At 45.4% G+C, this 41340-nt stretch carries 26 protein-coding genes and 1 pseudogene; 14 read left to right on the plus strand and 13 right to left on the minus strand.

Annotation, left to right across the window (positions count from 1 at the left end; translation table 11 throughout):
* Window positions 1-77: 77 nt before the first annotated feature.
* Window positions 78-704, minus strand: a complete 627-nt coding sequence (locus QUA34_RS17330) for a 7-carboxy-7-deazaguanine synthase QueE (protein ID WP_333388559.1) — start codon at window positions 702-704, stop codon at window positions 78-80.
* Between the two features lie 223 nt (window positions 705-927).
* Window positions 928-1626 (minus strand): class I SAM-dependent methyltransferase, encoded by a 699-nt coding sequence (locus QUA34_RS17335; protein ID WP_333388562.1) that lies wholly within the window; start codon window positions 1624-1626, stop codon window positions 928-930.
* Between the two features lie 1144 nt (window positions 1627-2770).
* Here QUA34_RS17335 and QUA34_RS17340 point away from each other — a divergent pair.
* Entirely contained in the window at window positions 2771-3541 is a 771-nt protein-coding gene (locus QUA34_RS17340; RefSeq protein WP_333388565.1) for a hypothetical protein, read from the plus strand.
* A 282-nt stretch (window positions 3542-3823) separates the two neighbouring features.
* Here QUA34_RS17340 and QUA34_RS17345 read toward each other — a convergent pair whose 3' ends face one another.
* From QUA34_RS17345 to QUA34_RS17360, 4 genes are all read right to left on the minus strand, one after another.
* A complete protein-coding gene (locus QUA34_RS17345) occupies window positions 3824-4486 on the minus strand; it encodes an adenylyltransferase/cytidyltransferase family protein (protein WP_333388568.1) in 663 nt (220 codons plus the stop codon).
* The gene (gene pnuC / locus QUA34_RS17350) at window positions 4483-5154 is read right to left on the minus strand and encodes a nicotinamide riboside transporter PnuC (RefSeq protein WP_333388571.1); all 672 of its coding nucleotides are present in this window, start codon (window positions 5152-5154) and stop codon (window positions 4483-4485) included. Before pnuC ends, QUA34_RS17345 begins: the two co-directional genes overlap by 4 nt.
* A 21-nt stretch (window positions 5155-5175) precedes the next feature.
* Window positions 5176-6627: an NAD(P)/FAD-dependent oxidoreductase gene (locus QUA34_RS17355; RefSeq protein WP_333324511.1), complete on the minus strand. Its 1452-nt coding sequence runs from the start codon at window positions 6625-6627 to the stop codon at window positions 5176-5178.
* A gap of 128 nt (window positions 6628-6755) precedes the next feature.
* Window positions 6756-7787, minus strand: coding sequence for a glycosyltransferase family 2 protein (locus QUA34_RS17360; RefSeq protein WP_333388574.1), 1032 nt, complete (start codon window positions 7785-7787; stop codon window positions 6756-6758).
* 618 nt (window positions 7788-8405) lie between these two features.
* Here QUA34_RS17360 and QUA34_RS17365 point away from each other — a divergent pair.
* Complete coding sequence (locus tag QUA34_RS17365) at window positions 8406-9506, plus strand: glycosyltransferase family 2 protein (protein WP_333324515.1); 1101 nt, start codon at window positions 8406-8408, stop codon at window positions 9504-9506.
* Window positions 9507-9738: 232 nt separating this feature from the next.
* Here the strand turns inward: QUA34_RS17365 and QUA34_RS17370 are convergent, their stop codons facing one another.
* Window positions 9739-10278 carry a Dps family protein gene (locus QUA34_RS17370; protein WP_333080946.1) on the minus strand — a complete coding sequence of 180 codons (540 nt, stop codon included), beginning with the start codon at window positions 10276-10278 and terminating at the stop codon, window positions 9739-9741.
* Between QUA34_RS17370 and QUA34_RS17375 the strand changes: the two genes are divergently transcribed.
* The 4 genes from QUA34_RS17375 (at window position 10262) to QUA34_RS17390 (ending at window position 15991) form a co-directional block, all read left to right on the plus strand.
* The gene (locus tag QUA34_RS17375) at window positions 10262-10522 is read left to right on the plus strand and encodes a hypothetical protein (RefSeq protein WP_333388578.1); all 261 of its coding nucleotides are present in this window, start codon (window positions 10262-10264) and stop codon (window positions 10520-10522) included. The two genes, QUA34_RS17370 and QUA34_RS17375, sit on opposite strands and share 17 nt — an antisense overlap.
* Before the next feature lie 500 nt (window positions 10523-11022).
* Window positions 11023-12204, plus strand: a complete 1182-nt coding sequence (gene hetZ / locus QUA34_RS17380; RefSeq protein WP_333214106.1) for a heterocyst differentiation protein HetZ — start codon at window positions 11023-11025, stop codon at window positions 12202-12204.
* Window positions 12197-13267, plus strand: coding sequence for a hypothetical protein (locus QUA34_RS17385; RefSeq protein ID WP_333388582.1), 1071 nt, complete (start codon window positions 12197-12199; stop codon window positions 13265-13267). The genes hetZ and QUA34_RS17385 overlap by 8 nt, the downstream gene beginning before the upstream one ends.
* 357 nt (window positions 13268-13624) lie before the next feature.
* The gene (locus QUA34_RS17390; protein WP_333388585.1) at window positions 13625-15991 is read left to right on the plus strand and encodes a DUF3488 and DUF4129 domain-containing transglutaminase family protein; all 2367 of its coding nucleotides are present in this window, start codon (window positions 13625-13627) and stop codon (window positions 15989-15991) included.
* Between the two features lie 136 nt (window positions 15992-16127).
* Here the strand turns inward: QUA34_RS17390 and QUA34_RS17395 are convergent.
* Window positions 16128-16534, minus strand: a pseudogene (locus QUA34_RS17395) (transposase family protein).
* Between the two features lie 755 nt (window positions 16535-17289).
* On the opposite strand from QUA34_RS17395, the gene QUA34_RS17410 reads away from it, so the two are divergent.
* Window positions 17290-17553, plus strand: a complete 264-nt coding sequence (locus QUA34_RS17410; RefSeq protein WP_333324528.1) for a hypothetical protein — start codon at window positions 17290-17292, stop codon at window positions 17551-17553.
* Between the two features lie 417 nt (window positions 17554-17970).
* Here QUA34_RS17410 and QUA34_RS17415 read toward each other — a convergent pair whose 3' ends face one another.
* Together QUA34_RS17415 and QUA34_RS17420 are read right to left on the minus strand one after the other, a co-directional pair.
* Window positions 17971-18663 carry a PEP-CTERM sorting domain-containing protein gene (locus tag QUA34_RS17415; RefSeq protein WP_333080939.1) on the minus strand — a complete coding sequence of 231 codons (693 nt, stop codon included), beginning with the start codon at window positions 18661-18663 and terminating at the stop codon, window positions 17971-17973.
* Between the two features lie 626 nt (window positions 18664-19289).
* The gene (locus QUA34_RS17420; RefSeq protein ID WP_333324531.1) at window positions 19290-19889 is read right to left on the minus strand and encodes a sulfite oxidase-like oxidoreductase; all 600 of its coding nucleotides are present in this window, start codon (window positions 19887-19889) and stop codon (window positions 19290-19292) included.
* 408 nt (window positions 19890-20297) lie between these two features.
* Between QUA34_RS17420 and QUA34_RS17425 the strand changes: the two genes are divergently transcribed.
* Window positions 20298-20567: a hypothetical protein gene (locus QUA34_RS17425; protein ID WP_333388589.1), complete on the plus strand. Its 270-nt coding sequence runs from the start codon at window positions 20298-20300 to the stop codon at window positions 20565-20567.
* A 337-nt stretch (window positions 20568-20904) separates the two neighbouring features.
* Here the strand turns inward: QUA34_RS17425 and QUA34_RS17430 are convergent, their stop codons facing one another.
* Window positions 20905-21693 (minus strand): TrkA family potassium uptake protein, encoded by a 789-nt coding sequence (locus tag QUA34_RS17430; RefSeq protein WP_333388592.1) that lies wholly within the window; start codon window positions 21691-21693, stop codon window positions 20905-20907.
* Between the two features lie 33 nt (window positions 21694-21726).
* Complete coding sequence (locus tag QUA34_RS17435; RefSeq protein WP_333388594.1) at window positions 21727-23061, minus strand: TrkH family potassium uptake protein; 1335 nt, start codon at window positions 23059-23061, stop codon at window positions 21727-21729.
* A 260-nt stretch (window positions 23062-23321) separates the two neighbouring features.
* On the opposite strand from QUA34_RS17435, the gene QUA34_RS17440 reads away from it, so the two are divergent.
* From QUA34_RS17440 to QUA34_RS17450, 3 genes are all read left to right on the plus strand, one after another.
* The gene (locus QUA34_RS17440) at window positions 23322-24275 is read left to right on the plus strand and encodes a methyltransferase domain-containing protein (RefSeq protein WP_333388597.1); all 954 of its coding nucleotides are present in this window, start codon (window positions 23322-23324) and stop codon (window positions 24273-24275) included.
* Between the two features lie 36 nt (window positions 24276-24311).
* On the plus strand, window positions 24312-25370 hold the full coding sequence (locus tag QUA34_RS17445) for a homogentisate phytyltransferase (protein WP_333388600.1): 1059 nt from the start codon (window positions 24312-24314) through the stop codon (window positions 25368-25370).
* 194 nt (window positions 25371-25564) lie between these two features.
* Entirely contained in the window at window positions 25565-35404 is a 9840-nt protein-coding gene (locus tag QUA34_RS17450; RefSeq protein WP_333388602.1) for a tetratricopeptide repeat protein, read from the plus strand.
* Between the two features lie 73 nt (window positions 35405-35477).
* Here the strand turns inward: QUA34_RS17450 and QUA34_RS17455 are convergent, their stop codons facing one another.
* Window positions 35478-38696: a glycosyltransferase gene (locus QUA34_RS17455; RefSeq protein ID WP_333388604.1), complete on the minus strand. Its 3219-nt coding sequence runs from the start codon at window positions 38694-38696 to the stop codon at window positions 35478-35480.
* A 141-nt stretch (window positions 38697-38837) separates the two neighbouring features.
* Between QUA34_RS17455 and cobA the strand changes: the two genes are divergently transcribed.
* The 3 genes from cobA to QUA34_RS17470 are packed head-to-tail and all read left to right on the plus strand — an operon-like array spanning window position 38838 to window position 40928.
* On the plus strand, window positions 38838-40424 hold the full coding sequence (gene cobA, locus QUA34_RS17460; protein ID WP_333388606.1) for a uroporphyrinogen-III C-methyltransferase: 1587 nt from the start codon (window positions 38838-38840) through the stop codon (window positions 40422-40424).
* A 32-nt stretch (window positions 40425-40456) separates the two neighbouring features.
* Window positions 40457-40648, plus strand: coding sequence for a hypothetical protein (locus QUA34_RS17465; RefSeq protein ID WP_015177921.1), 192 nt, complete (start codon window positions 40457-40459; stop codon window positions 40646-40648).
* Window positions 40649-40664: 16 nt separating this feature from the next.
* A complete protein-coding gene (locus QUA34_RS17470) occupies window positions 40665-40928 on the plus strand; it encodes a type II toxin-antitoxin system death-on-curing family toxin (protein WP_333324548.1) in 264 nt (87 codons plus the stop codon).
* Window positions 40929-41340 lie beyond the last annotated feature (412 nt).

The following is a 41340-nucleotide window of genomic DNA, read 5'->3' on the forward strand; positions in this document are numbered from 1 at the left end:
AGTTAGGAGTTGGGATTCAATTAAATCTCAGCAAAACTTTTCATTATATCATAAAATTATTTTGCAAGAGATCTAATTTATTGCACACCAATAAATTTGTGAGTTTGCAAAGATAGCCTGTAACTAGGATTTTGTTTCAGCAATTCCAAAATAATTGGAATCGCTGAAGTTTTTGAGTTCCATTCTGGCTGCAAGAAAACCGGAATATTCACATTAGTTTCCAAATGCTTGTGATAAAATGCAACTTCTTCGCCAGTGCTAACCACCAACTTAATTTCATTAGCTCTAGTCCAAAAAAGCTCTTGCACCGGATATTTAGGATTGACGTGTTCTTTAGGAGAAAGAGTAATCCAAGCCTGCGGGGAAACATCCTGCCAGCAAGCACCGGAAGTTTCAATACTCACCTGCTTGTCAGCTTCTAACAAAGCTTCAACTAACTCCGGCAAATCCCGGTGAATGAAAGGTTCACCGCCAGTAATGACCACCCTCGGAGACTGCAATTGAGCGAGCAATTGTGCGATCGACTGCGGCACAGACGGCAAACCTTTGCCGCCATTTGCGTAGCCTGTGTCACACCAAGGACACCGCACAGGGCAACCGGCCAATCTGATAAAATCAACTAAAGTCCCCGTCCAGTAACCTTCGCCTTGAACAGTACACTGAAAAGTTTCGTGAATTGGTAATTTTAGTTGTAAATTAGACACCCGAAGTTACGCCTCAAATCAATTAATTACGTTGTTTAGATATAATATTCTTAAATTGTTATTTCTTCGCGGTTTGCAGCAAATAAAAACAGTCCTGAACCTATAAACGGGGTTTATGAAAAAAAAATATCCGTTTTATCCCAGAAGCTTGACTCAGCAATCCGGTTTCTTCATAGCTTTGGTATGAGTCCTTAGAAATCCACCACAAACCGCAAATAACTCTTTAATTATGCTGTTCAGGTTCCATCAGAGTAGCCCAACGGCGTTTCAGGGCCAAAGTCAGTCCGTCAGCAATGGGGACAACACTGAGAGTAACTCTGGGATCGTTACGCAATTTGTCGTTAAAAGTACGAATAGCGAGGGTGCTTTCGTCTTGTACTTGAGGATCAGCCACTCGTCCAGACCACAGAACATTGTCAATTACAATTAAACCGCCATTGCGTACAAGTTGCAGCGATCGCTCAAAATAAGCCTCATAATTTTCTTTATCGGCGTCGATGAAGGCAAAATCAAAGGTTCCAGCTTGTCCCTCGGCTATTAGTTTGTCGAGAGTATTTATTGCTGGGCCCAACTGCAAAGAAATCTTATTAGCCACGCCCGCAGCTTCCCAATAGCGTCGTGCGATCGCAGTATATTCCTCGCTGACATCGCAGGCAATAATCTGACCGTTTGAAGGCAGCGCCAAAGCTACGCACAGCGAGCTATAACCAGTAAAAACGCCAATTTCTAAGGTTTTGGTCGCTCCCATAAGCTGCACCATGAGCTCCATAAACTGACCTTGTTCGGGAGCTATCTGCATCTGGGCCATAGGATGCTTAGCAGTTTCTTCCCGTAGTGAAGCGAGAATATCTGGCTCCCGCAGAGAAATAGATAACAGATAATCGTAAAGTTGAGGTTCTAGGCCAAGAGTTGAGTTCGCCATCGGTTTGTCCTTGCTGCTCACTTTTGATTTTAGATTGTAGACGCGCAGTTAATGGAAATCGGAGAATGTAGAGTTAATTTTGGCACCTATTTTGGTGTGGCTGATGACAGGTTGCAGTAGCAGTGTGTGGGTTACCCAGAGGCAACTTGCAAAACGCGCGCTCTACTTCCAAATCAGTTTATCTCAGCCACAGGTGATTTAGCAGATCTGGAAAATAAAAATAGATAGAGGGGAGCGTTTTGAGATTCCTGCTTTTCTAGCACTAGCACCGCGTAACGCCGTTAGCGATACCAGTTCAAAAAATGAATGCAACTATATACAATCTGCAAACCCATACATAATCAGCCATTTCCAATCTCAAATCTCAAATCTCAAATGGTATCAGTAGGCGCGAAAGTGACCGAAAGCATCCAGGATACAAGCCCCCGGATTCATCCGTGGGGTCAATGCTTCAATCTAAAATCTAAAATTTCAAATCGATTGACCGAAAGCATCCAGGATACAAGCCCCCGGATTCATCCGTGGGGTCAATGCTTCAATCTAAAATCTAAAATCTAAAATCTAAAATCTAAAATCTAAAATCGATTGACTTCATCCTGATTACTAACTAGATGAACTGCGAAAAACATAAGTATGTCCTTGCCAGTGAAATGAAGCAATCGCAGAGGTTGTGATAGTTTACATTTTGTTACATTGTCAAGTTTGTTTGTGTCGCTCTAATTAATCGCCAATGACTCATTATTGAGGACTTACGCACTCCCAAACAAACAAACCGTTTCCTTTAACTATTATGGATGGGTTCAAGCCCGTGTATGTTCATGGAACAAACCAGGCGTCTGGAAACCATTGTCTCCCGGACTATTACTAATCACTAATAAACTGGGTTCAATAGGACGATTTCTTAACTGTCACACCTTATGAATCCATACCTAAACAACCTACCACAAATCTCAACTAACTTGCACGATTGAGGTAGAGCAAGCATTTGTGGGAAAAAACAGGTTGCTCGCAACCCTTGACCTGCACTTTTACTCATAACTAATGAACCGGGATTAATAGGACGCTCACTTAACTGTCACAGTTTATTACTCCAGACCTAAAACACCTACCCACAATCAAAACAACATTCCACCAAGGCATCGCTATGTATTACACCTTCGCAGGTTTTGGTGCCGCCACAGGCATATTTTTGCTGCTAGTTTTTGCCATTCTGCAATGGCTGCACGTCTCGGTCGGCAGTTTTATTGATTGGGTAATTGCCATTGCTATTTTTGAATGGCTGTTGCTGATAGTTACAGTTCCCTGGAATATCCATTTTGAAGCTAAAGAAGTTTTAGCGCAAGCCGCAGAATCGACTAAAAAAAACATTGCTGTCGATCAGGAACAAGTCAAATACGTTACTGTATTAGTTAGCCGATCGCTCTTTGTGGCGATCGCACTTCACCTGTTTAGCGCGATCGCACTTTACGCCCTAGCCGCCGCCGGAATTAGTGCTATTGGCTATCTCAGTTCCGCTGCTGCACTGCTGTTAACTGTACTGCGTCCAGCTATCCGAGGTTATCAGTATTTAGCCCAAAGGCTGACAAGTATCCGCCGCCAATTTTTGCACCCCCGCGAAGATATTGTCGAACTCCGCAGCCGCTTTGCAAACTTAGAATCTACAGTTAGAGATTTGAGCAATCAATTAAGTTCAGACAATCCCAATTCATGGGTGGCTGTCCAAAATCGGGAACGGGAATCTATCAGAAGAGAACTAACTACTTTATCCGCATCTCTACAATCTTTGCAAGCGACAAATCAAGCAGAGCACACTCACCTGAGAAGAGATGCAGAAAGTGCGATCGCCCAACTCACCGATGACGGACAATTTCTCAACCACGTCCGCGAAATCATCCGCTTCTTTAAAGAATCGTAGAGTCCTATTATCTCCGGTCAAACAACCACATTCACATTGGTTTGTAGTGAGGACTTTAGTCCAATGGCACTGAAAAAGTGAGCCCCAAAAAATCTGTAAGGCAAGATCTACATAGATAATTGCCTGACCAACCAAAATATCTCTCTCGATTATGCCAAATCGTGCGTGCATTCTCAAACAACAATTTTTGCCGAGCGTTGCCTCACCTTGGGAGAAGCTGCTGCCAGAAGAGTTAGTCCAGGAGCTTCTAGCGAAGGAGAAAATCACCTACGACCAAAGCATCTACACACCGATAGTCACATTGTGGGCGATGATATCCCAGGTACTCGCTCCCGACAAAAGTTTGAGTGGGGCCGTGAAGCGGATGAGTACGTGGCTCAGTGCCGCCGGAGTCCAGCCTCCTTCTTCTGATACCTCGGCAACCCAAACAGTTTGGTACTGCTGTGCGAGCGATCGTGCCAGGGTAGTTGGGCCGCTCGATTCTACACCCAGCACGCAGACTCGTTTGGCAAAGTAGGCCTTGGCTGGGGGAGTCAGCATTTGCCAGTGTTCGGCTAGGTGCGATCGCAATTGCGTTCCAGAAATCGGGAATTTTAGCCGTTCGCGATCGACTGCAAAGTGTTGAGCTCCCATCAGTTTTGCCCAAGGTTCGCCGTAATCTTCTGAAGTAAAAGCGATATCCGGTTTTCGCCCGGAAAGCACCTCTAGAGTCCTCTGAGCCCAAGGTTCGGGGGCTTCCGGCAAATCGTCGAGGACTTCGATAACTTCTGCGTCGGGATGCAAAAACCGAATCCAGTCGGCTCTAACGCTTCCTGCAACTGCTTGATTTGTTTTGTAACAGGCGAGAACGATTAAACGGTCAACCTTTTTTTTAGCTTCTCGAATTAAGTAGTCGTGTCCTTTGTGGAAGGGGTAAAATTTGCCTACATTAACACCCAGTATCATAAAGATTGCTGCTGTTTTAACTTTTGTTCCGAGTAAATCCGCTGAAAATTTTGCAGTCCGTAAATTGCCATCAACCAAAATATCGCGTACAAAATACTCGTCAGATATAGCCCGCGCGAGGCATACAAGGGAACGTAAATCGTGTCTGCAACAATCCACAAATACCAGCTTTCGAGATAGCGTTCCATCAGGTACAACTGGGCGATCGCGCTTAAGATGGTGGTCAGGGCGTCCCAGAATGGTGCTGCACCGCCCAAAGATACTAATACTGTTCGCAAGCCCAATACGCCTACTGTAACTAAGACTGCGGTGAGGATGAGCCAGCGTTGGGGAAGGCGACATAAAGGTTTTTCTGTGCTGTTTTCGCCGCCCCGCAGCCAAATATAAATTGCTTGCAAGCTCGTGATTAAATAGAAGAATTGAATCGCAACTTCGCCGTAAAGTTTAACTTGATAAAACACCGCAGCGTAGGCGATCACTCCGATTAAGCCGATCCACCAGCCTAGGGGATTGTTTTTAGCAAGCAGCCACACGCTCCAAGCAGAAGCGATCGCGGCTATCGCTTCCATTAAGTCGAGTTGGATAGGCACAAACCACTGCACTGAAAGCAGGATCGCGAAGATGCTTGCTGCGAAGCCGATTAAGTTTGGCAGGTTCGCTTTTTTCATGGCAATCCCTATTTCGGCTGGCTATATTGACTGCGAAATCAAATCCGAATCCTTCTTTTCTTTTGAGCGATCGACACTAAAGTCTTCATAGTACGATCGCTCAGTATTCACATCCCACAAATCGTGCTTTTCGCCGAGAATATTTCTCACAGCCAGCATCCCCGTTAGCATGGAATGGTCTTGGTTGTTGTATCGGTGCATACCGTTGCGCCCGATCGTCTGCAAATTCTCAAATCCCTTCAAAAAACCTTCAAGTACCTGCAAGTGTCCTCGATATTCCCCATCATAAACTGGATAAGCTTTAAGTTGCCGTATGACAACTCCATCTTCCACATCAGCCGTTGTTGCTAACCCTAAACCAACCAATTCGCGAGTTGCTAATTCGATAAGTTCCGCGTCCGACATTTCCCAAATCTCGTCGCCTACGCTACAGAAATATTCCATTCCTAAACAACTTTTGCTGACATCGGGAACTAAAGCGGCGCTCCAATTCTTAAAGTTTTGAATTCGTCCAACTTTGACTTCGGGAGAGTGAATGTAAATCCAGTTGTCAGGAAACAAATCCTTGCGATCGACAATCAGCGATACAATCAAAAAATCTCGATATTTGAGCGATCGCGCGGCGTGCAATACCTCTTCGGGCGGCTGCGGTTTCATTCTTTCTACCAGCGCCGATATCGGCATACTCGTAATGAAATTATCCGCCGAATATTGAATTAATTCTCCGTTTTGCTCAGCAGTAATACTTTTAATTTTATTCCCTTCACGCTCAAAGCTAATCACTTTAGTATCGAGATAAACTTTGCCGTCTTTATTCTCCACAGCTTCCGCGAACTTTTCCCACATCATCCCCGGCCCCAAAGCCGGATAATCAAACTCTTTGATTAATGTTTTAGTGTCGTTGCTGCCAAACAAAGCATTAATAATTGCTGTCGTCAGGGACAATCCTTTAATCCGTTGCGCCGCCCAATCTGCTTGAATTTCCGAACAAGGAATGCCCCAAACTTTTTCAGTGTAAGTCTTAAAAAATGTTTTATACAAGCGTTCGCCAAAACGATTGATCACCCATTGTTCAAAAGTTTTTTCTTCGGTAAGTGGCCAAATTCTCACTTTCAGATAACTCAAAATAATCAGCGTACTCTCAATTATGCCCAAATTAAAGAGAGTATTGAAGGCACTGATTGGATAGTTAAAAAATTTACCTCGATAAAAGATTCGCGACAATCGTGGCACTTTAATAAACTCATTTCCCAGCACCTCTTGCCACAACTGCTGCACGGCTTCAACTTTAGTATAAAAGCGGTGGCCGCCAATGTCGAAACGATAGCCTTTGTAGGTTTCTGTGCGAGCTATTCCCCCAACTTTATCACCTTTTTCTAGTACAACAGGGATGATGCCTTGCTTGACGAGCTCATAGGCAGCAGTCAAGCCCGCAGGGCCTGCACCGACGATCGCAACAGGATAATGTTTCACTCAGCCTACCTCCAGCTTTTTTATCGAAACTATACAGTTATTTATAACTTGTCAAAGGGATAGATGCACCAGTGAATACCCTGAGAAACTATCGATCTACCTGATGTTTAAGCACAAATTACCTTGATTTATTGAGCGGATACCGGCAAGCTAACTTTGCCAGTCACAGGCTTTTTTTGGTATAAGTAGCGACCAGTGCCGATCGCGAATGCCAGTCCGCTGTAAAAGTAGAAAAGCCAGTGCCACGGAATAGTTTTCAGGGCAAATAGGATACCGTGTTTACGGTGAAAAAATCGGTAAAGCGGTGCATTAATTGCTACCAGTGGTATGGCCAGCAAACTAGCCAGTAACAGAAAGCTCAGCGACCAGCACGTTCCCAAAACTGCCAGCAGCACTGCATAAGTTAAAATCACGCTGATGCGGTTTGAAACTTGCAAGTTGAGGTCGTTATTCAATTGGCGATCGCGCCAAATCAGTTCTGTCCAAGGCAGTGCTCGGTAGAAAAAGTCAGCTTTCACCATACCCATAGGTTTCCACTGCTTTAAATGTTTCACCTGCAATGTTTTGCACAGCCGAATGTTATAACCTGCTTGTTTCAAACGGTAGCCGAACTCAATATCTTCGATCGAAGCTTGGCGGTAACTCTCATTAAAGCCACCCATCTGCAAAAAAATTTCCCGGCGAATCACTCCGCAAGCGCCCCAAAAAGTCGAAGCTTCTTCGTTACCTGTTTGGTGCACGTAGTGGTGCAGCAAGTTCCTGTACTGCGATAGAAAATCAGGATCTCCAGGATCATCGTCGTAAGAGCCAATGAAAGCAGCTAAGTAGGGATTATTTTTGAACACCGATATCGCATAGCCCACAGCTTCTGGACAAACAGCGACATCAGCATCCACAAAAAACAGAATATCTCCCTTTGCAGCTTGGGCACCCAAATTCCTTGCCCGCGCTGGCCCCCCGCATTCGGGAATCCTGATCACTTTGGCGCCGAATTCCTTGGCCAGACGCCAAGAACCGTCGCTTTCACCATCTGCTACTACAATAATTTCGATCGGTTTGGGCACAGCTTGAGCCAGTTTTGACAAACAGGTGCGGAAGTAAGAGCCCCCGTTGTGGACTGGGATAATAACGGATACAGTGGGGTCGGCGGTAGAAATCATTACCTAAATTGTTTAAATTGCAGGGGCTAAAGTTTGCTGGAATTTTATTGTTGCTACTTTACGAAGGGTAAAATTAGCTCTACTTTTTTATTTATAACTCGATTGCTGTTTGTATTCAACTAGATTTTTTGCTGGCATTCTCGATTGGATTTTCCCCAATTCATACCTGTATTCTACGCCATATCTTGCTGAGACTGACCTGACGCAGACAACAGCTTTACAAAATCTTTAAATATAGGATTGTTAGTGTAAACTTGCGAAAAAGCACCCACAGCATTTTTGTGCGGCTGTGTTGCACCGCACAAGATTGTGATTTTATAAGTAAGTACACCGTATAAAATAAAACATACTTTCTACGGATACCCGGGAACTGTCAGGACTTGCGCGGTACAATTTCTTTTACAGACCTCATCCGCGAGTGACTCCTGCACCAAGTGTCGATCGCGACTGCGGACTCAATGCACATTTTATTACTTTTGGCAATATATTTTAAATATACGTCAAATATACGTCTTAAAATTTCTGACGCTGTACGATCGAGCTTTCGTAATTTGCTAACATACCCTTAGCTAGCTCCCTTTGAACCAAAACTTTTACATAAACCCTTTTTTATATTACATGAACAACTCCCAAAACACTTTAAATCAGCCCTTAGTTTCAGTCATCATACCAGCTTTCAACGCTGACAATTTTATTGCTAAAACCTTAGAGTCTGTCTTATCTCAAACTTATCAAAACATAGAAGTTTTAGTAGTTGATGACGGCTCTACAGATACAACAGCCAAAATCGTCCAATCTTTTGCTCAAAAAGATAGCCGAGTCAGCTTATTCCACCAGCCAAATTCCGGCGTCGCCGTCGCCCGCAACCTAGCAATTGAAAAATCAAAAGGCGAATATATTGCTCCCATCGATGCCGACGATATTTGGTATCCGCAAAACCTAGAAAAACAAGTTAACTGCCTGAATTACTCAGCACCATCTGTCGGAGTTGTCTATTCCTGGTCAGTTGATATAAATGAAAAAGACTTGCTCACAGGTGGATTTTATAACTCCACCATCGAAGGAGAAGTTTACACAGCATTAATTTATAAATATTTTATAGGCAATGCCAGCTCATCTCTAATCCGCCGCGTTTGTTTTGCAAAAGTCGGCGGTTACAACGGCCAACTTAAACTAGAAAACGCTCAAGGCTGCGAAGACTGGGAACTGCACCTCCGCATAGCCGAACATTATCAATTTAAAGTCGTACCAGAATACTTAGTTGGCTATCGGCAGATTGCCAGCAGTATGTCTAGCAACTATGCAGCAATGGCCAAATCTCACTCTTTAATTATGGCAGATGTCCGGCAGCAACATCCCGAAATTCCCAGCAGAATTTATCACTGGTCTAGCAGCAATTTTTACATTTACTTAGCTGTTAAAAGCAACCGCAGCGGCAATCACCGCAGTACATTATCTTGGCTGTATCGAGCTTTCAAAGAAGATTTATTAATGGCACTCTTGCGCCACAATTTGTATCTGCTGTCCATAGAAAGTATATTAAAAATAATACTCCCACCGCCAACTGAATCAGGGTTAGAGTTAGAACAAGCATCAGAATCGAGTGAAGGGACGACACTTGCTAGGATTGAGGCGCGAACCAAGGCTCACAGAATGTTGCCATCGCAGCTATACGAAAGAATGCGATTCAATAGCTTAGGAAATCGAAAATCTACATAAACCCTACGTTGAAAAACCCGGTTTTTTGAAGAAACCGGGTTTTTGAGGAAGCTAGAGGGCGTTTAATTCTGCCTGGTTGGTCGATCGAGAATCAGGAAAGAGGGTTAAATAAAAAAAATGAATTTTCCATTCTTACTTCTTCCTTTTTTTCCTGCTTCCTGCTTCCTGACATCCGTTACATCCGTGGAGCGAATCCGTTGCCGAACTTCCGTATTCCGTCTACTTAATCTCTCTAAGCGTGAGAAGCTGTAGCAGTTTGAGCTTGGGGCTGCTTACCATCGGGCGAAATAGATTCCCCTTCAATAAACGATCGCAACATCCAAGCCATTTGTTCGTGCTGTTCCATCAAACCAGTCAAAAAGTCTGCGGTTCCGTCATCCTTAAACTCTTCACCGCACTGTTCAACGTGTTTGCGGAGATTGCGAATAATTAGTTCGTGGTCGTCAACTAAACGCGATACCATTTCCGTAGCCAAAGGCAAATCGCCGATATGTTCTTTTATCGAACCATACTTCAGAAAGCCCTCAGCAGTACCAATTGGATAACCACCTAAAGTTCTCACCCGTTCAGCCATAGCATCGATATTTAGTGTTAACGCCTGATAGTGTTCTTCCCACAACTGGTGGAGCGATCTAAACTGCGGGCCAACTACATCCCAGTGATACTTTTTGGTTTTGATTAACAGCAGATAAGCATCTGCCAGGTCGTGATTCAATAGTTCGATAACGCCTGCACGCTGCTCGTCAGATAGACCTATGTTTAACTTACGCATTGAAATTGTTCCTTCAAATCTAACTTTACATTTATTAGAACAAATTTCCCCAACCACTTACATCAACCCAGAGGACGATCGAAGACGATCGCATTTTAGTAAAATATCTGCTTTTCAGGTTAAAGTAATTGCAATATTGATACCCTTAGATAGATGCAATCAAACTTATTGTTCCGAAGCGCCTTTGTTTGCCGATCGCATCGATTGGGCAGCAGGGGAACCCCCGCTTAATCCCGCTATATAAAAAGGCTGCACTCTGATTGTTAGTAAAAATCAAGGAATTTATGCCGAAGTTAACGAACATCACACACACTTAATTGTGCGGGCGGGTTTAAATGAGGGCATAAGGAACTTGCAATTAAATATAACCCTTGACCCCATCTAGTAGACCGAAAGAGAGAGCCTGTTTGCTTGCTTCACCTTGGGAAGGACTTGCGCTGCTGTGACCACCACAGCACTCAGCCGAACGTATCAACGGCAGTGTAGAGTTTTGGGCCCCCATGAAGGCTTTGTCCAACCCGACACTCTGATGAACCATCGTTATGGCAACTGTTTAAACCTGGTTCTTGGCGGATGGCGTCTCCAGGACAGATAAAAAAAGCAGTCCTCTGTGTTTGCCCGAAGGAGGAGAAAGAGGGCATTGCAGTTTGTCCTATCTGGGGAATCCGGGGTAAAGTAGCGGTAGGAAATATTTATCCATACTTTGACTAACTGTGCTACTTTCATTGTTAGCTGTAAACCATCATGCGGGAAATCTGCCAGAGCGTGGAAACCATATTTCAACTGCTGTTAGACGAACTCAAAAAGTCCACTCGCGCGTCTGAGCAGAACTGCCAAGATGTAGCAGGGCGACTCGCAGCAGAAGTCAACAGGATATGCACTGAAAGCCAGCGGATTCAGGCCTCTGGAGATATAGAAGGTTCAGCCCAGAGCCTCGCTCAGCACCGCTTGCAACAATGCCTCCACTATTACAATTTAGGCTCCGGGCCCGGGCGAGTAGAATTGCACAGTACCCTCAGCGCGATCGTCTATCGCTACATCACCCCTCCGCAGGTGCAGTCTAGCTATCAGGCGCGAGTAGAACTGATCAAAGATTTTTTGCAAGGATTTTATCTGGAAGCTTTAAAGGCATTCCGGCGCGAAACCCAACTGCCACCTACCTACAGTCCCCGCACTCGCTTAGAACTAGCAGAGTACATGGCTTTTGTAGAGCGCTTCGGCAAGCGGCGCATTCCTTTACCTCGGAACCGCAGTCAGCAACTAATTATTTTACGGGCCCAAACCTTTTCCCAGCAGCAGCCCAAAGAAACCTCCGTAGATATGGAACAAGCCGCCGACGGAGGGGCTTCTGATTCCGACCAAACTTGGAACGACACCTCGGTGCACTCCGTGCGGGAAGCGATGGCCGGACAGGGTTCCGCTGCAATTCGCCCCCAAGGCGACGAGTCAGAATCTCTGCGGCTAAACGTGATTGACGAATTAGTGGCTTACTTGAAAGAGCGCAATCAACAAGACTGCGCCGATTACTTCGTGCTGCGCTTGCAAGACTTGCCGACTAATGAAATAGAGTCGCTTCTGGGCATAACTCCCCGCCAAAGAGACTATTTACAGCAGCGCTTCAAGTACCATTTGCTCAGGTTCGCCATGTCGCACCGCTGGGAACTTGTTCACCAGTGGCTGGAAGCAGATTTAGACCGCAATTTGGGTTTGCTGCCTTCTCAGTGGCAGGCGTTTGGCGAGCAAATTGGTCCAGAGGGACAGCGTTTGCTAAAGTTGAAACAACAAGGTCTGTCAGAGTCAGCGATCGCCCAAACCCTGGGTAGCACGGTAGCCCAGGTACAGAAGCGGTGGTTTAAATTGCTGGAACTTGCGTGGGAATTGCGAAATCGTTCAGATTCCGGAGAAGGGGCATCTAGTGATGAATAACGAAACGAACAGGGATGCAGAGGCTTTCGATCGCCATTTTTTAGACTGGATATTGCAGGTGCCGATCGCGAATACCTCTAACGAAAATGAGGAAAACCTCAATCCATCCCCTCGCTCAGAAGAGTGGGGCGACACAGAAGACAATTCCGGGGTGGAATACTGGGAATGGGACGAACCAGACCCGCTGGACTATCAAGTGGGGGCGCACAACAATGCACCCGCACAACCGCTGACAATTGGAGAAATACCGACCGTGCAAGACCGTTTTCAGACCTTGTTAAAAGAAAGGCTTAGAGCCGAAATTGAATCTAACCCGCCGCTGTTCCCCTGGGAAACAGAATTCAAAAGCTACGACCACGATTACCCAGACGATGTAGCCCCGCAATGGGTTCCTCCCCTACACCTCTGGACTCCCCAACTACAAAATATCAGGTGGGGCCGCCTGCCAATTCCGATCGCGCAAGGGGTTTTTGCTCAACTGCTAGAACCTTGTCAGGAACTGGTAATGTCGTCGCTGCGGCAAGGATCGAAGTTAGTTCGCGCTGTAGATAGCTTATTTCCGGGCCAGTCTCAGGAACTCAACGAGTTAGCTGGTTTAGTGCTCCGAGGTTCTTTGCGGGGACTTCTAGATTTAGAAGATTTCCCGAATTACGAAGCAGCCAGTACCGATCAACAAATGGTGCTGTCGCTGTTGGCCGCCAAGGAAATCATTGAGTCTCTAACTCTCGATTGTCCTGTGAATCAGCCGCCGGTTTCGCGGGAGTGGCTGACTGGTTTGGGTTCGCTGACTCTGGAGGCTCAATACCTCTCGAACCCCAACAGAGAACAGCCAATGCCGTGTTTAAGAGTAGAGTGCCAATTTCCCGGGGCAGGAAGCTTGGAACTCAAGGGAGGAGATGCCGAAGCAACTGCACACCGTCCGAATTCCGGGCATTTAAGTGTGGAGTTGTTTGACCCGCAACCTAACAAGACTTATGCCCTAGAAGTTCGATTCCAAAACTTCGAGACCAGACCTTTGATGTTTGCTATTCGTCCAATTTTAACCGGACAAGATAGCAACTAGAAAGGTGTAATTAGAGTAAATAATTTAGGTTTTTACTCGCTGGTTTGACCTCACACAAAAACAAATGCAATTCCTCGACTTATGTCGTGGAAAACAAAAAAAAAATTAGATATTAGTTCAAGCCCCCAGATTTATCTGTGAAGTTAATCTGTGGAGTCAATCTAAAATCTAATGACAGAGAAATAAGATTTAGATATTAGGTAAAACCCAGCTTTATCTGGGGAGTGAATCTAAAATCTAAAATCTACAATCGTTTGACAGGGAAATAAGATTTAGATATTAGGTAAAACCCAGATTTATCTGTGGAGTCAATCTAAAATCTAACATCTAAAATCTAAAATAGTTGGATGGGTGCACATGACAACTGATAACCTGCGAAATATACCTGTGTTGGGTAAGCTGTGGGAGCAGATTGAGGCCATGCCTCCGCCGGTGATTGAGGATTCTTTACTGCTGCGAATCCTAGTTCAGTTGTTGGTAATTGTGGGAATTGTAGCTACCGACGTTGCTGCTGAAGAAGCTCTGAACTTGTGGGCTGTGCCTGTTAGTATTGTGGGAGCAACTTGGAGTTGGTACCGCCGCCGCGATCGCAATGTAGCTGCTAAGTTCTGCATAGCTATTGGAATGCTGGTGGCGCTGTTCGCTTTTTTTAGCCGCTTGGTGGGAGAATTGAATGATACGCGGTTAGTTTTGGCGCAACTGTTAATCCAACTTCAAGTGCTGCACAGTTTCGATTTGCCTCGCCGCAAGGATTTAGGCTATTCGATGGTAATCGGGCTAATTTTGTTAGGGGTAGCAGCGACTCTTAGCCAAACCTTGACTTTTGGGCCGCTGTTGTTGGTGTTTTTGGCTTTAGCGCTTCCGACTTTGGTGTTGGATTATCGATCGCGCTTGGGATTTGTGAAGCCAGAAGCCATTGGCGAAAAAGCACAAGGTAAAGGGAAAAATGAAAGCCTATCGCTATTTGCTGCTACTTTATCCCCAAAGTATTTTGGTTGGCTGCTGCTGATAACTGTCGGGTTGGGGCTGACTATTTTTGCGTTTTTGCCACGCCTCCCTGGCTATCAGTTGCGGACTTTTCCGGTGAGTGCTCCTATTCAATATCAGGGGGAGTTTGACTCGCGCAGCATTCTGAATCCAGGCTATGTCAGAGGGGGAAATGAAAAAGGGACTGGCGGAGGAAGGGGGAGAAACCCAGACTCTGGGCCAGGAGAGGTAGACTCTACTTTTTATTACGGTTTCAACCAGCGCATTAATCAAAATTTGCGGGGGGAAATGAAACCCCAAGTGGTGATGCGGGTGCGATCGCAGGCGGCGGGTTTTTGGCGCGTGTTGGGATTTGACAAATACACCGGTCAGGGTTGGGAAATTTCTCGCAACGAACAAGCTCAAAAGCTGACTCGACCTCGCTGGTCTTATCAATTTTATCTGAATCCGTTTCCCAATGCGCCTCGGACTCAAGAGGTGATTCAAAGTTATACTATTGTTGCTCCAATGCCGAATTTGATTCCGGCTTTAAACAAGCCGAGGGAACTTTATTTTCCGAGTCCAGAGGCGGCGATTGATGCGGAGGGGGGTTTGCGAGCGCCTGCAGAATTGGGAGAGGGTGTGACTTATACGGTGATTTCTAATGTGCCTTTTCGCGATCGCTCTTTGTTGGGGAAAACTGGTACTAATTACCCGAAAAATATTCGCAATTTCTATTTGGATGTGCCGCCGAAAATTGCCCAGAAGGTGCGAGAAAAAACTGAAGAAATCTTGGCGGCAAGAACTAGAGTATCTCAGTCGGACAGACCGATTGATTCTCCTTACGAAAAAGCTTTGTACTTAGCTCAATATTTGAAGCAAAACCCTAATTATAAAATTGAGAAAGCTTTGCCTTACTTAGAGGAAGGTGAAGATTTAGTGGAGGGTTTTCTGTTTGGCTACAAAAACACTCAGGGCGGCAAAAAAGTTACAGGGGGATATCCAGACCACTTTTCGACGGTACTGACAATTATGCTCAGATCGATCGGGATTCCGGCCCGAATGGCTGGCGGGTTCGATACGGGGGAATTCAACCCGTTTACTGGTTACTATGTTGTGAAAAATACCGACGCTTTTTTAATGACGGAGGTATATTTTCCCAATCACGGCTGGTTTGCTTTTAATCCGATTCCCGGTTATCCGCTGATTCCGGCTTCGGTGGAAGACAACCAGACTTTTAGTGCGCTGGAATCGTTTTGGAATTGGATCGCGGGTTGGCTACCGACTCCTCTCAGAAGCGGGCTGGATTCAGTCATAGGTTTTGTAATTGGCTGGATAACTTTGATTGTGGGCTGGTTTCTGGGACAGTTTGCTAAGGGTTGGGTGGGGTTATTTACTGGTTTGATTGCTGCGATCGGCTTTGGCTTTATTGGCTGGTTAATTTGGCAACTGTGGCGCAAGTGGCGCCACCGCCGCTGGCTGGCGAAGTTGCCGCCCGTGGAGGGGGTTTATCAGGAAATGCTGAAGGATTTGGCGAGTAGGGGATTTGTGAAACCTCGCGCTCAAACGCCTTTGGAGTATGCTGAGGCTATGCGCGGGAATCATGCAACTGATGAAGCTGAGGTGATTGATGAGGTTTCGCAGGCTTACGTGCGGTGGAAGTACGGGGGCGAAGCGGGTAATTTGAACCAGTTGCGGGGGTTGGTGGAAAATTTGAGACGATCGCACTTGAAGAAACTCAAAAAGCGCTGGTTTTAGGCGGTAAGGGTAGGAAAAAAGCGTCGCTTGCCTACCCTGTTGAGAAGTTCGACTAGCTCTTATTTAATCTTAATAAGTAACCCTCCTTATAGCTGGCAAAAGTATAGACCTCTTGAAAAAAAAATCTATGTTATAATTAAAGGTTTTGAATTTTAGACCTGAGAGCTAACTCATAATTGTAAAGTGCTGACAACCAATTACAACGGAGACCATAACGGCGGCGGCGATTTCGATAACGACTTGACAAAATTTTGAAAACTTTTAGACTCCTATTAACATGTTCAATCACTATTCGAGCCTGAGCTAAAGCTCGATTGTAGTCTTTTGATAAAAGAGAAAGATTCCCATTTTTAGGTTTCTTTTTAGGAATCCAGCTATTAAAGTGATAATCTTTTATCCCTTGATAGCCACTATCTTGTAAACTATCGGTTGAGGGATGGAAATGAACATTGCTTTTTTTAAACAAGCTGAAATCGTGGCAATGCCCGGTTCAAAATGTAGGCAAATAATCTGTTTACTTTCTTGATTAATGACCACTTGCATTTTTAGGCTGTGGTGTTTTTTCTTTCCTGAATAGTATTTTTTCTGTTTTTTTTTGGCGTTCGATAGCTGTTTCTGTGACATCCATTACGACAACTTTGCTGACGCCCAAAACCTTTGAACAATGCTTTTTTCCCAGGAATACCAAACTTTCCCGTTTTCATTAAAGTTGATTCAATGTTAGTTACAATTCGGCAAATTGTTGATTCGGATACTCCCCAATTTGTCCCCATATGAAAATAGGTTCGATATTCTCGCCAATATTCCAAGGCCACTTAAACTTGTTCTTCAAGAGTTAAGGCGCTTCGGCGTCCTCGTTTATCTTGAGGATTTTCTAGCCGGAATTTTTCTAAAGTGTTAACCATTTGTTTAAACGTTTGAATCAGGACACCAAATCTTCGTTTAAATTGCTCCGGTTTCAAATTTTGATAAAATCGATTGTTCATGATTGATTTATTTATTGTGTAACTACAAAACCCCTTTTTAGCATTTTATGCTGTTTTGAGCATCATGTCCTGAAAATCAGCTCAACCTGCAATTCCCTCCACTTAAGCCAAACCCTTTATTATAGCATATTTTTTTTGCAAGAGGTCTAATCTTTACTTGTGTGGGGAGTAGGGCTTGGGCAGGAGATAAGCTGTTCTACATTTAAATTGTGTGTCAAAAATCAATAAAACTTTTGTGGGACGGGCTTCTAGCCTGTCCCGAATTTCCAATTTAAATGCGTAACAGCTTACCGCCCTCAATATACAGTTGAAATGCACAACAGCTTATTAATATGCCTGCCCCACAGGCGAACTAACTTGCCTTTAAATTTAACCTATGATGTTGATAATTCAGGCTTTAGCGATGGTTCTTTGCATCTTATTGTCCGCTATTGGACGCTGCGCGAACAAGCACAGGTGCGACGGACAAACACCAGGGCTGTGGTGGCCATTAAAGTAGCGTGCATCCGGGCGGACATTAAAATTCCTCAACCGATACTGGTGACTTTGTACGATCGAACAATTTACCGTGAGTGAGTTTTGAATTTTGAGTTGGGAGAGGGAGAGAGTGGGAGAGTGGGAGAGTGGGACAAATCCTCTTGTTTCACGCTGGACTTCTTCACGCTTGACTTCTTCCCTCAACACCCATCTGTTAAATCGATTAAATCCCGTAGACTGGGCGTTGCCGAACTTCCCTCTGATATCAAATCCGCGCTTCATCGTCGGGCGTAAAATCGAGTCAACATCCAACACTCAACCATCATTCAGTTTGGCGACCCCGAGTCAACAGTCAACAGTCAACAATCATGAGGAGTGCAACCAGAATTGATATGACTTCTCCCTTCTGACTTTTCAAATCAAGCAAAAGGCGAGCCGATTTCTCATTAGCGCGCCTCCTAATTGAATTTTATTTTGTAAAACGTAAATGAGGAGATTGTTCCCATTTGAAAAAAATCATGAACTCGTCTTGCTAGCGCGGCGGCGGCGTGCTGCAACCAAGCCACCCAAACCGAGAGCCAAACCAGTCATTGTCATCGGTTCTGGAACTGCTTCTGCGCTCACTGCGAAGTCTTGGAAGTCTGCGTCGTTTTTGTTACCACGATCGTCGAAGGAGATTAGCGTGCCTCCATTAAACAGAGAACTTGTGCCGTTTGTGAATTGTCCGGCAGCTTGGAAGACTTTGGTGTCTTCTTTGCCAAGTGCGTCCCACAGTTGCGATTGCGCGCCAAACACCGCTTGCTGGCTGCCAGTGTTCAAGCTTGAGGTCGAGTAGACACTGCCACCCCAGCCACTGTCGAGCCCCAAAGTGTAAACTTGATTTGCCAGGAAGGTGAATACTGCCGAGCCAGAACCCACGACTGTATTGCCCAGAGTTCCTTTCCATTCGTTTTCCCACTGGTTGTCTGAGGATTTAGTTTCCGAAAACAGGGTGCTAACTAGAGATACCGCCGAGTCCTTCACACTGTAGACTCCCAAAGAGGATTGGTACATACCGTGAGATTCTTTGAAGCTAAACTTGACGCTTGTATCTTGGCTGAATGTGATGCCGTTGGTACCAAAGGAGAAGGCTTGAGCTGGAGCTCCGGCGCCAAACAGAGCTGTGGCGGCGGCGGTAGCTGTTAGGGCGGATAAGAGTTTGGTATTCATAACCTGTTCCGTTTGTGCGATGGTCTTAATATTTTCATTATGCGATACTTTTTTTGTATTTGGTTCACTTTAGGTGAATTTTGACATATTCTTTATCAAGCCTTTACATAACTTTCACAAATGCTGTCGATCGCATCTGCCGACGGGCGATCGCTCCCTAATAATACCCACTAAATAATTATCAATATTGTGGCTTGAAACCTTGCAGTCGCGGGCATGGAGCGCTGGTCAGCCCAAGTAATTTGGATCGGGTTTATGCTAATTTTTTATGATATTCTCAAGTCTAAATTCTCAATAGCAAACACTTAAGTATAAATACGGTAATATTCGTCGGTACTGACAGTTCCAGAAGTTTTCTATTAGCCAGAAACTGGGAATATGTGTTTTTTGGGGCTGGTGTAGGGGAGTTAAAGTAGTTTATCTATCGGGTAAATTACGTACAAAATGCGATCGTTGGGTCTACGTATTTTGGTTGAATTAATATAGAGCCCCTGGTGTGAGATATCCCCAAGATGCGATCGAGGAGATGCAATTTCCGCAGATTGAAGCGGTAAAAGAGCGGATTGCCCCTCAACAAAGATTCTATAGAGAAGCTGTGGTTCCGTCCTTGCTCCCGATCGCCCGCATCAAAACAGACCGCTGTAGCGTTCCTCTGCCCAAGGTTCGCCCCGCTGGTGGTAGCCGTTGCGTTCCCAAAAACCGAGTTCTTCGGTTTCTGTAAACTCCAGGCCGTTAATCCATTTAGCGCTTTTCCAAGCGTACAGGTGGGGAACTACGAGCCGCATTGGGCCGCCGTGGTCTGCGGATAGAGGTTCGCCGAAGACGGTGTGGGCGAAAAAGTTTTCTTCTCGGAGGAAGTCGGCGATCGCAATGTTGGTAGTGTAGCCGCCGTAGCAGTGTTCTAGGACGTGCAGAGCTTTCGGATCGACTTCTATATAATTCATAAAATCTGTGACTTTGACTCCCGTCCACTGCACATCGAGTTTTGACCACCGGGTGACGCAGTGAAAATCCGCCGTAAAGTTACTTTGGGGCATGGCCTGGAAGTCCGACCAAGTGAAAGTTTGTGGTTTTGCCAATCCCCAGACTTTAAATTCCCAACTTTCAATGCTGACGGAGGGTGTATCGCCGTAGGTCAGCACAGGAAAGCCGTTGGCGAGGTATTGACCCGGGGGGACGCGATCGATGTTTTCTGATTCTGGCTTGCTAAAAAATTTGCCCAGCATTGATTCACACTCTACAGTAACTGACTGCAATCCTGAGTATAGCTTGCAGAGATGGGGGCATCGCAATTCATCTCAAGGTAGAAAGCTTTCAGGACTTCTGTAGAAAGAAAAATTCCTAAATTCTGCCTGATGCCCACCTAATTCTGCCTTCGGAGATAGCCACAGTTAAAAATTACCAACTATTATGATTCCAGCGTCAGTAAGTAGGCACTGTAAAAGCCAATTATGTAAACGATTGTAAAGTATCTTTAGCCCTAAGCGTGGCCAACTCAGGCCTGTTCCTGTTTACATAGTGTTACATAGCTGAGTTTAATTTCGCCTACCTACTTATTAAGTATGTAATCTTAAATTTTATCGCAATTCATGGGGCATTTCCTAATTTTTGATGTATTGTAACAATATGCTCGGATGCCATATGTAAAAAAAATTGATGGGGAAAAAATCATGATCACAAGTTGCTTGATTCCTTTGATGGTCTGCTTGATTGCTGGGTGGGTGACTGCGGGGACTGACAATAGAACGTTAGACGGAATTCCGGCTCCCATAGCTGCAATTATTGGAGTGTGTTCGTTAATTTGGTTGCTGGCGGTGTGTCCTTGGCCTGTTGAACTCGCTCTAGTCTTGGCGGTGGTGGTCTTCGGCAAAGCTTACGTGCAAAAAATCTTAAACGTCGGCTGAATTTTCAGGGCTAGCGCTCCTATGATTGGCGGGAGCGCGATCGAGTGCTGCTACTTTGTTAAAATTTTTCGCGATTTGTCTGGCTAGGTTCTGCGAGGGGGTCGCAAAGACGGAACCAACCCCAGAACTGGTGAAATTCAATTTACATTATTCACTTAAAAATTAAAACATAAATATTGACAGAGAAACCCGGTTTATCTAAGATAAACCGGGTTTGTAGGGGTCGGAAATTTTCACACATCGCGCAAGGCTTGCTTAGGACTTAGGCACTCGGAACAAAAGAAACCGGGTTTCTGAGTCCAGGAGTGTTGCTGTATGTGCGTAAAATGGCGAGCTGTTAAATTGGCAAGCGATTGATATCTTTATTAGAACCAATTACTACCATCGCGTCGCCCTTTCTTAAGCGTTCGCTTGGCTCCGGATTAATCTCGAACTTGTCGGCGCGCCCGACTGCTAGCAAGTTCAAACCATACTTGCGCCGGAGCTCCAATTCGGAGACGGTTTTACCGTCAAACTTGTCAGGAACGAGCAACTCAACGATACTGTGATCTGGATCGAGGTCAAAGCGTTCTAAAATGCTGGGTTTTGTAAGAAGGCGGGCCACAGAGCAGCCCATTTCTCGTTCTGGAAAAACTACATGATCTGCGCCGACTTTTTTCAACAGTTTTAAGTGAGTTTCCGAAGAAGCTTTGGCTATTACGTGACGTACCCCCCCTTCCTTAAGATTAAGCGTGGTTGTAATGCTTTCTGCTAGGTAATTGCCGATCGCCACAATCACTGTTTCAAACTCAAATATACCTGCTTCCGCAAGAGCGCTAGGCTCAGTAGAATCTAACTGCACAACGTGAGCAGCAATGCGCTCGGTCAAAGCTTGAGTTACTTTTTTTTCATCGGTGTCAATTCCCAGGACTTCGTAACCCAAACCGTGCAGAGTAGAACACACAGCTTTGCCAAAGCGTCCCAAACCAATAACTGCAAACTGCTTGTTGTCGGCGCGCAAAGTGCGAAAAAAATTCAAAGATGACAGGTTCACTAAATTTCCAGCGCTGAGCGTCTTGCTATGACAGCGCCGCCTCCTTTTTGATTTTTGGGTAAGTAGTAAAAGTTGATTTGGGTTGTCACCCATTGTTTAGATTATCAGCAACGAGGCAGGTTTTTTTTATCCCACTAACAAACTTTCCTCAGCATACTTAAAAGACCTGGGTTTTGGGTCGCCGAATGCAGCACTCACCAGCAGCAGTATCCCAACCCGACCTATGTACATTGTAGCAATCAAAATCAACTTACCGATCGCTGAAAGTGTGGGTGTAATCCCAGTGGAAAGACCGACCGTGGCAAAAGCTGAAACGGCTTCATACAGCGCTGCGATAAATTCTACTCGGGGATTGGTCAGCTCGATTAAAATTGCAGATGTGAACGCGACCAACATGGAACCGAAGACTACGCTAATGGTTTTTAGAATCATGGCTGGCGGGATTTGACGCTGATAGCACTCCACATCTTCCTGGCCTTCGATAACTGCTGTGGTACAGCAAAACAATAGCCTAAAAGTTGTGGTTTTGATTCCGCCGCCGGTGCTGCCAGGACTAGCGCCGATAAACATCAGCGCGATGGTCAGAAATAGCGAGGCTTCGGTCATTTGGCCAATGCTAATTGTATTGAACCCTGCCGTGCGGGGAGTAACAGATTGAAACCAAGCTGCCATCAGCTTTTGAGGAAAATTTAGAGAGCCGAAAGTGTCTGGGTTGTCGTATTCCAGCACCAAAAAGGCTAGCGTTCCTAAAATTAAAAGGACAGCCGTTGTAGTGGTGACAACTTTGAAGTTCAGGGAAAAAACTGTGCAGATAGGGCTTTTGTTGAAACGATCGCGCAGCCACAAGTACATTTCCATAATTACTTGATAGCCGATTCCCCCAAATATGATTAAACCGCTGACTGTGAAGTTAACCATAGGCGAAGTGATGTAGCCGATCAAATTATCTGAATAGATGCTAAAACCCGCGTTGTTAAAGGAATTAACGCTGTGAAATATAGCCGACCACACACCCTGTTTAAATCCGTATTGGGGGACGAAAACCGTCATCAGCAAAAACACTCCTGTTAATTCAAACAAAAGCGTTGTTGCTAGAATTGACTGCACGAGTTGTACTACGCCGGCGAGCCCGGATTTGTCGAGAGATTGTTGCAGGGCAACTTTGTCTTTCAAGCCAAAGCGGCGGCCCAATAACAGCAGTAAGAAAGTCGTGGCTGTCATGTAGCCCAAGCCTCCTATTTGCACCAGTAAAACTAGGCACAGTTGCCCCCAAAAAGAGTAATATTTTCCGACATCCACAACCGACAAGCCCGTGACGCAGACAGCGGAAGTAGAAGTAAAAAGTGCTGTTATTGGATCGCTCCAAGTTCCATCAATTGTGGAAAAGGGCATCATCAGTAATAAAGCACCTGCGAGGATGACAGCGAGAAAGCCCAAAGCAATGGTTCGCGAGACAGTCATTCGATTTTAGGTTTGAGATTTAAGATTTTAGATTTGAGAGGGAACCCACAAATCGATTTGAGATTTGAGGTGTGAGAGGGAAGCCACAAATCGATTTGAGATTTGAGGTTTGAGAGGGAACCCACAAATAGAGCGTCGGGCTTGAAATCAGGACATCTCTATCTGGCGAAGGCCGGAGACCGATCGAACTCAATCGCCAAATTCTATGACAACAGCGGGAAAATAACGGTAGAATTCCTTTAATAACTTGCGATCCGGCGATGACATCAACACTTTACCAGCAAATTCAGCAACTTTACGACGCTTCTAGCGGTTTGTGGGAGCAGGTGTGGGGCGAACATATGCACCACGGTTACTACGGCCCGGATGGCAATTTGAAAAAAGAGCGCCGACAGGCTCAGATAGATTTGATAGAAGAACTGCTGGCATGGGCTGGAGTACCGTCAGAGAAGGCACTGTGTGAATCTTACCGCATTCTCGATGTCGGTTGCGGGATCGGCGGCAGCACGCTGTATTTGACCGAAAAGTTTAGTTCTCTCCCTCAAAATAATTTAAAGTTGGATGGCGAGGCGGATCAAGATTATAGCCGATCGCCCGAACAAAATAAAACGGGCGCTAGCGTTACAGCGACCGGGATTACTCTGAGTCCGGTACAGGCCAACAGAGCGACCGAACGCGCTAAAATTGCCGATGCTCAAAGCAATGTGAACTTTTTGGTGGCCGATGCTTTGAATATGCCTTTTCCTGACGAGTCCTTCGACTTGGTTTGGTCGCTCGAAAGTGGCGAACATATGCCCGACAAAATTAAGTTTTTGCAGGAATGCTGCCGCGTACTCAAGCCGGGAGGAACTTTGATATTGGCAACTTGGTGTCACCGCCCGCTGGGAGAAACGGCGGGAGAATTAACTGATGAAGAGAGAAAGGAATTGGCAGAAATTTACCGGGTTTATGCTTTGCCTTATGTGATTTCTTTACCGGAATACGAGGAAATTGTCCGCAGTTTGCCTTTGACAAGTATTCGCACCGCTGATTGGTCAAAAGCTGTGGCTCCTTTTTGGGATGTGGTGATCGATTCTGCTTTGACTCCCAGCGCGATTTGGGGTTTGCTAACTAGCGGTTGGACGACTATTCAAGCAGCACTTGCTCTCGGATTGATGAGCCGTGGATATCAGAGCGGGTTGATTCGTTTTGGGCTGATTTGTGCTGTAAAATAACAGGCATATATCAGAGAATTTTTGAGTCTTGAGTTGATGAGTAAGGTGCGTATTACGCACCCTACAGAATATTATTTGTGTGGCGTGGGTGTGAGTTTTATGGGCAATGATTCGATTGGCAAGTCTTGGAGTGATAAAAATGGCTCGGCTCCGCAAAGCTGGGTGAGGGCATTTTGGGAGTTTTCTCGGCCGCACACAATTGTGGGTACTAGCTTGAGTGTATTGGCTTTGTACGCGATCTCCCAAAGTGCGCGGCTGTTTGTGAATCCTGTATTTGGGTCCCTAGCTTTTGCCTGGTTGGCTTGCATTTGCGGCAATATTTATATTGTGGGATTGAACCAGTTAGAAGATGTTGAAATTGATAAAATAAATAAGCCGTATTTGCCGATCGCCTCGGGAGTGTTTTCTCAGAAAACCGGGGAATTAATTGTAATTGCAACGGGAATTATAGCAATTTTGACGGCGGTTTTACAAGGCCCGTTTTTGCTGGCTACCGTTGGCGTTAGTTTGGCGATCGGGACTGCTTATTCTCTGCCCCCAATTCGGCTGAAGCGGTTTCCTTTTTGGGCGGCGCTGTGCATTTTTACTGTGCGGGGCGCGATCGTAAATTTAGGGTTATTTTTACACTTTAATTGGGTGTTGGGTTTGGGAGGGGCGAAAAGCGCTTTTTCTGGCTGGAGTTGGGAGAGTGTGTCTTTTGAGATTCCTGCGGAAGTGTGGGTGCTGACGGTTTTTGTTGTGGTGTTTACGTTGGCGATCGCCATTTTTAAAGATATCCCCGACATGGAAGGGGACAAGCAATATAATATTACTACGTTTACCATTGAGCTGGGCAAGCCTGCCGTCTTTAATTTATCTCGCTGGGTATTGACGGTTTGTTATTTGGGCGCGACTTTGGCGGGAGCGATCATATTGTCTAATGTTAATTTAGTGTTTCTGGCAGTTTCTCATTTGGCGGCTTTGGGTTTGATGTGGTTTTGGAGCACGAAAGTTGATTTGGACGATAAAATAGAAATTGCTGCATTTTATCAGTTTATCTGGAAGTTGTTTTTCTTAGAATATCTGATTTTTCCCGCAGCTTGTTTGTTGGGGTAGAAGGGGAAGTTCGGCAACGGATTGTGTAACGGATGTAACGGATGTAACTGCGATGGAATGGGGAAGAAGGAAGAAGGAATGGGGAAGGGGGAATAAGGAAGAAGGAAGGGGTAAGGAAAAAGGAAGGAAGAGTTAACAAATTAGAAGAATTTGGCAATTACAAGTTAGCGAACTCCCAAACAACCAAGACAACTATGGCTTCTCAAAAAAAATCGCGGAAATCTGCCTGCAAACTGGGTGCCGAAGACTCTTTGAAATTAGCTTGGCAACATCACCAAGCGGGCCGTTTGTTAGAAGCTGAGAATTTGTACCGGCAAATAATAGAAGTACAGCCGGAATCAGCAAACGTGCTGTGTTTGTTGGGAATAGCGGCGAGACAGCAGGGAAAAATTGCAGAGGCGATCGACTTTTACGAACAGGCGATCGCCCAAAACCCCGATTTTGTAGAAGCACATTTAAATAAGGCTAATGTTTTGCTGGATGTAGGGCAATATCAAAGGGCGATCGCCAGTTACGAACAAGTCATCAAAATCCAGCCAAATTCCGCACTCGCTTACAATAATTTGGGCTGGGTAAAACAGCAATTAGGGGAAATAGACGCGGCTATTTTATATTACCAAACAGCGTTGAAACTCGATCCCAACCTGCCGGAAACAGCGCACAATTTAGGACACTTATTTAAACAAAAAAAACAGTTAAACGAGGCTATAACTTATTACGTCCACGCTTTAAAAATTAATCCAAATTTGATATATTCCCTGATGGGATTGGGAACAGTTTTGCAACAGCAGGGGAAATTCGCCGAAGCTTTCAACTGCTACCAGCAAGCTGTAAAACTAGAACCCACCAATCCCGAAGCTCACAACAATGTAGGAGCATTTTACCACGAACAAGGCAATGTAAAAGCCGCAATATCCCACTACCGACAAGCATTAAACTTAAAGCCAGACTTCGTGGAGGCTATTAACAATCTCGGACACGCTTTGGTCGATTTAGGAGAGTTTCAAGAGGCTTTTTCTTGTCACAGTCGAGCCTTGGAATTGCAGCCAGACAACGCCACCGCCCACCTGGAATTCGCCTTAACTTTGCTATTGTTTGGAGATTTTCAGCGCGGTTTTGCTGAATATGAGTGGCGGTGGCGTACTCCGCAACTACAACCGAGGCAATTTAAACAGCCGGTTTGGGATGGTTCGGATTTGCAGGGGAAAACTATTTTACTCCACGTCGAGCAGGGCTTTGGCGATTCGATTCAGTTTATTCGCTACGCCCCAATTCTTCGCAGCCAAGGCGCTAAAGTTATGGTGGCTTGCTATCCAGAACTGCTGCGGTTGTTTGCGACAGTTCCTGGTATTGAATATTTATCAGTTAGTCTGGAAGGTTTGCCAGAATTTGACGTTCACTCACCGCTGATGAGTTTGCCGCGAATTGTCGGGACAACTCTGGAAACAATACCTGCCAATGTTCCTTATTTATATCCGCCTGCTGAGTGCAAGTTTGCGCTTTCTTCTGATGCCAAATTGAAGGTGGGGATTGTTTGGGCAGGGAGTCCGAAGCGCCGGAAAGACAATCAGCGTTCTTGCATATTGAGCGATTTTATTCGATTTTTGGATGTTCCGGGAATCGCTTTTTATAGTTTACAAAAAAACTTGTCCGAGAGCGATCGCACTTTGTTGCACCAACACTTAGTGCCGGATTTAACTCCGCATTTGAACGACTTTGCTGATACCGCTTCGGCTATATCTCAACTGGATTTAGTCATTAGTGTCGATACGGCTGTGGCGCACTTAGCCGGTGCTTTAGGAAAACCGGTTTGGGTGCTGCTTTCTTTTGCTCCTGACTGGCGTTGGCTGCTGGATCGTGAAGATAATCCTTGGTATCCAACTGCGAGGCTTTTCCGCCAAAGTCAGCCGGAAAGTTGGCAAGAATTGTTTGAGGAAGTACAGGCGGCTTTGAGTTTATTTGCGATCGCCAATACTGCTAGTTATTCCGAGGATTCTGCCCACAAGCAGTTTGACTCCCTTTCGCTTGCAATGACTGCTAATAATAAGCCTGACCTCGATTCTGTGGCTCTCAAAATGACAGGTGTAAGCGTGGTTAAAGAGAGTAAACAAATATTTGTGATGGCGAGCGAAGGGTTAGCAGAAGGCTCCGCAGCTAATCACTCGCAGGGAATTGAGACCTCGGTTGCGATCGCAACGGGTGGGGATAACTCTCTGGTTTTAGAGGATTTATTGCGACAAGCAGAACATTTAATGGAAACAGGTGATCGGGAAGAGGCGATCGCCATTTACGAACATATTATATCTATTGAGCCAAATTGCGTTCAAGCGCGGATTAATTTTGGTTTTCTCAAGCAGGAAAATGGCGAATTAGAGGCCGCTATCCCCCATTACCGAGAAGCTTTAGCCATTGATCCAAATATTCCTCAAACAGCTTACAACTTGGCAAAGATTTTTGAGGAGCAAGGTCAAGTGGAAGAGGCGATCGCACATTACGAGCAAGCTCTTGTAGCTCAACCGGATTTCGTACCCGCCCTGATTAATTTAGCCGTGGCGCTGCAAGAAAAAGGCGAACTTTTAGAGGCTGTAAACCTTTATAGACGAGCGCTGGAAATTCATCCGCATAGCTGGGAAGCTTACAACAATCTGGCAACAGTGTTGCAAGAACAGGGCAATTTAGAAGATGCACTGGAGTATTATCACAAAGCTCTAGAATTGCTGCCGGATTTTGTGGAAGCTATTAACAATTTAGGCAGGACGTTTTTGGAAAAAGGCGCGGTAGAAGATGCGATCGCCTGCTACAGACGAGCGATTCATTTAAGTCCCAATCACGCTAGCGCTCACCTGAATTTATCCTTGGCTTTGCTGTTGGTGGGAGATTTGGAAAATGGTCTCGCTGAATATGAGTGGCGCTGGCAAATTAAAGAATTTCACACTGGTCATTCCTGTTTTTTGACGGGGCCGGATAATACTGTTTCGGCCAGAGAATACCGGCCGCTATGGGACGGTTCTGATTTGGTGGGAAAGACTATTTTGCTGCACGCCGAACAAGGTTTAGGCGATTCGCTTCAGTTTATTCGCTACGCTGCGATCGTCAAAAATAAAGGCGGTAGGGTCATTGTTGGCTGTTACCCGCAATTGCACCGTTTATTTGCAACGGTTGATGGCATTGATTTGCTAATAGTTAAAGGCGAGCCACTGCCGGAATTTGACGTGCAAGCGCCGATGTTGAGTTTGCCCTATATTATCGGTACCAAGCTGGAAACAATACCGGCAAATACTGCTTATTTATCTCCGCCTGCGGGTGCTGAATTTACGCTTCGGCCCGATCGCACTTTGAAAGTTGGCATTGTCTGGGCGGGGAATCCAAAACACCGCAAAAACAAGCAGCGTTCGTGCAGTTTGAGTCAGTTTCTGCCGCTTTTTGACGTTTCGGGGGTAAGTTTTTACAGCTTGCAGAAAGAGGTTTCCGAGGCCGATCGCGCGCTGTTGAATCAAACGTCGATCGTAGATTTGAGCCCGCATTTTGGCGATTTGGCCGATACTGCTGCTGCGATCGCCAAACTGGATTTAGTGATTAGTGTCGATACCGCTGTCGCCCATTTGGCGGGCGCTTTGGGCAAACCAGTGTGGATTTTGCTGGCGTTTTCGCCGGATTGGCGGTGGCTGCTGGAGCGTGAAGATAGTCCTTGGTATCCAAGCGCAAGGCTGTTTCGCCAGCATCAGCGGGGCGACTGGGAGGACGTTTTCGATCGGGTGGCGGAAGCTCTAGGCGCGGTTGCTACAGCATTTGTGCCGTCGGATGCGGCGGATGCAGAGTTTCGGTTGGGCGTGGATTTGCAGCAGCAAGCCGATTTTGGCGGTGCGATCGAATGTTATCAGCGAGCGATCGCGATCGATCCTAATTACGCAGCCGCGCACAGCAATTTAGGCGTTGTCAAACAGCACAGCGGCCAGCTAACAGAGGCGATCACGCACTACCGACAAGCCTTAGCAATCGACGGGAATTTGGCGGAAACAGCAAGCAATTTGGGCAGCGCGCTCGCGGAAGCAGGGGAGACTGAAGAGGCGATCTCAGAATATGAGCGGGCGCTTTCTTTGAATCCGAATTGCGCGGAAGCGCTGATTAATTTGGGCCTGTTGTGGGAAGATCAAGGGGATGTGGCGGAGGCTATAAGCTGCTATGAGCAAGCGATTCAGGTCAATCCTAATTGCGCGGCGGCTTATTTGAATTTGGGAATTGCTTTGGAGGCACAAGGGGAGGAAGCGGGCGCGAATTATGAACGGGCGATCGCGAATTACGAACGGGCGATCGCGATCGAGCCAAATTATGTGGAGGCTTTGCAGCATTTAGCATACGCCTCGATCCGACAGGGCAAAATTGACCGCGCGATCGCATACTACGAGCGATCGACTGCACTGCAACCGGATTTAGCAGAAACTCTGATCGGTTTGGGGAGTTCCCTGCAACAGCAAGACAAGTTAGATGAGGCTCTAGCTGTTTGCCAGCAAGCGATTCAGCACTTACCAGCCAGTGCACAGGCTCGCTGCAATCTGGGAATTGTCCTGCACAAACAGGGCAAAATTGAAGATGCGATCGCCTGCTATCAGCAAGCTTTGAGCCTGAAACCCGACTTTCCTGAAGCTTTGAACAATCTCGGCAAAGCTTTTGAGGAATCGGGAAAAATGGCAGAGGCGATCGATTGTTACCGTCGGGCGATCGAACTCAAACCCGGTTATATCAATCCCCTCACCAGTTTGGGAAGTGCTTTGCACGATCGTGGCCAAGTTGCCAATGCTGTCACCTGCTACAGCCAAGCAGTAAAATTTAATGTCGCTAACCCGGAAGCTCACCTAAATTTAGGTTTAGTTTTGCTGCTGTCTGGAGACTTGCAGCGTGGTTTTTGCGAGTACGAATGGCGACTCCTAGTTAAAGAAAAACAGTTCCGGCGCCACAACTTTATTCAGCCACTTTGGGATGGTAAAGATTTGGAGGGAAAAACTATTTTGCTTTGCCCGGAACAGGGTTTAGGCGATGCAATTCAGTTTATCCGCTATGCAGATTTAGTCAAGCAAAAAGGCGGCAGGGTAATTGTTTGGTGTTTGCCGCACTTGCAGCGCTTGTTTGCACAAGTTTTGGGAATCGATGGGTTAATAGTTAATCCAGAGGATGCGCCGGATTTTCAAGTTCAGGCGCAGCTAATGAGTTTGCCACACCTTCTGGGAACAACTTTAGAAACTATACCGGCGAATGTTCCTTATTTAGCTCCGCCGCCCGGTTGGGAATTTACTCTCAATCCAACTACTAATTTGAAAGTAGGGATTGTGTGGTCTGGAAATCCTAAAAATTCCCAAAATAAGGTGCGATCGTTACCGCTAAATTTGTTGTCCCAACTGTTAGATATTCCGGGAGCAGATTTTTACAGTTTGCAAAAGGAAATGACAGCAGACGATCGCGCTTTGTTAGAGCAAATGCCAGTAACAGATTTAAGCTCTTATTTGCACGACTTGGCGGATACTGCGGCGGCAATCTCCGCTCTGGATTTAGTGATTTCTGTAGATACTTGTGTGGCACACTTGGCTGGTGCTTTGGGCAAACCAGTGTGGATTTTGCTGTGTTTTGTGCCGGATTGGCGGTGGATGTTGCATCGCGAGGATAGTCCTTGGTATCCCACGGCGCGGCTGTTTCGCCAGTCAACAGCGGGAGATTGGGAAGGAGTTTTAGAAGAAGCTGCTTTGGCGCTGAAAGAAAGAATTTGTCAGCATCAAGAATATCTAGCGCCCAGAGAAAGTCAAACCAATATTGAATTATATCAAAGACAGTTTAATCAGGGGAATATTCTCAAGTCGCAAGGAAGATTGGCCGATGCGATCGCTTATTTTAAAAATGCTTTAGTTTTGCAGCCCAATTCGATAGAGGCTACCACTAATTTGGCAGTGACGCTGCACCAAACAGGCAATTTATCCGAAGCTGCCGCCTATTATCAGCGCGCGACCGAGATTGATCCAAACTGCGCTCAATCCCACAATAACTTGGGTATTTTGCTGCAAGATCAAGGCAATATAATGGCTGCTATATCTTGCTTTCAAAAGGCGATAGCCCTGAATCCGATTTACGTCAAAGCTCTCAACAATCTCGGCGCCACACTCCAGCAGCAGGGCGAGTTGCCAACGGCGATCGCCTGTTTTCATCAAGCACTTTCTGTCAATTCCAATTATGCGCCAGCCCTGGTAAATTTGGGTGCGGCGATGCAAACACAATCTCAGCTAGCCGAGGCTGAACGCCTTTACGAGCGGGCAATTGAAGCAGAACCGCACAATCCTACAGGACACTATCACCTGGGAACGTTATGCTTGGCTGCGGGAAAAATAGAACAGGCAATTTCTAGCTTGGAACGAGCCATATCTTTGAACCCTAATTATATAGAAGCTATTACTAATTTAGGCAGTGCTGTTGAACAATTAGGAGACGTGAATCGAGCAATTTTTTGTTACAGTAAAGCTATCGAACTTGATGCCAATTGTGTTAAAGCTCACTTCAATTTAAGCTTAGTCTTGCTGTTGACTGGGGACTTGTCGCGCGGTTTAGCAGAGTACGAGTGGCGCTGGCAAACAGAACAGGCTACAAAATTACCACGGTTGAATTTTGACCAACCAGTTTGGGACGGTTCAGATTTGAACGGGCAAACTATTTTGCTTCGCTCCGAACAAGGTTTGGGCGATGCGATTCAATTTGTGCGATACGCGGCAATTGTGCAGCGAAAAGGTGGCAAAGTAATCATTTCTTGCTATCAAGAACTGAAGCGTTTATTTAAGCAGATTCCTGGGATTGAACAAGTGGCGGTTCGCATGGATGAATTGCCGGAGTTCCAAGTGCAAGCACCGCTGATGAGTTTGCCGTATATCCTGGGAACAAATTTAGAAAATATACCCGCAAATGTTCCTTATTTAGCGACGCCTCCGAATTGGCAATTTTCCCTAAATTTGGAGCGCAATTTCAAAGTTGGGATTGCGTGGGCGGGAAGTTCGGAACATTTGAAGGATTTTCAGCGATCGAGCGATTTAAGCTATTTCCTGACATTGTTAGATATTCCCGGTGTAAGTTTTTACAGCCTTCAGAAAGACTTATCGGCTGACAATCGTAGTTTGTTAACTCAAATTCCCGTGATAGATTTGAGCGACAATTTGAACGATTTTGCCGATACTGCGGCGGTGATATCGCAACTAGATTTAGTAATTTGCGTGGATACCGCTGTCGCGCACTTAGCCGGTTCTTTGGGTAAACCCGTATGGATTTTGCTGTGTTTTATGCCGGATTGGCGGTGGATGTTGGAACGCGAAGACAGCCCTTGGTATCCGACGGCGCGACTGTTTCGGCAGCAAACACCGGGCGATTGGGAGGAAGTATTCGATCGCGTAAAAACAGCCTTGCTAGAGAGGGCGGGCACGGGGGCACCGCCCCTACAATCTACTCGTTCCCAAGCTGTGTCTGGTAACGGAGATACCGAAGCTTCGCCTCGATTTTATTTATCGCCCGCACAGGTACAATTTCACATAGCAAAAGCCTTAGAAAAACAAGGTAAAAAAGCAGAGGCAGCCGCTCGTTACGAACAAGTAATTGCCGCCTCACCCAGCCACGCCGAAGCCCACAGTTATTTAGGTTATCTCAAACAGGAAAACGGGCAAATAACCGAGGCAATTTCGCACTACAAACAAGCGCTAGAAACCAATCCCAACCTGAGCGAAACAAACTTATACTTGGGTTCCGCCCTCGAAGAAGAAGGAAAAGTAGCAGAGGCGATCGACTTCTACAATAAAGCAATTCAACTACGTCCCAACTCGCCAAATTGGCGCTTGAGACTAGCCTTAGCTTTGCTCTTAACTGGAAATTTTGAGCGTGGTTTTGCGGAGTACGAATCGCGCTGGCAAACTGAACAATTGGATCGGCGCTCTTTTGAGCAACCGCTTTGGGATGGCTCTGATTTGCAGGGAAAAACAATTTTATTGCACCCTGAACAAGGTTTTGGTGATACGATACAATTTATCCGCTACGCGCCTTTAGTTAAGCAAAAAGGCGGCAAAATTATTGTTGCTTGTCATGTCTTGCTGAAGCGTTTATTTGAAGGAATTGCAGGAGTTGATCGAGTAGGAGTCAAGCCGAGCGATTTGATAGATTTTCAAGTGCAAGCCCCGCTGCTAAGTTTGCCACGAATTCTGGGGACGACTTTGGAAAATATACCGACGAATATTCCTTATTTAGCTCCGCCACAGGATTTTAAATTTTCCCTAGAGCCGAACAATAAACTAAAAGTAGGTATTGTGTGGGCGGGCGGCCCGCTGCACCGCAACAATCATCGGCGATCGTGTAAATTAAGCGATTTTGTGAAATTTGTAGATGTTCCGGGAGTGAGTTTTTACAGCCTTCAGAAAGATTTGTCAGGAGGCGATATTACTTTATTAAAGCAACACCAAATTGAAGATTTGAGCGAACATTGCGTCGATTTTGCCGACACAGCAGCAATTATTTCGCAACTCGATTTAGTAATTTGTGTAGATACTTCTGTCGCGCACTTGGCCGGTGCTTTGGGCAAACCCGTCTGGATTTTGCTGTCTTTTGTTCCCGATTGGCGCTGGATGTTGGAACGCGAAGATAGCCCTTGGTATCCCACTGCGCGGTTGTTTAGGCAGCAAAAAGCTGGTGATTGGGATGGAGTTTGCGATCGTATAAAAGCAGCCTTGCTAGAGAGGGTGGGCACGGGGACACCGCCCCTACAATCTACTCGTTCCCAGGCTCAGCCTGGTAACGCCAATCCAGAGGCTCAGCCTCAAATCCAACCCCCAGAAACTCCCGCACAAATTACCGGAATCGGCATTACTTGGCCCCTCAGTATAACCAGCGGCTGGGGAATTTACGCCATGAATTTAACACTACAACTGCGGCAAAATCCCGCCTGGGAAGTTGCACTTTTAGCACCGCCATCAATCACCTCAGAAGCGATGAATCCGCTGCATAAATCGCTGTTGTTACCTGTAATTGAAAAGCACAAAACTTTTCAGGAATTAGTAGCAGCCAATTCCGACAAACAAATCAGTTGTAATTTTCCCGTACTTTACGCTTTGGGGAATAATTTAGCATCCTCTGGAGTTGACAATCAAATTACCAGCGCTTGTCAAATAGGAGTCATATTTTTTGAAGACACACGAATCAAAGCAGAAGCACTAGAAACAGCCAAAAAATATAGCGCGATTGTCGCAGGTTCCAACTGGAATGCGGATGTTTTGAGAAGCCGGGGCTTGACTAATGTAGCGATGGTACATCAAGGAATTGACCCAACAATTTTTCATCCTGCACCCAAATCTAATCTATTTGGCGATCGCTTCGTCATTTTCTCCGGCGGCAAACTAGAATATCGCAAAGGTCAAGATATTGTAATTGCCGCTTTCAAACGATTTCGCGCCAAACATCCAGAGGCTTTGTTACTAACAACATGGCACAACTTCTGGCCTCAGTATATGTTAGGAATCGAACAAACTGGAAACGTGGCTGGGCTTCCCAATATCAACCGCGACGGAAGTTTAGGAATTTCCCAATGGTTAGTGGCGAACGGTTTGCCGATTGACTCTTTTATCGACATCGGCTTAATTCCCAATCACCTCGCTGGACAAATTTTGCGAGAAGCCGACTGCGCTGTTTTCACTAACCGCTGCGAAGGGGGCACTAATTTAGTCGCAATGGAAAGTATGGCTTGCGGAATTCCGACTATTTTATCAGCAAATACTGGTCATTTAGACTTGATTTACAGCCACATTTGCTATCCTTTATGGAATCAAGGACGAGTTAAACTGACGGCTCCTTTTTCTGGTGTAGAAGGTTGGGGAGAGTCTGAGGTTGCAGAAGTTGTCGAGGCTTTGGAGCAAGTTTATACTAATCGCGAAGAAGCAAAACGGATCGGTTTAGCTGCGGCTATTTTTATGCTGGATTGGACTTGGGAAAAACAGGTTAAGCGTTTTTTGGATGTGATGGCAGATATGTAGATAACACTAAAATCCTGACTACAAACTTTCGGAAAATTCTTCGTAGTAAAGACTTTACTCATTATAAAAAAGATTAATTTCCGATTGATTCCAATAGTTTGTTAGCACTGTTTACACTTTCAATCTCGTATAGTTCTGGATTGTAAGAAACAATTTGTGCTACCAATTTGTGATGATATTGTTGAGCAGTTGCATTCCTAGAACCATGAACGCTACGATAATTAAGAACTATTTCTCTCGTTCCCCAAAAAGGAATGCTATGTTTGTGACAATTAACCCAAAATTCCCAATCCTCATAACCTTCTTTCATCTCTGCTTTGTAACCGTTGACCAAATTCCAAACAGATTTGTGATACAATGAAGACGTGCAAATCATATTAAATTGTTTGATATTTTTTGGTGAATATAAATCATAACTGGGTATTGTGTGATTTTCATTGCCACCAAAAAGTTGATAAGAACCAAATGCTATGCAAGGTACTTTGGATTTTCGACATATTTCTAAAAGACACATCAAGGCATTTGGAGCTAAAATATCATCGGCATCTAAGGGCATTATGTATTGACCTTTTGCTGCCGATATGCCAGTATTTCTAGCCATTGATATCCCTTGATTAGCTTGTTCTATTAGCCTAATTTGATGCTGGGGATTTGCTGCAATCGCATTTTTTGCTACTGTACTCGTACTATCTAAGCTGCCGTCATTGACAATGATAATTTCCCAATTTTTGTAAGTTTGGTTAATCACGCTAGTTACTGCTTCCACCAAAAAATGAGATTGATTGTAGCAGGGAATAATCACAGATACCAAAGGTCGATCTGCCAATTGTGGCGAGGCTGTAACTTGTTTGACACTTTCTGATTGTAAATTATGTGCCGAATTTCTAGCAGCTTGCAAGCTGTAAAAATAAATCTTGGGATGGACAATGGCTAATTGATTCAGATCGGTATTGTGATATTCATTTACTAACCTCGGATATCCCGACAAGTATTCTTGTTTAACAAAAATCAAGATATTTTGAGCGTAGCAAGGCTCTACTTTGTCATTGTTCCATATTTTTTTTCTCAAGCAGTCAATAACTGCATACCCGTTTTTCTGAAAGTAATAAACCCAATATTGTGGCCACTGTTCGTTAACGTGTTCGACGCCTCCTTGAAATGGTATCGCAGCAGAAAACAGAATCACTGGTGCTAGTTGAGTAAGAGAATTAACAAAGTTTTCGGCACAGGTAGCCGGCAAATGTTCGGCAACTTCCAGAGAAATTGCTAAGTCAAATTTTCTGTTTATTTGCAGCGGTTGCTTTAAATCGGCGGATTGGAACTGATTTAAAGGAATTTGTAAAATAGTGCGATCGACATAATCGCCATCTATTCCCAAACAATCAGCAATTCCCAACTTGTGGAACGCAGCTAACCAACTTCCCGTACCGCAGCCCACATCTACCACACTTTTAGGTAAAATGGGTTGCAGCAAGTCTAACAGCAGGGGAATAATTTCTCTAGCAGAAGTGCGAGTTCCTTCTCCGATTAATTGGTAAAAATCTCTTGTATAAGATGGCTGTTGATTTTGATGTGTTTGGCTGCCTGTTTGAGAATTAATTGCCTCTAAACTGCTAATCTTGTAACCGTGCAAATGTGCTGGCAACTGCCAGGAAATATTGGGATCTGGTTGATGTTTTACTGGCTCGACATTGCCCCGCCAAGCAGCAGCCATAATTTGCATTGTTTGATAAATTACAGTATTCCATCCCCTTTGCTTCAAGTAATCTAAACCTTGAGCAACATCAGGAGCATTTAAATCGTGAAATAAAATTATTGCATCTTCCTCCGCCAATTTTTCACAAACAATTGCGTCATTTAACGGCCCAGGTTCTCCGTGTTCTCCGTCAATAAAAATTAACGACCATTTGCGGTTGAATTGAGCGGAAAATTCTTCGACTCTTTGGGGGCTGTAACCTGGTATTAGCTCGACTGATGTTTGAACGCCCGACGCCTTTAGAGCTCCTTGAATTGAATCAATGACGCTTTGCCTGATGTCGTCTCTTTCTAGCAGCGGATCGACGACATCTAATTCAACTCCGGCGAGTGCTAAATGACAAGCAGACCAACCCAGCCAACAGCCTATTTCTAAGGCTTTTTTACCTTTGAATTGCAGAGCTGTATTGTAAAGGATGTGGGCTTCGTCGCGATTCAAAAACCCGATGAATGGATAGCGCTTGTCTGCATACCAATTATGCGGAATTTCCCGGCGCAAGTAAGGCCAGTTACTTGCATTTGGATCGGCAATAATCATCTTGGGGAAATAGGAGTCAGGTATAATTATTTGGAACCCTGGCGAAACGTAATCCCCTGGTTGTAATAAATTATTTTTGCTAAGTTCAGGTTGTTGGTAAGTCATTTTTGGTTCTTGAAATATTGGTATTGCTGGCTGTTTTTTAGGTTGATAACGGACGCTAATTTCCAGGATATCGCCGTCAGTTGCCATCAATTGTACTTGGTCAAACTGCTGGCGGCCAGCTAAATGCAAAATGCCGATCGCCTCCTGCGGCAAGTACGGCTCCACAAAACAGCCTCGCTGCTTGTCCCAAACCGGAAAACCGTTGAATATCCAATTGCACCAAGCTGGCAGCATTTCAGTCATATTGAACAATTCCCCACTGTAAACAGCGAGGTTGAGGGCAAATTGATCTGTCATGACACAGCCGGATCTCTGCAATCCTTGATGGAGTTTTTCAGCCCAGATTTCCCAGTGCAAAGCATCTTTTCGGAGGGCAAAAACTCCGGCATTTAATATAGGATAACTGTAGAATTTTTTAGCGGTTTCTTCACCAAAGTTAGCTTCATATTGTTGATAAACCCACTGCCAAAACTCAGGCAGTGGCCCGTACTGCTGCAAGCTTGCCCTGTGAACTTCGGGAACAATTGCCAGTCCCCGGCGCGATGCTCCTTCAACCAACAAATTAATTGCTCTCCAGTCTTGAACCCAAGCATCCGCATCAATCCAAAGGTATATATCAAAATTGGGAAAGTATTTTCGCAAACAAGGTCTAACTAATAGTCCTTTTAAATGTTCGGGAGATTCATTTATGCCCGGAAAGTCAAAGTCCCAATCTGGTTTTTGAATGATATTAACTTGTCTTTCCAGCCACTGCAACTGTTCGCGAGTACAGCCGAGATCGAAAAAGCCGATCGCCACATTTTCACCCTCTGGTTTTTCCCGCACCGATAAAATAGTACCTTGCACCAATTCAAAGTAATTTGCATCGGCGGCCGTGATGATGATAATCTGCATAAATAGCTTTTCTAATACAATAAACTGCGGAGTATACCGTAGGGTGCGCCTCGGCGCGTCTTACTATAGTGTAGGGTGCGCCTTGGCGCGTCTTACTATAGGCTAGCAATATTCATACAACTATACTATCGAGGAGGAATTGTGAAAAACCAAAAAGGGAAAGTTTATCTAGTCGGTGCGGGGCCCGGAGATTGTAACTTGATGACAGTGCGATCGCACAAACTGCTATCCCAAGCCGAAGTCTTAATCTACGATGCTCTAATCGACATCCCGCAACTCGAATTAATCCCAGCAACTTGTCGGAAAATCGAAGTCGGGAAACGCGGCGGCAAACCTTCCACCCAGCAGCAAGAAATTAACCGTTTGCTGGTAGAACATTGCCAACTTGGAAAACAAGTAATCCGCTTAAAAAGTGGCGATCCGTTTATTTTTGGCCGCTCTAGTTCCGAAATTCAAGCATTAATCACAGCGGGTTGCGACTTTGAAGTAATACCCGGAATTTCATCAGCCTTAGCCGCACCTTTATTAGCAGGAATTCCTCTGACTGATCCGGTAATGAGTCGCTGTTTTGCAGTGATGAGCGCCCACGAACCGGATGCTCTTGAATGGGAAGCTTTAGTGCAGATAGAAACTTTGGTAATATTGATGGGAGGGCGAAATTTAAGCGAGATCATCTGGCAATTGCAAAAGCACGGACGATCGCCAGAAACTCCGATCGCCATTATCCGAGATTGCGGCCGCCCCGAACAGCAAATTTGGCTCGGCACTCTCTCCAACATTGTACAGCAAACAGCAGGTCAATCTCTATCGCCTTGCGTGATCGTAATTGGGGAAGTAGTCAGATTGCGCGAATATTTAATCCAGCCAGAAAGCACAAATATGATCGATACACCAGTCACCTCTAATAACAGCCCATTGCCATTAGCAGGAAAAACCATTTTAGTCACGCGCTCCGTTTCTCAGTCGGCTGAATTTAGCGATCGACTCCAGCAACAAGGAGCCCGCGTTATCGAAATGCCCGCCTTGGTAATTGGGCCGCCGTCCACTTGGGAACCATTAGACAGTGCGATCGCACAATTGTCAAGCTTTCACTGGTTAATTCTCACTTCCCACAACGCTGTAGACTGCTTTTTCCAACGATTACAAGCAAAAGGGAAAGACGCCCGCAGCTTGTTTGGTATTAAAATTGCCGTTGTCGGCAAAAAAACAGCAGAAAGTTTGCGATCGCACTCTTTACAACCAGACTTTATTCCCCCCAACTTTGTCGCCGATTCCCTAGTCGAGAACTTCCCCTGGCAGGGCGGGCACGGGGGCACCGCCCCTACAAACTGCAAAATCCTATTTCCCAGAGTAGAAAGCGGCGGCAGAGAAGTTTTAGTTAAAGAATTCACCGCCAAAGGAGCGCAAGTAATAGAAGTGCCAGCTTACCAATCTTGCTGTCCAGAAAATATTGATCCGATCGCCCTATCCGCACTCCAAAATCAAGCCGTAAATATCATAACATTTGCCAGTTCCAAAACCGTACATAACTTTTGCAATCTCATACAAGAAAGCCCAAAATTGTCCCTCTCTAAGGATTGGTTGGAAAACGTTTGCATTGCATCCATCGGCCCGGAAACTTCCAAAAGCTGCCAAAATTTATTGGGTAAGTTAGATGTGGAAGCTAAGGAATATACCTTGGATGGGCTGACTGAGGCGATCGTCCAATGGACACAAGCGAGGTTGTAAAATAGTTGTACGATCATTAGGAGGAAAGAAACATGACCGCCAAAGACCAACTTCTTCAAGAACTCGACCAAGTGCCAGAACCCTTGCTGCTGAAAGTGCTTGAATTTGTCCGTTCCTTAAAGACTGAAGAAGAACAACAAAAACTAGAAGCCAAAGCGTGGCAGGCATATCTAGATTCAGAACGCGAAAGAAAGGAGGTTTATCGTCGCCTTGCCAACTCCTAATTTTGTCAGCAAAAGTATGGTTGTCAATATCCACGCCAGACAGATAGAAAGATTTGGTGGCACTCCCGGCCTCAGAGATGAAGGCTTGTTAGAGTCGGCTTTGGCTCAACCGCAAGCAACTTTTGGCGGTCAATTGTTGCATCCGACAATTGCCGAACAAGCTGCTGCTTATCTCTATCACATAGCGATGAATCATCCCTTTATTGACGGCAATAAACGAACAGCTTTTGCTGCAGTGACAGATACCTTTTTGCGTTTAAATGCTTGCACTCTCAATTAGATGGACGATCGAGCATATGATTTAGTCATGCGAGTCGCACGGGGAACCATGACTAAGGAAGAACTAACCACCGAGTTCGAGTCAGGTATTTTTAAGTTTTAATAAGTAAGTTGGGCAGCCTACGTTGAGATTAAGTAAGGTACGGCGTACTCACCCTACATGGAAATAGCGAATCGCGGAACAAAAAAGCGAGTAAAATTATCACTAAAGAACAAAGCCGAGATCCTTTGCGTCAAATCAGTAATAAAACTAAACAGAAAATAGCACCAACCGCCGATCGCCCTTTCTCCCGCAAATCCCGCTACCCAACTACTAATTAGCAATAGCCATGAATATAAATTTTTCTCGTTACGACACCTTAACCACCCTGCTAGCAGGAACTACGGCAGCCTTAACCATAGTCATCAGCCAA

Source organism: Microcoleus sp. POL10_C6 (assembly GCF_036701585.1).
GTDB lineage: Bacteria > Cyanobacteriota > Cyanobacteriia > Cyanobacteriales > Microcoleaceae > Microcoleus.

What these genes read in the sequence shown, in the direction of transcription:
- hetZ (WP_333214106.1), top strand. Translation starts at nt 11,023, where the DNA reads ATGCGGGAAATCTGCCAGAGCGTGGAAACCATATTTCAACTGCTGTTA.
- pnuC (WP_333388571.1), bottom strand. Translation starts at nt 5,154, where the DNA reads ATGAAAAAAGCGAACCTGCCAAACTTAATCGGCTTCGCAGCAAGCATC.
- QUA34_RS17465 (WP_015177921.1), top strand. Translation starts at nt 40,457, where the DNA reads ATGACCGCCAAAGACCAACTTCTTCAAGAACTCGACCAAGTGCCAGAA.
- QUA34_RS17445 (WP_333388600.1), top strand. Translation starts at nt 24,312, where the DNA reads ATGAGTAAGGTGCGTATTACGCACCCTACAGAATATTATTTGTGTGGC.
- QUA34_RS17455 (WP_333388604.1), bottom strand. Translation starts at nt 38,696, where the DNA reads ATGCAGATTATCATCATCACGGCCGCCGATGCAAATTACTTTGAATTG.
- QUA34_RS17415 (WP_333080939.1), bottom strand. Translation starts at nt 18,663, where the DNA reads ATGAATACCAAACTCTTATCCGCCCTAACAGCTACCGCCGCCGCCACA.
- QUA34_RS17390 (WP_333388585.1), top strand. Translation starts at nt 13,625, where the DNA reads ATGACAACTGATAACCTGCGAAATATACCTGTGTTGGGTAAGCTGTGG.
- QUA34_RS17425 (WP_333388589.1), top strand. Translation starts at nt 20,298, where the DNA reads ATGCCATATGTAAAAAAAATTGATGGGGAAAAAATCATGATCACAAGT.
- QUA34_RS17450 (WP_333388602.1), top strand. Translation starts at nt 25,565, where the DNA reads ATGGCTTCTCAAAAAAAATCGCGGAAATCTGCCTGCAAACTGGGTGCC.
- QUA34_RS17470 (WP_333324548.1), top strand. Translation starts at nt 40,665, where the DNA reads ATGGTTGTCAATATCCACGCCAGACAGATAGAAAGATTTGGTGGCACT.
- QUA34_RS17335 (WP_333388562.1), bottom strand. Translation starts at nt 1,626, where the DNA reads ATGGCGAACTCAACTCTTGGCCTAGAACCTCAACTTTACGATTATCTG.
- QUA34_RS17420 (WP_333324531.1), bottom strand. Translation starts at nt 19,889, where the DNA reads ATGCTGGGCAAATTTTTTAGCAAGCCAGAATCAGAAAACATCGATCGC.
- QUA34_RS17370 (WP_333080946.1), bottom strand. Translation starts at nt 10,278, where the DNA reads ATGCGTAAGTTAAACATAGGTCTATCTGACGAGCAGCGTGCAGGCGTT.
- QUA34_RS17345 (WP_333388568.1), bottom strand. Translation starts at nt 4,486, where the DNA reads ATGATACTGGGTGTTAATGTAGGCAAATTTTACCCCTTCCACAAAGGA.
- QUA34_RS17375 (WP_333388578.1), top strand. Translation starts at nt 10,262, where the DNA reads ATGTTTAACTTACGCATTGAAATTGTTCCTTCAAATCTAACTTTACAT.
- QUA34_RS17410 (WP_333324528.1), top strand. Translation starts at nt 17,290, where the DNA reads ATGCACAACAGCTTATTAATATGCCTGCCCCACAGGCGAACTAACTTG.
- QUA34_RS17340 (WP_333388565.1), top strand. Translation starts at nt 2,771, where the DNA reads ATGTATTACACCTTCGCAGGTTTTGGTGCCGCCACAGGCATATTTTTG.
- QUA34_RS17365 (WP_333324515.1), top strand. Translation starts at nt 8,406, where the DNA reads ATGAACAACTCCCAAAACACTTTAAATCAGCCCTTAGTTTCAGTCATC.
- QUA34_RS17430 (WP_333388592.1), bottom strand. Translation starts at nt 21,693, where the DNA reads ATGGGTGACAACCCAAATCAACTTTTACTACTTACCCAAAAATCAAAA.
- QUA34_RS17435 (WP_333388594.1), bottom strand. Translation starts at nt 23,061, where the DNA reads ATGACTGTCTCGCGAACCATTGCTTTGGGCTTTCTCGCTGTCATCCTC.
- QUA34_RS17360 (WP_333388574.1), bottom strand. Translation starts at nt 7,787, where the DNA reads ATGATTTCTACCGCCGACCCCACTGTATCCGTTATTATCCCAGTCCAC.
- QUA34_RS17440 (WP_333388597.1), top strand. Translation starts at nt 23,322, where the DNA reads ATGACATCAACACTTTACCAGCAAATTCAGCAACTTTACGACGCTTCT.
- QUA34_RS17385 (WP_333388582.1), top strand. Translation starts at nt 12,197, where the DNA reads ATGAATAACGAAACGAACAGGGATGCAGAGGCTTTCGATCGCCATTTT.